This is a genomic window from Serratia sp. PF-27, from assembly GCF_030053255.1.
Lineage (GTDB): Bacteria > Pseudomonadota > Gammaproteobacteria > Enterobacterales > Enterobacteriaceae > Serratia > Serratia bockelmannii.
On record NZ_JASGBT010000023.1, the window covers coordinates 358,863 to 412,294 of the forward strand.

The following is a 53,432-nucleotide window of genomic DNA, read 5'->3' on the forward strand; positions in this document are numbered from 1 at the left end:
AACTGCACGGCGTCCGGCGCCGCGCCAAATTCATAAACGCCATGCTCAGACAAATATTTCTCAATCCAGCCGCGGAGTGTGGTGGGGAAGTGGTACATATCAGACGATGGGACATTGCGGACCACGCCGAAAATTGTCTCACGGCTGTATTTTAGGATGTTCGGGGCAGCGCGCAGCGCTATTGACCACCGCTTAAAGTCTTCGTCATCGTTTTTTATTTTTTTCTGCGCCCAGCGATCGATCTCACCGGCGATATTTTGGCAGTCGACATCACCGACCCACAGCGCGCAGGCGATTTCACGATCAAGGGCATCATGCGTTTGGGTATAGCCGCGCTTATGTACGGTTTTCGTCGTTTCTGCTTCCGACTCCGGGGCCGGTTTCAGCAGCTGCTCAACGTATTTGCGGATATTGATGAAGGTCGATTCAGGATCGGTTTCTTCATAGCGACGCGCGACCCCGGCAACGAAAGCCGCGAAGCGCTCGGGATCCATGCAGGAAACGGCAGGCAGGCGTAGAGCCTGCAGCATATCGGCGATATAAGCGGATTCGCCGCTCAATGCTGTGTTGATGACATTGGTCATCTGCGATTTACTCAGCACGGTGTCGATCACCTCGAAACCATGCAGGATGACGGCGACAGCCCGCGTGTCAGCGCTCATTTTTGCGAAGTACGCTCGCGGCTCTTGCCCGTGGGCTGGCTCCCCGCCGTCACTGGTCGCCTCGTCTACCGGTGGCCTTTGGCTGCTGTTAGTTTCTATCGCTCCTGCATCACCTGCAGGTTTGTGCTGCTCCTGCACTTGTTCGCGCTCAGCCGCAGGGATGACCTGCCAAGACAGGTTATCGTCCAGCTTGTAGCGCAGGCACCAGGTATCACAGAACGCCGCTTCTGGCGGCAGATCGTCAACAACGGGGTAATTGGTGCGCACCGGCTTGAAGTAAGCGGATTGATCCAGCTCGGCGTCCTCGATGTGGTTTTCGAGGTCGCGCTTTGCCCGCGCATCGTTCTTTGCTTCAAACCAGATGAAAAGCGAGGGTTTCCCTGACTTTTGCTTTGCCTTTAAATGGTAGGCGTAGACGTTTTGCATTGTGCAATTCTCCTGAGTTTTAGGTAGAATGCAGGCCGATCGGTGCTGCATCCTCGATGTGGTCATTGGTCATGCCTCGGCTGTTAGGGTTGGTCCCCTGGCAGCCCGTCACCGGGACGTTAAGCCGGTAGACTGGCCCGCCTTGTGCGGGCCTTTTTACTTTTAATCGCAATAACTCATTCGGCAGTGCGGACAATCAATAATGTGGGTGCTCGCTGCCTTTTCTACGGAAATTCCGGAAACAAAGTCGCCATGTTTATTCTCAACTGGAACATAAACATCCTTGTTGCAGCGGTAACAAACCCCGTCAATTGGCGAGAAATTCGGAAGGCGGTTTTCATTGCAATATTGGCTCTGGGCCTCAATTGCTAATTCTGTGTTGAAAGTTTGCATTATATAAATCCTCTCTTTGATTTATTGAAATGCGCCCTACGAGTTGACGCCCCGGGAGGGAAACGCATGACGCATTTCAATATTTGAAAAAGCCCCGCCATCGCTGGCGGGGAAGACTACACACAGCAATTAGTGGGTTGTGCGTTCTGCTGAGCCGCCAAGCATTGCCATCATGAAGGACAAAAGCATTTCTTTCTTTTCGTCGCTGGTAATTAAATGCCCGTCAGTAATATTGTTTGCTTTGCGGTAAATTTCTTTTACTGCGCAGTCAGGACAATCAAATTCACCGAGATCGGTTCCGTCTGCTAAAACTGCACCAACTGGTAATTCATCGTTTTTGGTCTTGGCGATATATCCAATGACATTATCGTTTTCAGATACGGAATGAATACCTGTGTGAATTTTTTCACAAACTAAAGTTACGCTGGTTACTTTCATGGTCATGCCTCTTAGGTTAATTAAGTTGGTTGCCGGTTACGTTTCCGGCGCCAGAATATGGCCGTTCCCTGGTGTGGCTGATTAATTCACAACGCGGTCGTGCAGTTCTTCGACGCGCTTGCTCATTGTGCCCAACTGCTCCTTGGTGCCGTTCAATGCATGAGACAGGGCATGACCCATCACCTCATTGAAGGTTGGCTCTTTGGCCTTCGGTTTGGATTGCTCCGCCAGCAGCTTAATCTGGCTCTGCATGGTTTCGGCTGCACGCAGAACGGCAGTACCGGACACGTTCTCGACTTTGGTTCCCGGCTGCTGCAGCTGGAGCTGCACCAGCTTCGCGCGCTTCACTACTTCGGCGATCACTGCCGGGATTGTGCCGGCCAGCAGGTCGGCAGCAGGGCGGAGATCTGCATCGGCCGAAATGGTGTCTTTGCCATACAGGCGGATCAGGCGCTCAACGGCCTCGGCGTCCGGCGGCGTCACGTTAATGATGGCGTCCAGTCGGCCCGGGCGGAGCATCGCAGGGTTGATGTTCTCCAGGTGGTTCGTGGTCAACACGGTTATGATGTTGTTGGCCTTGGTGTCGATGCCGTCGAGGATGTTCAAAATGTCATCCATAGCGACGGAACGCTCGCCGCTGACAGCACGGTCAATGTCTTCGCAGAAAATCACGCATGCCGTTTCCTGATACTGCTTGGCGAACTCAATCGCATCAGCCAGCTCATCGGAGCGCGGCACGTATAGATAGGTGACGCCGTTGTCGGTTGCCAAACGGGAAGCTACGGTTGCAGCCATCGTTTTACCTGTGCCGTATGGCCCGCCCAGCAGCACGCCGCGTTTTACCGGAATGTCGTTCGCGATGCAGTCGGTAATGCGTTCGATCGGCGTGAAGAGGTTGGTTTCGATCGCTTCGGTCACTTCACGAGAATAAACCAGCATGTCGCGGCTAATGGACGACGTGTCCAAGAACTTTGGTTCTGGCATTTCGATCAGGTCGCCGTCGTCATCGCGGAAGCGAATTTTGATGGCCTTACCGGCGTAGATGGAGCCGCGCTTCAGGATGTTGGCAATATCGTCAAACAGCTCTTTTATGACGCTTTCGTCCTTACGCTGAATTTTTGCAGCTGTCACAAAGCAGATGCGGCCGTCTTTGCGATCGGAATCAGTCTGAACGAAACCATCGATGCCAGGCAGGCTGAAACGTCCCCACGGAATTTCTTTGGTTTGGTTCGGCCCGACTTCAATGTTGATCATCGCTGGCGGTTGGCTACCAAAAAAGCCCGGAGTTGACTCGGCCGCTGCCCAGCCGAAACGGTTGGTTAATGCCTGTGCTAATGCGTTTGCGCCGTCCCACGGGAACACGTTAAATTCGCGGCGGATGATCACTTTCTCGCTCAGGTAATCACGGCGGCGCTCCAGCAAATCGATCGCATCCTGAACGCCCATACCGACAGGAATAGTCAGTTTTTCGCCGTGGTGAACAACTTCGGCAACGTGAACCTGCTTTTCTACTTCATTCAGTGACTTAGACATCATTTTTTCCTCTGTGGTTATGTCAGAACACCCCGTTCTGACTTTGGTCATGCCGTGTTTGGTCCTGCCCATTAATTCGGGCATTTTTTACTGCTGTTTCAGGTGGTGCTTTAGTGCGTGCCGGCTGGCTCGAATTCCGGCGGGATCCGCAGGGATTCAAAAGGGCGCTTGATGGCCCGTAGATTGCCGACCGGTTCGAACCGGTAGCGGCCGCGGATGTAATCGAACGATGCTACCCACGGCGCGCCGGTGCGCGAGTTACGGAGGCTGACGGCCTTACCGCTGTTTGGGACGATCTTGCTCATTGCCATGCCCCTTTAAAAATCAGTGCAGCTACGATGACTCCCGTCCAGAACAGGCCGCAGGTGCCGACGACAATTACAATCCAGAAACCTCTGTCGCTCATGATTGCCTCGGTGGCGCCCCGTAGGGCGCGGTGAGTGTTACTGGAGAGCTGCGTTAAATTCTGCTTCTGACATGGCCTCATCGCCTTCCGCCAGACTGTCGAAATACTCATCGTATGATGTGAACATCGTGTTGCCCTCTGCTGTGTGGTCTGTTGGTCATGCCTCGGTGCTGTCTTTCCAGCTGTCAGAACGTTTTTCACCTGCTGCGTTAGCGAATCATCCCGGTCTTCGTGCGCCCCGGGCGGCTACTTCGTGGGCTTCCTGCCTGTTCGCTGCTGCTTGATGGAAACAATTAAGCCAAAGACTTAGACTTATGTCAAGTCATTGGCTTATTAAAATCTTAAGTCATAAACTTACAATGGTCAGTTAAGAGGTGGGGTTATGTGAAAGATACAAAAAACCGGCTCGGGGCCGGTTTGGTTGTGGTTAGATTAGATTTTGTGCACCTACGTCTACGTGACGGTGCGGAAGATGATTAAAGGTGTCATCCCAAACGAGCCAGTAACACGTCCCATCAAAGTTTTAATGATGAGAAGCATAGAATCCATAGCGCTTTTTAAATCGTTTAGATTATGAGGGTAGGGGGCATCAGGGTTATCTAATTTTTGATCATCGGCATAAGCATCCAAAAAGCCTAAGATATGCCACTCCCCAGGAATAAACGGCCCGTACTTTAAGGCAATATCCCCCATTCCAATCGTCAAATTACTTGGATTTACTGACATCCAAATTTGATTCCCTTCGGAGTCGGCGAAATCAATCTGAGACGATGTAGGCAAGAACTTAACCATCTCCTCTGCAGCTTCAAGTCCTTTAACTTCTTCTTTTAAAGAATTTTTTATAGATTGAGACTTCGCGTTCTTAATTTCTGCAAGCTTGATCTTTTTGAACGTAGGCATGAATTGATGAACCATATTAGCATCAAAAATTTTCATCATACCGCTCACCAAAACGAGATCGCCCAATCTTGCCCCTTCTAATGACCTTCTGATTCTACCTTGCTCTGAAAGTTTATCTAACAAATTCAAGGGAAGGCTCCAGGAAGAGTCGAAAAACCTTTCCTGAGAACGGCTAACAGCCTCTGCAGCAGATAATGCCCCAGCGACTAAAGGAATACCGATCTTGGCGTCCTTTTTTAGGCTATCAGACTCTTGGGATGATTGTTTGACTGAAGTGATAACCCCTGTAGAAAAAAGCTGCGCTGTCAAGGCGCTGATCCGCTCTCTGTCTATATAAAGGTAATCATAGAGTGAATTTGTGTTTTGTGATTCTTGATCCATCAATGTGCTCCTGCTTGATATTCGATTTTTTCTCCGAAATATCAATCTCTTTCTCTTTGATGTCATTCAAGATCTGGCGTATCTCATCGGCACAACTGCGCTGCGATGCACCTGAATCTTTGTTGAAAAATTTCTTCATGATGACAATCACCCTGAGGCACTTAGTATTTCAAGTATGCCTCTGTAACTGTGAGAAAGCAATCGAACCTATTTGCTTGTATTCTAATGGAAAAAATTAGTCTGTGAATATCTGTATGTTTTTATTGCGGTTTTAGCACGCCTATTTATCGACCGGCTTATACCGCCCGCGGAGGTACTTCTCAACGTAATCATCGATCTCTTTTAGTCGAGCACTGAATACTGCCATCATATTTTTTTGTTCTACTTCAGGTAACTGCCTGTATAGCTTCAGCAACTCCATTTCATCTGGGTTCAGCCCGCTGCTTTCTTCGACATTATCACCAAGTAACCATGCAACTGATACGCCAGTAGCTTCTGCAATTGCTATGGCAGATTTCTTGCTGATAACTCCTTTTTTAAACCAACCATTAACTGACTGAGGAGTGACGTCAGCGATCCTGGCCATCTCTGACTTAGAGAAGCCTCGCTTGGTGAGTTCTGTAAGGCGCTCAAACAAGGTTGAGTCAGCGAAATTTTTTTCTTTCATTGCAGCATGATAAGCCTTTTGCTTAAACAATTGAATCAGCCAAAGGCTTGACTTTTTATTAAGTCTTTGGCTTAATTTTCTCACTTCTAGACCGGAGAAAATTATGAGTGGTTTAACTAAAGCAATTCAGATAGCGGGAACAGCATCCAACCTGGCCGCTCTATTAGGCATTAAGCCTATGTCAGTTAGCCGTTGGAAAACTCGTTACAAAGGGGCAGTCCCTGCAGATCGCGTACTGCAAATTTATAACGTAACAGGTGTAACCCCCCACGAGTTAAGGCCCGACCTTTACCCCAACCCAACGGACGGTTTACCGCCAGAACAGCAGGATACCAAGCCTGCAGCCTAAGGACATGATTTATGGAAATCAAACACGAGCAGATCCGCGACGCGCTGCGTGGATGGGCCACGGAGGCCACTCAGCGCACGGTCGCGGCGGAAATCACCCGCGCTTACTTCAAGTTGGAAATGCAGGCGCCGCAGCTGGCGCAGATCGAACGCGCCGACGGCAGCGTTGATGATGCTGCATGGCACAACAACAAGCAGCAGATCTTTCGCTGGCTCGACAGCGATAGTGCTAGCGCCCGCCAGAAAATCCAGGAACTGCAGCCGGCGATCCTTGCTGCGCTGCCGGCGGTGCTGCGCGCCCGGCTGGTGGCGGGGAACAGCATCGAATACCTGGCAATCCGCGCGCTGAAGGAACACCAGGAGGCGATCGCCGCCGCGCTGCTGCACGCATCACCGGCAGATTTTGAAAGAGAGTGCGACGAGGCAGAGCGCAGCTTCTACGAGCTGCGGCGAGCCTACAGCGCACTGCATTAACCGAGGCATGACCAATGACCATTAATCACGACGATTTCCTGCAGAAGCAGATCACCGCGCAGCTGCGTGAGGCACGGTTCGACGAGGCGGTCGCCACGACGTCGGCGGCGGCTGCCGTACAGCACCAGCGCCACAACCCGAACATGAAACTGCCCGACCTGTTGGTCTGGGCGCGAAGTTTTGCAAAGCACTGCCAGCGTTTGAAAGGGAAGCCAGCGCCGCAGGGGACACGCGCGACGGCGCGAAACTGACCTTTTAGAAACGCAAACCGTAACGCTGTCGGCGTTACAGATTACAGAAAGTTGAGGCACATATGGCGGCAAGTTGGATCAAGGTTGAAGTGATAACCCCGGATAAACCGGAGGTGTTCCAGCTGTCGGAAATCCTGAATCTGGACCCGGACGCCGTGTTAGGCAAGTTGGTCAGATTATGGGCGTGGGCCGATCAACAGACCATTGACGGTAACGCAAAGTGTAACGCTGCGAGCGTTACAAAAAATGCAGTTGATCGGATCACTTTCGTTTCCGGTTTTGCAGATGCGCTGATCAGCGTTGGCTGGCTGGCGCTCGATGGGGAGACGTTGGTTTTTCCGAACTTTGAAAGGCATAACGGGAATTCATCGAAAAAACGAGCACTTACAAACAATCGCGTTGCAAATGCCAGGAAAGTGAAACGCGGGAGTAACGTAAAAGGTAACGCAATTAGTAACGCTGCGAGCGTTACAGATGCGTATCAAAAAGCGTTACCAGAAGTAGAGGAAGAAGAAGATCTAAAAGATAAACCCCTCTCTCTATCGGGAGCGGGCGAAATTTCATCAGATGGACAGGGATCACCGCCGACACCCTGGGAAGACCAAGACGACGAGAACCCATGCGGAAAATTTCCGATGAGCGCCAGCTGGGCGCCGACGGTTGATTTCCAGCGATTGGCGGCGTTGTGGGGCCGAATTATCGACGGCCCGGCGCCGGGATATACCCCGCAGGAGCTGGCGAGCTTCCAGGCGTACTGGAAAGCCGAGGGCAGGGTATTTAACCAGACGCAGTGGGAGCAGAAATTCGCCGACAGCGTGCTCTACGAGCGCCAGGCGGCGGCCAAACGAAAGCAGCATGCAGGAGGTTCAAATGCGACCAGATACACCGCAGCAGCCGCTACCGCTCAGCAGCAGGTCAGGGCCGCACGAAACGCAGAACGGGAGCGACAGGGCTTGGCTCCTCTGGGAGACGATGGCGGGGATCTACGCCAACCGCTGGGTGACCAAGAACGGGGTGGCACCCTCCACGATCTGGGGCCAGACGATTTCGAAATTCTCAGATGATCAATTGGCCTACGCCGCGCGCCGGTGCATGGAGCGCTGCAGCGCCGGTAACCACTGGCCGCCTGACCTCGCGGAATTTACCGCGATCGTCGGCGAGTGCACGGCTAACCCGTTCGGCTTGTCGGCGGACGACGTCATGACCGAATACCGGCGTTGGCGCAACGAATCTTGGCGTTTCGACGGCGCAGATAGTTTCGACTGGCGCCATCCGGTGCTGTTCCAGATTTGCCCAGAGCTCCGTCGCGCCGGCGTAGAGCGCAAGCTGGGACACAACGAACTCGCCGCACTGGCCGGCCGGCTGCTGGCGAAGTGGGCAAAGCAGGTGGAAATGGGATTCTCAATCCCGCCAGTGCGAAAAACGAAAGCACTGGAGAACAGGCCGCCGGGCGACGCACAAGTCGCTGACACGGACGGCCGCTATCAGCGAAAGGGCATGGAAATGCTGGCACGGATCCGCGCCAGCATGGGTAACAACAACGTGAAATAATCGAGGCATGACCAATGACCAGAATCACAACCCGGCAGTTTGTCGAACTTATCCAGGGCAAAAATCTATCCACTGCGGAGATCAGCGCACTAACGCATGAAAAACACCCAGGGAACAGCATGACACGATCGCAGATCTGCATTCGGCTGAAATCGATGCTCCGGTCGCCAAACGTGAACATGATTCGGACCGGGCAGGGGAACAAGGCGCGCTATCACCTGATAGGCGTGAATGAGCGTTTCTACGAGCTGGGGGAAGTTAATTTCCGGCCAGCCGGGCAGAAAACCAGGCCGGACAAAACGCTGTGGCACTTCAACCCGGTAGAACTGCGGTTTTGCTACATGCACAAAATGTTTGATCAGGCGCTGGCTGGTGTGCGTGGGAGGGCTTGCTGATGTTCGGTTTATTCCTGCTCGTTTGCTACACCTACCAGCCATGCGATTACGTTCCCCAGGGGTGGGTATATCCCGATCGCTCCAACTGCCTCGAAGATATTCGTCAGCAGTCCCTGCCCGCACAGTATGAGTGTTTGCCGGTTGATGGTGTTATCCCAGTGCAGAGATCGCACGATACGAAGAGCTGAGCGAAGGAGAAACAAGTAATACCTCGCATTGATGACCAAAGTGAACCGGTTTAGTCATCAATGCGAGTCAATAAGGTTTATTTTTGCTCATCGTATATGGACACTTGACTGATGCCGAGATGCTGTAATTCATTGTATTTAGCTGTGTATTCCTTCGCTATGGCTTCCCTTTCTTCAAGTGTTAATGAAGAGTCAGAAATTGATTCTTTATGCTTTTGTTCAAGTTCATCGACTTCTTTTTGTAGTTGAAGAATAGAATCTGGCGACATTTTAACCCCCTAATCTGTATTGTTAAATTTTTGCATCAGTTTGCCGTAAAATACAATTTAATCAAACTGATAATGATCCAGCTATTCGCTAGCTGTGACTATATTATAACCCAGCTTGAGGTGCTGACCCCATCTCAAACCGTTTCAGCGGCTCTCCATTTGTTTTGCAGTAAATCACACAAAATACTGTTTATATGTACAGTATTTTGGTGTAATAATTAAAACACGAAGTGAATCCGAGAATGTCGGAGAAAAATATAATGGATGTAAAACAAGATGTTGCTCATATTTTGCCCGAGAATGGTCGGGCGCTGGTTTACATGACCCACGGGGCGATAACTGCGGTTTTACCGCTGAAGGAGAGCCAGATCGTCGCCGATACTGAGCTCATGATTGTGCTGCTCCGACGTATGGGCTACGACGTCCGGAGAAAGTGATATAATCCTCTCATCAGCCTGAACAGCTGGTCACCTGCTGCGCCACCACGGAGACGAAAATGGCGCAGTATTCGTTTTACAAATCCCAAGGCGGGATCCTCGTGCCGGCAACGCCCGACACGGTCGATTTCGTCACGAACAAACTCAAGCTGGGGGCGGTTGTCATTGGCGAGTTTAAGCGCGCCCGGAATCCTGGACTGCACCGCAAATTTTTCTCACTCCTGAATCTCGGTTTTGAATACTGGACCCCGACTGGCGGCGCAGTATCAACGTTTGAGCGCCAATTTCTCCGCGGGTATATCAATCGCCTGGCGCGCCATGTTGACGATGCTGGCGTGTTCTATGCGCTGGCGGACGAATACCTGCAGCTGGTGGCCGAGAAGCGCGCCGAACGACTGACGATTGCAAAATCCTTCCACGCTTTCCGCCGATGGGTGACCGTCGAAGCGGGGCATTATGACCTTTTTGAACTCCCCGACGGTTCGACCCTGCGCGAGCCGCGATCGATCTCATTCGCAAAAATGGATGACCTCGAATTTAACGACCTGTACCAGGCAGCGCTTAACGTGCTGTGGACCTTCATCTTAAACAAATCCTTTCCAACCATCGCCGAGGCAGAGAACGCCGCGGCTCAGCTTATGGATTATGCAGCATGAGCAAACTGACAGACGAGGCCCGCGGCCGTGATTGCCAAATCAGGATCCCCGGCATCTGTAACCGAAACCCTGAAACAACCGTCGCCGCACATTACCGACTAGCCGGTACCTGCGGCACGGCAATAAAGCCAGATGACACGCAGGCGGCGTGGGCCTGCAGCGCCTGCCACGATGAAATAGACCGCCGCACACGCCTTATCGACGCGCACGATGCTCGACTGATGCACGCCGAAGGTGTCATGCGCACGCAAGAAATTTTGAGAAAGGAAGGAAAGCTATGATCTACCCTGACAACATCGGTAAAGGCGACGGCAAAGAGCTGCATTTGCGTGCACTGGAGCGCGTTTGGATACAGGGGCGGCTGAAAATGTGGGGCCGGTGGTCAGGGATGGAAAGTTTCGGCAGGGCCGGCAACATGTTCAACCGACTACTGACGAGCAACAAGGTGACAAAAGCGGCGATCACCCAGGCCCTCAATCAGTTGAAAAAGGCAGGATGTGAGCAGGAAGAATTGCGCCAGTATTTACTCGACATTCTGGAGGGGAAACAAAAAAGCAGCCTGGCATTTTGCACTGATTCGGAGGCGGCGATTATGGATCGGGTGATCGGTGCCGTCCTGCTGGATTACCCAGGGCTGAAATTTATCATTCAGCAGCGCTATATCGGGAAAGGAAAAAGCCTGAAGGAGATGGCTGCAGATCTGCATGATTGTCGCCCTGATTGGAGCATGCGCACCTGCGAGACGCGCGTCGCGGTGTGGGTGAAAACGGCCGAATTCTTGCTTTACAGTCCGATGAGTGAGGCATTTGAGGTGAATAGTGAGCGATTTTATCGTTGACTTTGCGCGGAAAATGGTTAAATTGAGATAAGCTTCGCGAAGTAGTACCCGCAGCGACAAATTCAAAAGAAACCCGCCATCGTGCGGGTTTTTTTATTGTGAGATTTATAGGGTTTTGTAAAAATTTATAGATTTTAGCCTATGTACATATGTATCCTATTAATCCCTGAAATTAATAGGTAATCGCGTATGCATATGTTAAACGGGTTTGATGGTTTGTTTCACCTTCATGAACCAACAACACCTACAATTATGAGTGCAAATGTATCCAGGCTTTTAAAAAAAATCTTTCCAACTTCATCTGTTTCAGGTAGCTATTTCAGATTAACATTACCGAAATCTTTTTCCCCTTTGGCGGGTGAGTGCTATTACAATGTAGCCAAAATGATTAGGGATAATGGTGGGGGAGAGCCGGTTTTAGGCTGGATGATATGGGAAAGCTCAACCCTGATTGAGGGGGAGGCGCATTGTCTTTATAAATCACCTGAGGGTGAGATCTTAGACATCACTCCAAGAGTGTCAGGCGAGGAAACAATATTTTTTGTTCCCGACTCGAGAGTCCATCCATCTTTAGAACATATCTCCGGCACTAAATTTAAGATGTATCAGAACACGAACCCTAAGCTGGCTAATAATTATGAAAGATTTGAGCCATCGCAACGGGTAGAGCTTGATTTCGATCAGTCTGAGATTCGTGTGATAAAGCTAGTCGATTACCAAGACAGTTTTTTATTTGAAAAATAACTAGCGCGTTTTATTTAGAATATAAAGGCCACGTTAAATGTGGCCTTTTTGTTTGCTAGGAGCTATTGATGGACAAGAACGAACCATATTTTTTCAATCCCGACTTAAGTAGTGAGCAGCTTGAGGATTGGTTAAATCAGCAGAGGCTGTATGTAGCACACTACAACCAGTTGAAAAGTGAGAAAGCTGCTTTGGTGAAGCAGCTCTCAGAGGTTGATACTGCGTTGGAATACTATGCTAATTTAGTGACGCCAGGTGAATTAAGTTTTCCGTGGGATCCCAGTCCTCTTCTAAGAACTCATCAAAAGTAAAGGCCACCCTAGGCAAACTAAGCGATTCCATAAACTCTCGTATATCCTCGGGCAATTTATCAATGCGTAGTTCGTCTTGAATCACAAATAGACAATCGGCCAAAGACAGCTCTCGAATTTCTTCCGGCTTCCAGGCTGTTTTTGTGAAGATTAAATGGTATAGGGCATTTTTGCCTTTAAGCGGTTCAAAAATGGTGGCAAATTTTTTCCGGTGCTCATTTAGCACGATTTCAAGTGTGAATACTTGTGCCGAGCGATTCTTAATGCGGTTGTCTTGCTCACTGCCATTGTAATATGCCGAGTGATTGAGATTTCGATTTTGGCAGACCTTTGCCTTGATAACGTGCCACAGATTGTGAACTGCGCTCATAATGCATCCTTCTTGGTTGTGCGAGAACTCCCAAGATACCACTGCCGCCTGTGGTGGGAAAATAACAGGCAAATAATTTCGGAACTGCGCTAACAAGTGGCTTTTTCAGCCCCAGCCAACGGGCGACACACGGCACACCCTCTTACCGCCAAATCGTTTACGGCTGGTGGTTGAATCCTATGGGCATGCAGAAAAAGCATTCGGTTTCTCTGCTATGGCATCAGAGAAACCATGATTGATGGTGAACCAACCAGTAAGGCGAACAAGATGACGCTGCCAATAGCGACAGCTGCTGCTAAGTCTTTTTTCATATCATTATCCCCGATTAATGTGTTGGTATTACTGCGAACTCTGTCGGTTCGGTGTTTCTTCTAATTGCCAGGGCTAATCTGGTTAAGATGCCCGCGTGTGCGGGCTAGAGAAGCCATTTGGTATTTCAAGTGTTACAAGGTCGATATAGCGATTGCTAACTCTATATGACAATTTCAACTTAGGACTATTCCGAAGTGGGGGCAAGTTTTCCGGGGAAATAATGCGTCCTTTTAGGACAAACCTCAGAAAAAAACCCGCACAGCGGCGGGTTGAAAGGATGATTGCTACATGATTTTTATGTAGACGATGAGGTGCTGTGTGTGTCGTCTTTTAGCGACACTACAACAATGCTTTTAAGCGGGCAAGCCGATTTCCCAAAAAGTAAGAAAATTCTGTAATTCGGCGTTATGCCGAGTAGATAACGTAATTCCAGTATGTTTTTAGTCAATCTTACGGGTATTCATAAGCACAAGTATGTGATTGAATAGAATGATAATGTTGTCATGTTTCTGATGAATGCTACTCATCAGACGGAGGTACTCACTTGATACTCGTTATCTAATCCCCCCCGGATTATGTGAGTATCTCCCTCGATGGGATGCTGCACTAATCGGAGCGCAACGGAAAGAGTGCTTGAGTCCTTTTACGGGCGATTGGCACAGCAATAGTACTCTTTTCGTTGTGGTGAATTGCAGTCCTCCGAGACAAGCCGAAGATAAGCACCGGCCGCCACGACACCCTACCAAGCCTCAGCCTAATTGCTGGGGCTTTTCGTTTTAGCCTCCTTGCTAAATCAGTCAACCACACTGCAAACATATCCTGACCTTGAGTGACTACGGCGGGAGGCTAAACCATTCCTATCACCCGGTACCGGGACAGATCCCCGGAAGGGGGAGGTATGAAGATGGACAAATACAGCTCCCAGCTCTCGTACTGGGTTGCTTCACTGTTGGCCGCAGCTGGCGCCATGACATTGCAAGATTGGGCTGTATTAGTGGGGATCTTCGTTGCCGTTTTTACGGCGGGGGTGAACTGGTATTACAAACGCAAATTGGTCAACAAACTCACAGCCGTCGGTTATGACAAAGAGCGCGCGAAAGCTGCCTATAAAGCGATGAGCGAGTGATGCCATGAACTCACAATTGAGAAATAAAATCGTCGCTGCCATAACCACTGGCGGCGGGGCGATTGCGATCGCCACTGCAATGCTCGGCGGCCACGATGGGTTAGAGGGGCGGCGGTATGTGGCCTATCGCGACGTTGTCGGCGTTCTGACGGTCTGCGATGGACATACCGGCGCCGATATTATCCTCGGCAAGCGATACAGCGACGCAGAATGCGATGCGCTGTTGAAATCTGACCTGCAGAAAGTCGCTCGGATTGTCGATCCGGCTATCAAGGTGAAAACCACCGAAACCCAGCGCGCCGCTATTTACTCATTCTCGTACAACGTCGGCCCGTATGCGTTTATCGGCTCCACGATGCTGAAAAAATTGAACGCCGGCGACCCGGCCGGCGCGTGCGGTGAACTGAAGCGCTGGAAATATGCCGGCGGCAAAGAGTGGAAAGGGCTGATCACCCGGCGTGAAGTCGAAACCACCGTCTGCACCTGGGGCCAATCATGAACGGATGGGTGAGCAAGATCGCCAGCGGCAGCCTGGTGCTTCTGTTGCTGGTGGCTATCTTTCTTGGCGGTTACAGCTCGCTGTTGTCGCACCGGTTGCAGTTGGCACGCCAGCAGGCCGCAGAACAGCAGAAGACGCTGGCACAACAGGCCGGGCTGATAGCCACGCTGCAGACGCAAGATGCGCAAAACCGCGCGCTGATGGCGGCGCAGCAACAACGCGAGCAGCAGCTGCGCCAGCAGCACGACACCGCCCAAAGGAAATACCGTGAAGCGATTAAAAACGATCCCTGCGCTGGTCAGCCTCTGCCTGGCGCTGTGCTTGAGCTCTTGCGCCCGGACACCGGCACAACCCCCGGCGCCGTTAATCCTCTTTCCCCCTGAATCAGCCTTCACTCTGTGTGAGCAGCCAGAAATGGCCGGCGATACATGGGGCGACGCCGTCAGCTATACGCTGGCACTACAAACCTCACTGAAAATTTGTGCCGGCAGAATTGCCACGCTGAATGCCTGGCGGGCCGGCTTACTGGAGAAGACGAGTGAAAAAAAATGATACTGACGTGCTGGCTGTCCTGCTGGTGGGCGGTGGCGCCATTGCCATTGTGATCGGTCTGGGCCTGCTGTTCTCCTGGGGAATGCTGGCCGCGTGGAATCTGTTGGCATCGTCCGCCGGCTGGGCGTCCATCGTGCCAATTAACTGGGGAACGGTATTCGGCCTGATGCTGGTGATCATCTTCGTGCGCCAGCTGCTGCGCCGCAAAAAAGAATAGTGCACCCAAAGCGCCGAGCCGTCGCCGTTCTCCTGCCTTAGCCACGACCCGGGCTCCTCACGGTGAGCGAGCGGGAGAAATCAAAAACGGTTAATACCCCGCGAGCTAGGGGGCGGTCATAGCGGAAACATCAGCCGTGGTAGAAGAAACGGTGTGACAGCCGGAGAGACGGTAAGTAAACAACTACTTAATAAAGTATAAAATTTAGTGTTAAATTAAGATGTCACTTATTTACTTAGAGGTAAAAATGGCATCCTGGACTTGTCCATATTGCGGGCAGATAGCAACCGAGAAGGCAGTTCCTGCAAAAGCAGAATCTATGGTTTTTCGAGAAGATACTCGATATGGCACGCCTATTATGATGACCTCTTTGATAGAGGTATGCCCTAATGACGAGTGTAAAGAGATTGTGGTTTCATCTGGACTTTCAATCGCTAAGTTTGTGGATGGACAGTGGACTCCACAAGAGAGGTTAGAAGTATGGAAACTGCGGCCTCAAGCAGCAGTGAAGGTATTTCCTGATTATATCCCTCGAGCAATACTTGATGATTACAAAGAGGCCGCACTGATATGTAACTTATCCCCAAAAGCATCTGCAACACTAGCTAGACGATGCATACAGGGAATGATAAGGGACTTTTGGGCTGTTAAAGCTGGAAGGTTGGTTGATGAAATTAATGCTATAGAGGGTCAGGTAGATCACGGGACATGGGAAGCCATTAACGCCATTCGAAGCATTGGGAATATTGGTGCTCACATGGAAAGAGACATCAACTTAATTGTAGATGTCGAACCTGAAGAAGCTGAGTTACTCATCCAGCTTATAGAAGTGTTGCTTAAAGATTGGTACGTCGAAAGAGAAGAACGCCATAGAAGAACAAGCAAAATTGTGGAACTAGCCAAAGCAAAGCAGGCGGAAAGAAAGGCTGTCAAAAACTAGACCCGCTTCGGCGGGTTTTTTTGCCCATCACAGAGCATCTATCCAGGTGCTGCGTAATGCGCAAGCAAAGCCACAGGCGACACCCACCGATCACTCAGATCATGGTTGCCCGTGGCTTTTTTTATTCACGGAGAACGTTATGGCAAAACAGGATTGGGGAGCCATTCAAAAGCTGTTCCTCGCCGAATACGCCAAAACCAAAATCTCCCCGAAAGAATGGTGTGAGGCTAACGGCTACAACTACGCCACCGCACGCCGGCATATAAAAATCCCTGCGCAAGGGAAAGAGAAAAAAGCGCAGAAAAAAATGCGCAGTGTGCAAGATGCGCAAATTCCCGAAAATCCCGCGCCCGTTACGCCCGGCGTTTCAGCTGCTGGTGGCGATGAGGAGGGGAAGGGCAAAGAAAGCCCAAGCCTTTTAAAACCACAGCATGAACAATTTGCGCAGAACATTGCGCAAGGCATGCCGCAGAAAGAAGCCGCGATTTGCGCAGGCTACGCGCCGACGAATGCCGAATCGCAAGCCTCAATCCTGATGAGCCGGCCGGACGTAAAGGCCCGAGTGCAGGAACTGCGCAATAACGCCGCGCTGTTGGTTTCGTTCAACGCCGGCCACCTGGCGGAGCTGTCGTATAAATCTGCGCAGTTGGCGCTGCAGAATAAAAAATTTGGTCAGGTCGCGCCGAACGTGAAGAACGCCGCGCAGCTGACCGGCATCGACATGAGCACGAATAAAACCGAGGTGAATGTCGATCTGGCCGGTTTGAGCTACGGCAAAGTTTGCATCGTGACCCCGGCTAACTGCCCGGCGGACGTGTGGGCTGCTCACATGGAAAAGCTGCGCGAGGGAAAGCCGACGGCCCAGTCATAATTGACGGCGTTCTGTACGCATTCAGCAGTGACTGGGCGACAGATGTCCTGTACGACACCCCGATCGGTTCCGTGCGCTGGCGCTGGACTTACGGCGGCCGCGGCGGTGGTAAATCGGTAGAGATTGCGCGCGCGCTGGTTATCCTCGGCGCTATCGATCCGATGATCATTCTCTGCGCCCGCGAATTCCAGAACTCAATCAGCGATTCTGTGTTGGCGCTGCTGGAGGCAGAAATCTATGCCCTGGGCCTCAACCATTTCTACACCGTAAAAAATAACGAGATCACCGGGCGCAACGGCACCCGCTTCACGTTCAAAGGGCTGCGCACCAACCTGCAATCCATCAAATCGATGTTTGGCATCAAAATTTGTTGGGTGGAGGAAGCGCAGACCGTTTCTCAGGAGAGCTGGGACACCCTCGGCCCGACAGTGCGCGCCAATAATTCCGAGGTCTGGGTTTCGTACAACCCTCGGGAAGCCACTGACCCGACCTACACCCTGATGAAGCGCCACGAGGTAGATCCACCGGACGGCGGCGTCATTATTCGCCAGGTCAACTATCCCGATAACGCGTTCTTCCCTGACGTGCTCAGGCAGGAAATGGAGTATTGCAAGCGCGTTGACTATGAAGCCTATGAGCACATTTGGTTAGGACTGCCGAAGGCGCTCAGCGAGGCGGTTATTTTCTCCGGGAAATATCGCGTTGAGGCATTTCCTGACGATCTCTCTCTGCAGGCCGACCGGCTTTTCTATGGCGCCGACTTCGGCTTCTCGCAAGACCCTTCCACGCTGATCCGCTGCTTCATCATCGGGCGAAAACTCTACATCGAATACGAAGCCTACGGCGTCGGCGTTGAGCTGGACGAAATGCCGCAGTTTTACGATTCGATCCCCGAGGCTCGCAAATGGCCGATTCATGGCGACTGCAGCCGCCCCGAAACGATCAGCTACATGGCGCGGCAGGGCTTCAACATCGACGGCGCCACGAAATGGGCCGGCAGTGTTGAGGACGGGATCACCTACCTCCGCGGCTTCGAAGAAATCGTCATCCATGAGCGCTGCAAGCACATGATCGACGAGGCCCGGCTTTATTCCTACAAAACAGACCGCCTCACGGGTGAGGTGTTACCGATCGTCCTCGACAAACACAACCACTGCTGGGATGCGGTGCGCTACTCGCTGGACGGTTATATCACCAGCTCCGACGGCCTCGGCACCTGGGCGCAATTGGGTAGACAAGACGCATGAGCCAAAAAAAAGACGGGGTGCGCGCGTGGTTCCGGGACAGTTACCAGAACTTCACGGCGCGCCTAGGGCTTCGCACGCCCAATATGAGCAGCGACGGCACCTATCAGCCGAACTGGACCAGCCGCAACCGCCTGCAGATCGAGAACGCCTACCGCAGCTCCTGGCTGGTGGGCGTGGCTGTGGATGCCGTCGCTGACGACATGACCCGCAAGGGCATCACGATCACTGGCGGCCTGAAGCCTGAAGAAAAATCAAAACTGGATAACGCCTGGGAGGAGTTGGCGCTCTGGGACAGATTGAACGACACGATTAAGTGGGGCCGGCTCTATGGCGGCGCGATCGGCGTCATCATGATCGACGGGCAGGACATGAGTTCGCCGCTGCGTGTGGAAACTGTCGGCCCGGGCGCGTTCCGCGGCGTGATGGTCCTCGATCGCTGGATGGTTACCCCGACCACACAAGACCGCGTTACCGACATGGGGCCGGATTTCGGCACACCAAAATTTTATCAGGTGGTGACGACGGCAACCGGGATCCCCCCGTGGAAAATCCATTACAGCCGCATAATTCGTTTCGACGGCGTCACGCTGCCTTATCAGCAGATGCTGACCGAGAACGATTGGGGGCAATCGGTGGTTGAGCGCATCTTCGATCGTCTGATGGCATTCGATAGCGCCACCACCGGCGCCGCGCAGCTGGTCTACAAAGCGCACCTGCGAACCTACTCGATAAAAGGCCTGCGTTCTGTGCTGGGCATGGGGCAGAATACGGCGGCATATAAAGGGCTGATGGCCCACATGGACATGATCCGTCAGTACCAAAGCATCGAAGGGATGACGGTCATGGATGCGGAGGACACATTCGCGACCCACAGCTACACGTTCGCCGGCCTGTCCGACGTTCTGGCGCAGTTCGGCCAGCAGGTCGCCGGCGCGGTAGGAATTCCACTGGTGCGCCTGTTCGGCCAGTCACCGGCCGGATTCTCGACCGGTGAAACTGACCTCTCCAACTACTATGACAACGTCAGCACACAGCAGGAGCGCCGGCTGCGCCGCCCGCTGCATAAAGTCATGCAGGTGCTGCACATGTCGCTGTTCAGCCGGCCATTACCCGACGATTTCGCCTTCGAATTTAATCCGCTGTGGCAGATGAGCGAACCCGATCGCGCAGGCGTGGCCGTGAACACGGTTGATGCGGTAGTGAAAGCCGTCGACGCCGGGCTGATGACGCCAAAAGCCGGCGCGCAGCAGTTGAAAGAATCGTCACGGATCACCGGCGTGGGTTCAACCATCACCGACGAGGACATCGAAAATGCGCAGGACATCGACCCGCCGGCGTTCGAGGGCAACGATCTCGACCCAGACGCCGAAGGGGCTACAGCGCCAGTACGCAACGCAGCTACGAAAGATAGCGCAGGTGGTCGGGGACATCGTCTCGACTTCTTACGATGGTTCCGATAATTCCGTCATCCTCATCAACACCCGCCTGACCCGTTACTCCGAACTGATCGCCCCCTGGGCGGAATCCGTTGCCCTGAAAATGTTTGATGCCGTCGCGCGCCGAGAGGCGACACAGTGGCGCCAGATCTCGCAGGAAATTTCTGCCGGGCTGCGTTTTCAGATGGAGAGCACCTCAGTAGGCCAGGTGGCGCGCAATATCGTTGAGGAAAACATCAAGCTGATGAAATCGCTGCCGCTGCATGCTGCTGACCGGGTGAGCGGGATCCACGCCCGAGCCATTGAGGCGATGATCAGCGGCGAGCGCAGCAAAGATTTTGCCGCTGAAATTTTCCGAAGCGGCGATGTTGCCTGGTCACGCGCGAAGCTGATCGCCAGGACGGAAATAGGCCGCGCCACGCAGGCGCTGACGCAAGCCCGGGCGACCGCTATTGGCTCCGAGGGTTACATCTGGCGAACGGCACACGACGGCGACGTCAGGCACTCTCACGCCAAAATGGAAGGCAAATTCGTCCGCTGGGGTGACCCGCCTACGCTTGACGGTATGACCGGCCACGCCGGCGCGCTGCCTAACTGCCGCTGTTACTGCGAAGTTGTCATCCCGGAAAAATAACCCATGAAATATTTCTTTAATACCCGGCTCGGTAACACCCGTTACGAGTTAGCCGACGGCTCCCTATTGTGCGAAGCCGTACCGATCGCTCGGGTTGGCTGGCAGGTCTACAACGCCGCAGAACTCGACGAGATCGAGCCTGACAGCGATGGCGAAATTTCCGTTTATCGCTCCCCCGAAGAAGTTTTCCGCCCAGAGACGATCGCCTCATTCGAGGGGATGACGTTCACCGTTTTACACCCTGAGCAAATGGTCAACCCGTCGAACTGGCGGGAGAACGCCCACGGCCACGCGACCAATATCCGCCGCGGCACCGGCGAACAGTCGGATTTGTTGCTGGCAGATCTCGTTGTGAAAAGCAGCGAAGCCATCCAGGCGATTTATCAGGGCGTGGATCAAATCTCCTGCGGGTACGACGCCGAATATCGGCAGACGGCCCCGGGGAAAGCCGAGCAATACGACATTGTCGGCAATCATGTCGCGCTGGTTCCTGCCGGCCGCGCGGGAATCCGCTGTTCAATTGGAGATAGCAGAACAATGGCAACTAAAAAAACGTGGTTTGATTCGCTGCGCCGCGCGCTGAAAACCAAAGACAACGCGGCGATCGAAGAGGCCATGAGTAATGCGCCGGCCGAACTCACCACCGATGAGGGCGAGGGCGGGGGCGATTTGCCGAAGGCCATCAACATCAACATCAGCCCGCAATACCCACTCCCGGATAAGGATCCCGAGATGGGCGGCGGCCCGGGCATTACCAAAGACGGCGAGGAGGACGTGCCTGCCTGGGCGCAAGCCATTCTCGCGCGCCTGGATAAATTGGAAGGCGGCGGCACGAATGACGGCGAACCCGGCGACGATGACGACGAAGAGGAAAAGAAAAAGGCCACCACCGACGCCGGCTATCAGCAGGCGGTGATCGCCAGGGCTGAATTGCTGGTTCCGGGGATCAAACTGCCTGAGGGTGGAAAGCTGGCGACCTTTAAACGCGAAGTGCTTGATGCTGCATTCCGCACGCAAAAAGGCGCACAGATCCTTGTCCCATTGGTCGGCGACAAGCCCGATTTTAAAACCATGCCGAAAGCGTCGCTGGATGCCGCATTTACCGCGGCCAGCGAAATCGCCAAGCGCGCCAACCAGCCCGCAGCCCAGCTGCGCACCTTCGACCATCAAAACCGCAACTCACCGGCAGCGCTGAACAAAGCCTTCGCCGAATACTGGAAAAAATAAGGTAAAAGCCGATGACTGCTTACACGTACCGGATGCCTGCGGGCATCGCCGGGGCTGTTTCACGCCCTCATCACCTCACTGCAGAGCCTGTCGCGCTGAATAACGCCAAAGCGTTCGGCGCTTACGGCCTGGCGGGTAAAGACGTAGGCGGCTATTTCGTGCCGCTGGAAGCCGGCGACGCCGTCGGCGTGATCCTGGGCTTCTACATTCGCCCGTACCCAACCACCTCGACGCCTGATCTGGTCCGCCAGGTGGGCACCGATAAAAACCTCACCGGCGACCGCCTGCGCCGCGGCTACATGACCGTGAATGTCGGCGTTGACGCGTCCGGCATCACGCCGCATACGCCGGTGAATATCCGCATCGCCAACCCGAGCGCGACAAGCCCGCTTGGCGCGCCAGTGGCCGCAGCCGTGGCTGATGAGACCGTCGTCCTGCCGACCGCATTTTTCACCGGCCCCGGTGATGCCGCTGGCAACGTCGAAATCGAATACAACATTTAAGGAAATCGCTGATTATGTCACTTCATACCTTTGACCAGGCGACCGTAGACAGCACCGGCGCATTTCTGATCGGCGAGCTGGAACGGCTCGACCAAGAACTGAATATGCCGCTGGTGGGCTATACGTGGAGCCGCGATATTGAGCTGCGCGAGGACGTGTCGATCGCTGACGACATTTCCAGCTTTACCAACACCGAGCTTGCGGCATCCGGCACGCCAAACCCGAACGGCAAAAACTGGATCGGCAAGAACTCCACCGAGATCGCGACCGTTAATCTCGACATCAACAAAACCGGTTTCCCGCTGACGCTGTGGGGGATGGAACTTGGCTGGACTGTTGTTGAGCTGGCTGCCGCGCAGCAGGTCGGCCGCCCGGTTGATGCCCAGAAATTCGAAGGCATGCAACTGAAGTGGAACATGGACACCGACGAGCAGGTTTATCGCGGCGATACTCTGATCGGCGTGAAAGGCCTGGTGAACTACAACGGCGTGTTGACCACCAACGCCCCGAAAGTCTGGTCGGCCTCAGCCGCTGACGAAATTCGTCAGTCGATCAACTCCGTACTGTCGGCCGCCTGGGCAAACTCGGGTTACACGATTTGCCCGCGTGATTTGCTGCTGCCACCGGATCAATTTGCGCTGCTCTCCAGCATCATTGTGTCGTCTGCCGGTAACCAGTCGCTGCTGACCTACTTGCAGACGAACACCATCGCCTACCACCAGAACGGCGTTCCGCTGAACATCCGAGCCGTGAAATGGCTGAAAGGTGCGGGCGCAGCCGGCAAGGATCGCATGGTGGCCTATACCAACAGCAAAAAGTTCGTGCGATTCCCAATGGTTCCGCTGCAGAACATCCCGATTCAGTATCGCGGCATCTACCAGCTGACAACGTACTACGGCCGCCTGGGCGCCGTTGAGTCCCCATATCGCGAAACTCTGGCTTACGTAGACGGCATCTAAAAACAGCCCCGCAAGGGGCTTATAGGAAAAGCACATGAAGCAATCACTGGTAAAAATCCGCGTACATACGCCATTCACTTTCACGCACCTGAATTATGAGGTGGAGAAGTTCGCTGTTGGTGTGCACTCGGTTGCGCCGGAGGTAGCCGAAAACTGGTTCATCCAGGAATATGCGGAAATTCTCGACGACGGCCAACCAGACAACGCCGGCGCGCCAGCGGAGTTGCTGGCGCAGATCGCCGACCTTCAGAAGCAGCTGGCGGAGGAAAAAAGCAAAGTAGCCGACCTGACGACGGAACGTGACGAACGCGATCAGATCATCGCCGCGCACGTCTCCACTATCGGCAAATGCGATGACACGATCGCCGACCTGCAGAAGCAGCTGGCGGCGGCGCTGACTGAGGGCGCGAAAGGTGGCAAAAAATAACCATCTGCCGACCGTCGATAAATTCCGCGAAGATTTCCCGCAGTTCGGCAACGCCGTCACCTTTCCCAACGCTCAAATTCAATTCCGCTTAAATCTGGCTGACCAACTGCTCGATGAAAACAATTTCGGCGAGGTATTCCCGTACCTGGCCGAGCTTTTTGTCGCGCATTACATGGCGCTCCAGGCGGCGGATAACCGGGCGGCGGCGATCGGTGGTGGTGGCGGGGCGAATAGCGGCGTTGTGTCGTCGAAATCGGTCGACAAAGTCAGCGTGAGCTATGACAGCAGCGCCACGATGAACCCGGACGCGGGCTTCTGGAACAACACCCGCTATGGGGCCGAATTCTGGCAGCTGATCCAGATGTTCGGCATGGGAGGGCGGCAGCTATGAAAAGTGGGTTGAAGGTGCGGGCCGATCGGTCGCAGGCCGTTTTTTCTGCGCTGAATGAAATCGCGCGCCGCGACGTGCTGGTCGGCATTCCTGAGGCGGCATCCGACCGGCAACCGGAAGACGGTGAAAAGCCCGGGATAGGCAACGCACAGATCGGCTACATCAACGAGTACGGATCGCCGGCGCAGAACATCCCGCCGCGCCCGCACCTTCAGCCCGGAGTGAAATCGGTGCATGCCGAGACAACCGCCAAAATGAAGGCCGCGGCGCAAGCGGTGTTTGATGGTCGCACCGGCGCTGCTACTGCGGCGCTGGAGTCGGCCGGCACGATCGCCAGCCAGGCGGTTAAAAGCTACATGACCAGCGCCGATTTTACGCCGCTGTCGCCAGCAACGCTAAAAGCCCGGGCGAGCCGCGGGCGCAAAGGTGCGGCTAAAGAATTGCAGAGCCGGGCTGCCGGCAACGCGCCGGGCAATGCCAACGCTCGCCCCCTGATCGATGAAGGGCAATACCGGCGCGCGATGACCTACCTCGTGAGGGATAAAAATGCCAACTCTTGACGTTACAGACGTGCTTTTCGATCCCGAGTTTTGCGACACCTCCCTGATTGTCACCCGCAACCAGCAGACCGTCGACGATGACGGCTTCGCCACCAACGCCCCGGTAAAAATGCCGTTTGCCGGAGTGGTTACCGTCGATCGGTCGCTCGAAGCGCGGCGCATGATAGCTGGCCAGGTGGTCACCGGTGCAATCCTGATTGTGACCACTGAGCGGCTCACCGCCGGGCAGACGGCGCGCGACGCGGACATCGTGACATATCAGAACCGCGATTACCGTGTGACCTTCGTCGACCCTTACACGGCCTACGGTGCGGGATTCGTTCAGGCGCATTGTGAGCTGCTGCCGTTCGATGGAGGGATCCCCGTTGAGCAATAACACCAGCACGCAGGCCGGTTACCTGACGCCAATTTCGCCCGGCCCTGATTATGATGAGGCGCTCGAACGTGCGCTAAATCGTTGGGTGCTCGGTATAACCGGGCTGCCGCCGGGCAACGTGCGGCCGCGCTGGACACCCACACAGCCACCATTGATGCCGCCAGATGTGGACTGGTGCGCCGTGGGGATCTCCGGCTTTATCGGTGATGATAATCCAGCGTTTACGCGGCAGAACGACGACAGCGCGGAATTGTGGCGCCATGAGGTGACCGAGTGCCTGGCGTCGTTCTATGGGCCGCATAGCCAGCGTATAGCGTCAATTTTCCGTGATGGTTTAACGCTGTTACAAAATAACGATCAATTGATCGCCGTCGGCCTGTCGCTTGGCAGCATTGGCGACATCATTCCTTTCCCTGAACTCATCAATAACCAGTGGGTGCGCCGGTATGACATTACCGTCCGCCTGCGCCGCAAAGTTGTTCGCGAATACGGCATCAAGCCGATCGCAGAGGCAACGGTAAAATTCTTCGGAGAATAATTATGGCTCAGCAGGGGTTACCTGTTCGTAACGTCGTCGGCGTTGCGATTAATATGGCCTTGCGCGCGGCGCAGGCTCGAAACTTTGGTTCGTTGCTGATTATCGGGGCATCGCCGGTGATTGACGCCAGCGAGCGCATGCGCGCTTATTCCGGCATTACCGGCGTGCAATCTGACTTCGGCATCCAGGCGCCTGAGGCATTAGCCGCTCAGGTTTACTACTGGCAGCGCCCGCAGCCGATCGATCTGTACGTTGGCCGCTGGGTGAAAGTGGACACTGCCGCCGCGTTGCGCGGGGCAATCCTGAATACTGCGCAGCAGGCGATGACCAATTTCACAACCGTGACCGATGGCGCGATGAAAATCAGCGTCGATGGAACGGTCAAAACGGTATCCGGCGTTGACCTGTCGGCAGAAACCAACCTGAACGGCGTCGCCGCCCGCGTGGCGGAAAAGCTGACCACGGCGACCGTCGTCTGGGATGCGAACAACGCGCGGTTTGTCGTGAGCTCGAAAACCACCGGTGAGGCGTCCGCAGTCGGCTTTGCTACGCCAAACGCCACGGGAACCGATATTTCCGCGCTGATGGGCATTCTTGAAGGAACGGGTGCGAAAACTATCGCCCGCCAGCCGGCGGAAACTATCGCTGAATGCGTCGCGAAGTTTATCGACCTGTCGTCGAAATGGTATGGCCTGTATATCGCCGAGACGATTTCTGATGATGACGTGCTTGCAGTTGCCGGCCTAATCCAATCCGATGATGTTTCCCGCATTTACGCCCACACCACGCAAAATACCGCCGTGCTCGATGCGGACAACAACACCGACATTGCCAGCCGGCTGAAAGCCGCGGCGTTCGGTACAACCTGTGTCCAGTATTCCAGCCAGAGCCCTTACGCCGCGGTGTCGATTCTGGGCCGTGCCTTTACGGTCAATTTCGCCGGCTGGCGCACCACGATCACCATCAAATTTAAGCAAGAGCCGGGGATCGTCGCGGAAACGCTGACACAAACCCAGGCGCTGACCCTGCAGCAGAAAAACTGCAACGTGTTCGTCAATTACGACAACGACACGGCAATCCTGCAAGAAGGCGTGATGTGTAACGCTGATTTCTTTGACGAGCGCCACGGCCTGGACTGGCTACAGAACTACGTTCAGACCAACTACTACAACCGCCTCTATACCAGCTCGACAAAGGTTCCTCAGACCGATGAGGGCATTACCGATCTGCTGACCAACGTCGAAGCATCGCTGGCGCAGGGCGCTGAAAACGGCCTGATTGCGCCAGGCGTGTGGGGGGGCGACGGTTTCGGCGCGCTGAATACCGGCGACACGCTGACAAAGGGGTATTACGTCTACTCCCCGCCGATTGCACAGCAGGCGCAAGCGGAGCGCGAAGCCCGCAAAGCCCCGGTGATGCAGGTGGCAATCAAACTGGCCGGCGCCGTGCACTTCGGCGACGTCATCATCAACGTTAACCGCTAAGGAGCTGGTGAATGTCAACTTATAGCTTTTTGGATGTGTCCGCCAATATCACCGGCGTGGGCGGTTCGATTGACCTCGGCAACGGTGCAGCGACTTCCGACGAGGGGATTGTCGTTGCAATGGGCGGCGACAAAAACACGATGGTGACCGGCGCCGATGGCGAGGGGATGCACAGCCTGCACGCCGATAAATCGGGCACGATCACCGTCAACCTACTCAAAACCAGCCCGACGAACGCCAAGCTGTCGGTGATGTATAACGCGCAGTCGCTGTCATCTGCGACCTGGGGCAACAACGTCATCGTGATCCGCAACAAATCCAGTAACGACGTGACCACGGCGCGCGGCGTCGCGTTCAAGAAATTGCCTGATTGGCAGAACGCCAAAGACGGTAACACCGTCGCCTGGGTGTTCGACTGTATCAAGATTGACCAACTGCTCGGCACGTTTTAAGGGGTAATGCATGGAATTTGAAATTAAGGGCCAAAAATACCGCGCGGCCAAACTGAATGTTTTCGAGCAGTTGAAAGTTTCCCGGAAGCTGCTGCCGCTGCTGTCCGGCCTGCTGGGGGAAATTAAGGTGTTGCGCCAGCTGAAAACCGGGCAGATTTCGATTGAGGATGCGCTCAAAGTGGCGCTACCGGTGATCGCCCAAACGCTGGCGGACGTCAGCGACGATGACAGCAACGCGATTATTCATCCCTGCCTGGCGGTGGTGTCACGCCAAAATGGCACCGTCTACACGTCGATCTTTACCAGCGGTCAACTGATGTTCGATGACATCGACATGATGGACATGTTGCAAATCGTCGCGCGCGTGGTCGGGGACTCGTTGGGAAATTTTTTGCCCGCACTCCCCGACAGCGAGACGAAAGACCAGCCGCCGGCCTGACGCTGGACGTCCTGCCGGGCGGCGAGGATTACCTGTTACGCCCGGTGGATGCCGGCATGTGCAGCTTTGAGGCGCTCAAGGATGGGCGCCTCGATTTGTTCGACGTCGCGCTGATGAATGATTACCTGGACATGAAAGCGGATAACGAAGCCCGGATCGCCAGGTGGAGAGAGGATCAATGAACGCTGAAACCATCAAGGATTTTTTGATTTCTCTGGGCTTCGAAATCGACTCCACCGGCGAGCGAAAATTCTCGGCTGTTGTCGCCGGCGTCACGGCGAACGTGCTCAAAATGGGGGCGGCAGTAGAAGGGGCTGCGCTGACGATCGTCGGCTTCACCACGCAGATCGCCAATGGCCTGGATAAAGTCTATTTTGCATCGCAGCGCACCGGCGCCTCAGTGGCGGGCATCCGCGCGTTGGGATATGCCGCCTCGCAGATGGGCGCAGACGCGGCCGCGGCACAGGGCTCGCTGGAGAGCCTCGCGAGATTCATCCGTAACAACCCGGGCGCCGAAGGTTTCCTGAACCGCCTGGGAGTGCAGACGCGCGGTGCGAACGGTCAGATGCGCGATGCCGCCGCCATTTTTACCGGTGTCGGCGATAAGCTGCGCAGCATGCCGTATTACCGAGCGAATCAGTATGCGCAGATGCTGGGGATCGACGAAAACACGCTCCTCGCCATGCGCCGCGGCATTAACGGTTTTACTGCTGATTACCAGGGCATGCTGAAAGCCACCGGCCTGAACGCCGACCGCGCGGCGCAGCAGTCCAATAAATTCATGACCTCCATGCGCAGCCTGACCGCGCTGCTTGGCATGGCAAAAGACAAAATCGGCTCAGATCTGGCCGGCGGCCTGAGTGGCTCACTGGATACGCTGCGCCGGCGCATCATGGATAATTTCCCGAAGATAGAGGGATTCATCACCAAAACCGTTCGAGGCGTTCTCTGGTTAGCCGAGGTTTTCGGGCGGATGCTTTACCGTGGCTATCAGGCTATCGATCAGGTGATCACCTGGTGGAAAAGCCTCGATACCGAATCGCGCAAACTGATCGGGATTTTCGGCGCGCTGCTGGTTGCCTGGCGGCTGTTGAATAGCGCTTTCCTGATGTCGCCGATTGGGATGATCACTGCGCTTATCGTGGGTATCGGTCTGCTGTGGGACGATTACCGCACCTGGAAAGAAGGCGGAAAAAGCCTCATCGATTGGGCGAAGTGGGAGCCGGCGATCACCCAGGCCAAGAACGCGATGATCTGGCTGCGTGACAAGCTGCTCGAACTGAAAGACGCCGTCGGCGGCTGGAAAACTGCTCTGGAAATTTTGGCCGGTTTCGTGGCTGTGACCTGGGCGGCGAAAATGGTCAGCGCGATCGGCTCTGTGACTAAAAGCGTCGGCGGCCTGTCAAAAGCGATGGGCGGCCTGGGCAAAGTCGGCGTGATCGGCGGCTTGCTTGCGGTCGAAGAGGCTGTCGTTAAACCGCTCGAGGGGAAATATTCCTGGCTGACCAACAACCCCATCGCCGATTTCCTGAACCAGCTCCCGGGCAGTGACACGGTCGACGAATGGGGGCGCAAACTGCTGCCGTGGCGCCGCGGTGAATCTACGCAATATGGCCAGTCGGTGCGCCGACCGCAGGCGACAAAAGCCGGGGCGGCGCTGTTGGGCTGGCTGCAGCCTAAACTGACGCAGCTCGAGGCAATGTACAACCTGCCGGCGGGCCTGCTGCGCAGCGTTGCGCTAACCGAATCTGGCGGCAATCAGTTTGCTGTTTCCGGTGCCGGCGCGAAAGGCTTGTTCCAGTTCATGCCTGGCACCGCCCGGGACATGGGGCTACGCGGTGATGACGTCTTCGACCCGTCCAAGTCGGCGGCGGCCGCGGCCCGTTATCTGGGAATGCTGCTCCGCATGAACGGCGGCGATCTGGAAAAAACGCTGGCGTCCTATAACTGGGGGATCGGCAACGTTCAGAAGCACGGCATGGGGCTGATGCCGGCGGAGACGCGCAACTACATACCGAGAGTGCTCAGCAACATGCCAGGCGCTGGCGGGAATAGCCTGAATCAGCAGACGGTGATCAATATCCACGGCGTTAACGATCCTGCTCGCGCAGGGATGGAAGTCGCCGATCGTCAAACTGGCGTGAACTCCCGCCTGACCCAGCAACTCTATGCGAGGCCGCAATAATGGATATTCTCTCCGTCCTGTTTTCGCAGCAGACCCGGAAGATCGGCGGCATCATCCCGAGCGTGGCAATCTCGGAAAAACACAGCGACACGCTGGAGATCACCGAGCATCCGATCGAAGACGGCGCACCGGTCAGCGACCACGCCTACAAGCGGCCGCCGGAGGTGACGATGGAGCTGGGTTTCGCCGGCGGCGGCTCGCTGCTGGATGGCGTCGACACAACCCAGTTTATCGACATCAACAGCGGGCGGACGCTCAGCAGCGGCCCGCGGGAAGTTTATAAGCAGTTGCTCGCGCTGCAGGAAAGCCGCTTGCCGTTCGACGTCACTACCGGCAAGCGGCAGTATCAGAACATGCTGATCCGCTCACTGGATGTCACGACCGATCGCACCAGCGAAAACGTGCTGATGTGTGTCCTGACGCTGCGCAACGTCATCATTTCCCGCACGCAGAGCGTTTCGGTTGCGGACAAAGCCAACATGTCCGACGGCGTCAGCACGTCGGCGGTGCAGAACTCTGGCACTAAATCGGCCAAGCCGGTCAACGAAAGTTTGCTCTCCCAGGCGCAGCGCGGCGCGCTGGGAGTGCTGGGAGGTTTCGGGTGAACATTCAGGAAATTCCGCTGACGCCGGACAATCAGCAATTCGGGATCGCGCTGGGCGGCCAGCAGATGAATATGCGGCTGACCTGGCGCGATGAGGCCGGCTGGTTGCTTGACCTCATGGACAGCGCCGGTGGCGCGCTGGTGAATAGTGTGCCGCTGGTGCCTGGCGCCAACCTGCTGGCGCAGCATGCGCATCTGGGGTTTACCGGTGCGCTGATCGTCCTGGTCGACAACAACGAACCAGAGCTACCGACGAAAACCAATCTCGGGATCGGCAGTCATCTTTATTTTGTGCAGGGGTAGGGCATGAGTCAGAACTGGATGCGGCATTTTGAGCTGCAGCTGCTTGACCAGCAGGGAAACGGCATCAGCTTGTCAGATTTTAAAGTCACTTTCCGCATTGAGTGGGCCGATACGCGGTGGCCGCGCGTCGCCAACGTCAAAATTTACAACCTGTCGCTGGATACCCAAAACCGGATTCTGGGCAGCGAGTTTTCCAAAATCCGCATGATTGCTGGCTATGACGGGATCGCCCCAGATGCAGACGCCAGTCAGGTCGGCGTAGCGCGGCCGGTGGACCCGGCGAAATCCGGCCAGCGGGACGGCCAGAACTTTGGTCTGATTTTTGAGGGGGATCTGCGCTTCACGATCACCGGCAAAGACAACCCAACCGATTCCTGGGTGCTGATTCAGGCCGTGGGCGATCATGAGGCGTTTCTCTATGCGACGGTTAACACCACGCTCGCCGCCGGCTATACCGTGGCTGACGTGTACAATGCCGCCCTGAAAAGCTTCAACGCCTACGGCATAACCCAGGGGATCACCGGAACTTTTCCCGATACGGTTTTTCCTCGCGGGCTGGCGCTGTTCCAATCTGCGCGCGATGTCATGGACTCCGTTGCCGGCATGTGTAAAGCCACCTGGCAGCTGATCGACGGCAAGCTGCAGATGGTCAACGAGAACAAATACATCCACGAGGCTATCGTGCTGAACAGCGAAACAGGGCTGATCGGCATGCCTCAGCAGACGATGGGCGCCGGCGTTAACGTGCGCTGCCTCATCAACCCGAATATTCGCATTAATGGCCTGATCCAGCTCGATCAGGCATCAGTTTACCGCGCAGCACTATCCGACAGTGAGATTGCCCAATCCGGCGGCCGCATCAGCGAAACCGACCAGAACGGAAATCGAGTTGTCGCCGGTTCCCTGCAGCAGCCCGCCAGCATTGCGACGGACGGCGTGTATATCGTGAAAGCGATCGATTATACTGGCGACACACGGGGCCAGGCGTGGTACATGGATCTGATGTGCTTCGCGCGCGGCTCGGCAGATTTGATAAGTCAATCAACCCTATCTCGCTCTGGAGGGAGTTAAGTGAGAAAAAATAAATGGTGCTCCCGAGCCATTGTTTCACTGTCATGTTACGTTGTTCTCTCTGGCTGTACCTCCCTTGGCGCCAGTTCCGACACAGACGCCATGTATAAAAAACGCCCAGGATGGGCTCAGCTAAAAATTTTAGCCTCTGATGATTGCAACACATGGAAGAATGGAGGCAACTCATTGATAAATTGGAGTGGAGAGGAATGCTCTCCAAATGGGTTGATAAAATCCATCAATAAAAACCCGGGAATCATTCCGGTGTTTTATGCGGCCTATCACGAATATGGACATGATGGCGTCAGAGCAATAGATGTGAGGGATACTTCAAAACTGAATTATTTAAATTTTGCTCATGACCTTTCAAAGCAAGTTTCATCGTCATCTGTTGTTTCCAGGATTTATGGCGATTACGTTATAGATAGAAAGGCGATGGGGTTGAGTGAAGTTTCTCAAGCGCATTTTGTTGAAAAACTAAACGAATTTTCTTTGAAGAAAGATGCCATATACCAAGAGATGAACAGGATAGCCAAAGTTGATTTTGACAGGGGCAATGCATCCACCCGCGCAGAAAAACTCGGTGTAGACTATAAAACCGTTTGCGGTCCGTTCACGATAGATCTCTCTCCGGATGATGGCTGGTCTCGCATCAATGGCGCAAAACCAGAGTCGCAAAAAATTAGGCGAATAGGCCCAGGTAAAGGTGTCGAAAATGTTAAAATGGAGTGGCGAGTGGCTACCAACCAGCCTGGAAAATGGCTTGGACTGGAGTTCATCAAGCGTGATGGTAAAGCATTTTTAAATGCCCAATTGCTTCAGGCCAGCATGGATGCGCCGCGTCAGTTTGCGACTTATGATTGCGTGAAGGTGAAATGATTTTCTGAGGTCTGGCACATCATGTTTGAGTTTGACTAATCTAATCACAGGAACGTACACTTTCTAACCCAGCAACAAAGAGTTGATCGAGATGGCAGCAGGCATACCAAAAGAAAAGTCAGTCGAACTCCTTACCACTTATGGGGAGATGCTTAAGCTAGGCATCGCCATAAATGACTTCGACTATATGCGAGGCGTAAGAGAGCTAGAGAAAATCAGAACTCCGGCTTCTATTAGTGCTCTTGGTGTGCTTCACGCGGTAGCCGGACGATTCTCCAAAGCTGAGCAATTGTTTGAGTCTGCTGTCAATGAGATTAATGACCCACATTCAGTTGCCATCAACTATTGCGTTGTGCTTGAAGTTACTGGGAATATGGCGAAATTACGCGATAAAATTTACGAGTTCGCCGAGAGGTTTGAAACAAAAACCTTCACTAAAATGGCGTATTCTATAGCCTATCGCACAGGTGATCGGGATGCCCTCGAAATGTTTATGGATAAGCACATTAAGCTGCTGTCCGAAGATGAGGGGAGGACTATGGCTGAAAAACACAAGCTGGAGTTGCTCGGTGAGGTTGATGATGCCTATAACACATCTGGGTGCACAAAAGAACAATTCTTCCTTTTGGCTTCAATCACTCAAAACGTTTGCAAAGAGTTTTCCGTTAAAACAGGGCGTGTTGAAGTTAGCAAAAACAACAACATGAGTTATGTTATAGATCTTCATGACATTGACCCGAAAATAATTGCTCAGATGAATTATGTTTTGGCAGAAAGAATTTGTATGGAAGAGGCGTTGGATAACTGTTCGCTTACCGCGAGGTTTTCTCCATTCAGAGAGTTGCATACAGGGGTGAGTTATGGCGGTTGATGGAAATGATATCCTTCAAGTAGCTGAAAACTGTACCCTCATGGCTTGCGAGTCGGGGTATAGAAGTTGCATATCGCGGGCTTATTACGGAATGTTTCACGAAACCATGAATTCATTAACGTGTGTCCCGCATTTCAGTAGTAATCACCATGCGAACCTTATTGGCTATATGACCAACGCTGCAGAGCATAAAGCTGAACCTTTCGAGTCGAGAAGCTTAAAGATTTTGGGCTATACATTAAAACAACAACGCGATGCTCGAAACGAAGCCGATTACCATTTGAAAGAGGTTACAGTTTCAGAAGATATGGCAAAGGCCAGTCTTGAGGCTGCAAAACTCTACTTTTCTAAGTGGTACGAGTTGAAATCTAACAAGCTTTCGATAAGTAACTAATTTAATTGATGAAAAAAACCCGCTTCGGCGGGTTTTTTTATGGGGAGAATTCATGCCCGTATCCCTCACATCTCAAATCGGCGATAAGCAGCAGGCCGACCAGGCGCTGATCGACGCCATCAACGCGGGAATGCGCGTATCGATCCCCGGCATCATTCAATCCTTTGATGCGGACGCGGTGACCTGTGTTGTCCTGCCAGCCGTGAAAGGTTCCGAGCCGGAAAGCGCCGGCGGCGGAAATTCTGCCAGTTTGCCACTGTTGGTAGATGTGCCGGTCATTTTCCCTCGCGGCGGGGGCGTTACGCTCACGTTTCCGGTCAAGTCGGGTGACGAGTGCCTCCTTGTGTTTGCCGACCGTAGCATCGATTTCTGGTGGCAAAACGGCGGCGTGCAGGAGTCGGCCGCCGAACGTATGCACCACCTGTCTGACGCTTTCGCTATTGTTGGCCCGCAGTCGCAGGCGCAGAAAATCAGCGGTATCAGCACCAGCGCCGCGCAGCTGCGCACCGACGACGGCGCCGCATTTATCGAACTCGACCCAGGCAGCCATGCCGTTAACGTCACTACGCCGGGCAAGCTGACCGCCAGCGCGCAGGGCGGTACGGAGATCAACTCCCCCGAAATTGTGCTCAACGGCAACGTGACCATCAACGGCAACCTGTCGCAGGGCATGGGGGACGGCGGCGGCACGGCGACGATGCTGGGGCCGGTGAACGTGACGAACGACGTTAAGGCCGGCGGCATCAGCCTGCAGACGCACAAGCACGGTGGTGTAGAAACTGGCGGCGGCCAGACGGGAGGCCCGCAGTGAGATATCGGAAAGAAGACAAGAATGGCGATTACAGCTTCGGGCGCGGCGAGGGTGATTTCTTCATTAACACGCCTGAGGCCGTGGGCATGGCGGTGATCAGCCGCCTGCAGCTGCGAAAGGGTGAGTGGTTCCTCGATACCACCGCCGGCACCGACTGGACGCAGATACTCGGCAAATACACGTCGGGCCTCTATGACATCGTGATCCGCGAGCGCATCCTCGGCACGCCGAACGTGAACGAGATCGTCGAGTACCAGAGCCAGCGCGATGTTGATACGCGCGACCTCCTGATCACGGCCACGTTAAACACCGCCTTCGGCCAAACCTCGGTAACCACCTATGTATGAAGACATTATCGATTCGATGCTGCCAAAAATAACGGCGGCAGGGATGAGCGCGCCTGAATTCCAGACCATCCTCAACGGGTGGCAGACGATTTTTCGCGGCATCTATGGCGATGACATCTACATCGAACCAGACAGCAAAGACGGCGTGCTGTTGTCGCTGATCGCCTACGCGATGCACGGCGGCAACAATGCGGCGATTTCTACCTGGAACGCATTTAGCCCGGCGACCGGCACCGGCGTGGGGCTGGCGAGTAACGTCAAAATCAACGGCATCAGCCGCAAGGCGCCGTCAAATTCCACGGTTGACGTGAGGCTGATCGGCCAGGTTGGCATTGTCATCAGAAATGCCTCAGTGCGCGACAGCGCCGGGAACCTCTGGGATTTACCGGCAGAGGTGGAGCTCGATATTCACGGCCAGGCGGTGGTAACCGCGACGGCGCAGAAGGCAGGCGCCATCACCGCGCTGCCTGGCGATGTTTCGCAAATCGCTACACCGACGCGCGGCTGGCAATCCGTCACGAACCCTGAAGCGGCCACCGCCGGCAAACCGGTTGAAACTGACGCCGAACTACGGCAGCGGCAGGCGCTCAGCGTTGCGCTACCGTCCCGAACTGTCATGGAGGGACTGATAGGCGCCATTGCCAATATCACCGGCGTGACGCGCTATAAGGGCTACGACAACGACACTTCGGAAACCGACATCAACGGCGTGCCGGCGCATGCGGTTTCGATGGTGATAGACGGCGGCGATGCAGAAGAGATCGCCCGAATCATCGCGATAAAAAAATCACCTGGCGCGCCGACGTTCGGTACTACGACGGTGATCGTCAAGGACGCCTACGACACAGACAAGCCGATCCATTTTTTCCGGCCGACCAAAGTCCAGATTTACGCGGCTATCAAAATCAAGGTGCTTCCTGGCTACACCAGCGACATCGGTGAAGACATAAAAAAAGCCGTGTCAGACTACATCAACATGCTTTACATCGGCGATACGGTCTATTTTTCGCGGCTCTACGTACCTGCCACGCTGGGCAATGCTGACAGCGGTAAAACCTATGACCTGATGACGGTAAGCATTGGCAAAGATGCGGTCACGATGAATGAAGCCAATATCCCGATCCTGTTTAACGAGTCTGCGACCTGTTCGCCGGAGAATATCGCAATTATCACGGTGGCATGATGACCAACAAATACACTGCATTAATTCCTGCTTATCACTGCCAATTCCCCAAATATTTCGCCACCGTCAATGCGGTCACTGAGGCGTTCGCGCGTCAACAGGACAGTACACGCGGTATCGTGCCGGCCTTTGACCTCGACAACGCCATCGGCGCTCAGCTCGATGTTATCGGCCTGTGGGTGGGGCGCGGGCGCCGCATACGCGCGCCGGCAGTGAACCATTATTTTTCGTTCGATGATCCGGAGCTGGGTTTCGACCTGGGGACATGGAAGGGGCGCTACGACTCCGGTGATGAGTATATCGATCTGGATGACGACACCTATCGAACGGTACTGCGTGCAAAAATCGGCGCCAACAATTGGGACGGCACTGTAGAAACGTTGCCCGCCGTTTTGGCGGCTATTTATCCGGAAGGCGGTATCTCGATCACTTTTTCTGACAACCTCGACATGAGCATGACGATCACTGCTCGCGGTGCAGTAATACCCGCAATCACTAAAGAAATTATTCGGCAAGGTTATCTCTCGATTAAACCGATGGGGATCACCGTCAATTATGAAGTTGCGGAGGGATGAATGGCAAAGAATGAATTTAAACCGTTTGCCATCGGTGAATATGCAAACGTTTTGACCCAAGAAGAATATGAAGCGCTTCCAGCTGTCGGAGCTGGGTATACGGCAGGTATAGCGAAAAGTGAACAGCTTAATAAAACATGGCGTCAGGCATCGGTAATGTCTGCCGTTTTAGGAAACTTTATTGCAGAACAATCCGGTGATGACGTACTCGATGATGGTGATTTAAACAAACTGAAACTATCACTTGAGAAAGCAATTCATCAATATTTGACAGGCAGCTCAGTCGATGAGCGATATGTTTTAAAGACGCAGAAAGTTAACGATAAATCGCTCTCCGGTGACATTGCGTTATCCGCTAGTGACGTGGGCGCTCTGCCAATTTCCGGGGGAACAATTACCGGGCCTATAAATACCCTGGGTGACGTTGGAACACAAGGCGGCGTGTTTGTTTTCCGCAATGCTGAAGGGTATCAAACGGGCGTCGTGGCAGCTTATGACAATGGCTCATTAGCGATTAACCGAAGTGACAGTGGTCGCGGATTTGGCATTGATGCCGATGGAAACTTTTTCACGACGACTGGAGTGCCAATTTTTGAGTCTGGTCAACGAGTCTACAGCCCAAACAATCGACCGGATGAACTGCATGTTGATGGCGATAATTGGTGGTCGCGTGATTCTGCAGGGAAGATCGTGCAGGGAGGGATAGTAAATCGTTCGGCCAACTCAAATCCCGTGTCCTTCCTAATTCCATTCCCCAATAAATTATTAGGTATCAAGTTGACATTAAGACAGGTTAGCGAAAGCGGCGGCTCCACTGACAATATAATTGCTCAAGGGGCGAGTAATTCTGGTTTCAATGTGTGGATGAATGCTAACGAATTATCTGCATATTGGGAAGCAACAGGGTATTAACGTTTTCAACAATTAAACTGAGAATAAATTTATGTCGAATAACGGTTTGCCAGTCACTGACGTGGTAGGGGTTTCTGTTACCTTGGGTCAGCGCCGCACTGCTGGCGCGTCGGCCGGTGATGCATATGCTCAGGCTGCTCAAGGGAGTGCGATTGCGGCGGCAAATTCCGCAGCAAAAGCGTCTCAGGCTGAAATGGGCACGCTGGAAGCTGCTGCTGAGGTGGCAGAAAACGCCGACATTGCATCTAATGCGGCTGAAAGAGCCGAGGCAGCCGCTGATAACGCCCAGAACATCGCAGACGCCAATACCTACTACACCACACCAGAAGACCCAGACGGAACGATTGCCGGGATTGCAGGCACGGCAGATGGAAAATCATTTCGTGTGGGTTTGGGGGAAGGTAAGGGATTCAAGTATTACATCAATAATAGTGGCGTGGCGCTGGAAATTGCGGGGGTGGCTGGGGCAAATCTGGTTAATGCCCTGCTGGAAATAATTTCAACTTTTAGCACAAATAATTATGGCGCATTAATTCAGGACGGTATCGGCAACGTATTGTTTGAGTTCTTGCTGAATGGTGGCATGGGTTCGAGCTCATTTAATATTTCAAAAGAAGGCTTCTCTTGTGGCGGGTATTCTGTCATGACTAACACCAGCGGTAATATCATTGTTTATGACGGCATCGGTAACGTGCTGATCGACACGTCCATTAATAACAACAAGCCAGAATACTCGCTTGACCTGATGGATATGCAGAACAAGCTGTATGCGCAGTCGCTTAAGAAACCAATCAGCAGCTCTATCGCCGCACCTGTTTATCAATGGAATATTTATCTGGGGTATGGTCAAAGCTTCATGAGTGGGTGGCAGGCATGGCGCGATCAGACACGTGAACCAATTGAACCAGGAAACGTTCTAATGCTTGGCGATTCTGTTCGCGGTAATTCAATAGAAGGCACGTTCAACCCCTTAGGCACTGCGGTGTTAAAAGACTTGGTTTCAGTTACTCAGACAACTGGCACCCCATCTATAGCGATGAACGACGCTGATATTGACAATCTGGAGCGGGGAGCGAATAACCCTGGGGAGGAAATCACCGTTGCCGCTGTAAACTTCCAGCGAGTTTTGCAGCGTAGGCATCGTGGAGTTTTGGTTGACCCTGAGCGAAAAATTATTGTTATCAACGCCGCCGTGCCAGGCCGAACTATAAAGCAATTATCTAAAGGCAATGCTAGCGGTCACTTTGCAAACCGCGTAGTTCGTGCTTTGCAGCTTATCAAGGATAACCTGCCTGCTGGTGAGTCTGCAGCACTTGTTGCGCTAATGTATAGTGGCAATCAGTACGATTATGATGACAGTAAGCCAGAATCTACACCGGATAAAAATGCCTGGAAAGCGCTAGCGCTTCAACTATTTCAGGATATTGAGGATGCAGGGAAGTCAATATTTGGTCGTGGCGACAAACTGGCGGTGTTCACTGAGCAAACTGGTGGATGGTGGACTTTCGATAGCACCAATCAATCCATCGGTCAGGCTCACATCGAACTTGACGAAGAACACGAAAACATCACTTTGTGCAAGCCGTCCTATTTTGAGACTGATAAAGCATCCCATCGTGATAATAATGGCATTCGTTGGGCAGCTATGTTCTTCGGTAAAGCGATGCATATGGTGCTAGACAGGCGCCAAGCATTTTTCTCGAACAAAATTATTTGGGCAAAATGCTATGGAACTACTTTGTTGTTTGGGTATCGGGTTTGGGAGCCGCCATTACAGTTTAAGCCAACGTACTACTTAACCAATGAAGCTGCTGGCGGTGTTATTTTTTCTAATAAAGGTTTCTTAGCTAAAGACGATGCTGGCGATTTGACAATTTATAATGTCAGGGTTGCAGCCGATACGATCATAAGTGCTGAACTAAATCGTGTACCTGTTGGGCAACTAAAAATAACTTATGCCCCGAAGACTACGTATGACGGTCAGGGTAATGTCTGCGATTCTGATGATTCCGAATCCCTGTATTCATATAAATTCACTGAGTCAAAATATCCAGAAACAAACATCCCAGCACTGGTGGATAAACCCTATCCGCAAAACAACTTTGCTTTAGCGCAAATCATTTACCCGGAGATTATTTCATGACCACAGGAATTTCAGTTCGCGTACCAGAGGCAGACTGGGGATCAACTCGAGCATGGTTCAAGCCACCACTTGATGAAACCCTGGGTGGTTGGTCTTACATCAATCTATTCGGTACGACTGAAAAATTGGAGCAGAACCTCTCACGCAATATGCCTGGTGGTATCGTTACAGGCACCCCGGTGCGCAATGCCACCAGTGCTCTTTTCCGGCGCCATCAAAATTATATCAGCACCCAAGTGGCGCAGGCTTACGCAATGACGTTTTTCGCTATCGCTAAAACGGCGCGAACACTCGCGAACCAGAAGGTCGGCAACGAATTCATCATATCGAATAACCTGAGCAACGGCCCGGACGGCGGCACTAACGGCACTTCGCTGTATTTTGCAGACCATGGCGACGACGGGAAAATGAACGTTACATTTGCGGTGACGCAAACAGAATCGCCACCGGGAACGCCAGCACTGGGCCGGACTACACAGCTATCAATCAGCATCCCGATTACTGACAAGCCGATCGTTATCATCGGCAGTTATTCGGCTGCTGAGAATGTCATTCGCATTGTCGTAAACGGCCAGGCAACTCAGGCGACGTTACCTGTCAACTCAGCAACATCAATACAGCGTGGGTCGCCACCGCGAGTGGGCTCCATTGGTCAAAATACAGGGACGCCACCACCTTACGATATTGAAGTTTTTGCTGCCGCTCTGCTCACTAGGAAGATTGTGGCGGCGGAGGAAACTACGCTCACAGAGTGGGGCTATCACTTTCTGGATGTGAAAGGCGTCGCGCATTAAAACCTGTGCCGGGAGGGAACCCGGCCATTCCTCAAAACTATCTTTCTTTATCGATCAGGCATCTGCCATTTAAGGTGTGAATCGGTCTTCACATCGGTTTTTTCTTACGATTATACTGTATGCGCATACAGTATGTGTTGTGAGGTAAAACACCATGGGAATGATGCCAAAATTTGCTAGTCCGGCAGCAGACTACGTTGAGCGCCGCTTGAGCCTTGACGAGATCTGCATTTCAAAGCCGAGCGCTACTTATCTGCTCCGCGCCGCCGGCCAGGCGATGGCGGTCGGTATCCACGCTGACGCGTTGCTTGTTGTCGATTCGTCGGTGACGCCGGTACATGGCAGCATTATCGTAGCTGCGGAGGAAGGCGCCCACGTGCTGCGCAGGCTTCGCCTATATCCGAACCGAGCGCTCGAATTTCTGGACGGCTCGGGCCGGGAAACTGAGCTCGGTAATGAAGATTCGGAAGAGGGGAGCGAGGTGTTCGGTGTGGTGATGTACTGCGTGAACGACATGCGGAGTTGTGAATGGGATGACCTGCCGGTTATTTGATGACCGGTCATTAACACAGCGATCACGGCCGAATTTATCCCGAACCGATCCGAGAACTTTGGTAAACGACTGAAATTAAAGAAAGTAAATGCAAGGTATAGCAAGGGACTGCGAAAGGATTTTATGTATTAACTATTTGTTTTTTATTGCTATTTTCATTATTTTGCGCATAAAGGAATCGTATTCGGTCTTTTTTTGTGTGATTGATTTATAAGTCTTTTTTTGAAAAAATCGGAATTACTCGAAATTTACTCGAATTTTGATATTCGGTTTTTTACAGCATCATGTACTCCTTCCCCCTCGTTTTAAGCTATTTCAGCGTCTTCATTTCCGTTGTATGCCCCAGCAGCTTTTGGGCAAATGCCTTGTCGTTCTGCTTTTCGTACAGGCGGCCGGACAGGTTTCGGATCTCGTGGAACGTCGGCGGGCTTGCCTGAAATTCCAAACCTGATGCTTTCCGCGCGGCGATAAACTTTTTCGTTAGCCCGTTGGGATGGATTGAGTTACTCCTATGTTCCGATAGGTTGGTAATCTGCTGGTAGGTGGCTTATCATTGCGTCAATAACTAAAGGAAATGACATGTCTCAGCGCAATGATATTATTGACTTTTTTAGAGGTGTAGCGGTTATGCTCGTTACCGCCTTTCACCTTTTCCTATGGTCCGGTTCTTTAGGCCGACCGCTACCATTCGGCTTCGATGTGATGGGGCTTTTTGGTAACGGGTGGATCGGCGTTGGAATGTTTTTTGTAATTTCAGGCTATTGTATGGCTGGGTCAAGTGGAAAAGCATTTTCAAGTGGCTTTTCAGCAAAGAAGTATGGCATCTATTTTTTAAAAAGATACTTGCGGATAGCTATTCCATTTTACATATCAATCGCGGTTTGGTTTGTTCTAATTCGAGGTTTTGGCATTGCAACAAAACCTACAGGGGTCTTTGATGTAATATCCCATGCTTTATTTATTCACAATTTTTCAGAAAAGACATTTTTCTCAATTAGTGGGGTTTATTGGTCGCTCGCTGTTGAGATGCAGTTTTATTTAATTCTCCCTGCTCTGGTTGTTTTATTTACCACTGTTTTGGGAAGGGTTGTTTTGTTGGTCAGTGTGTTTGCTGTTAGTATTTTGATTAATGTTTTACAGTGAGAATCAATTGTTAACATGGGGCATTCCATCTTACCTTTCACTTTTCGTTTTGGGGTGGCTTTGCGCCATATATCAAAACAGAATAGGTTCATTTATAAGAAAATTGAAAGCTCAATGGATATTGATCGCGTTATTTGTATTGCTTCTTTTCTACAAAGGGCATGGCTTTAATAACAAGATTAAACTATATGAAGTGTTGATTTCATCGGTTTTTGCATTGTTAATGGTATCACTTATTAATCGGTTCTCAGGAAAGCGTGTGCCGCACGTTGTGCGCAGTGTAGCATTTGTAGGGAAGTGCTCGTTTTCTATTTATTTGTATAACTATATTTTCTGGGCGCTAGACAGAACCGACTTAACCCCGGTTAAGTTGTTTATGGCTTTTGCTTTCGTGATAGGATTTGGCATCTTAATGTATCTAGCCGTTGAAAGGCAATCAGAGAAATTAAGAAAAAAAACCATAAGAAAGGCAGAGGTTAAATTTGCAGTGCAATAAATAATAACTTCAATGTAAGCCCTGGTAATTCAGGGCTTTTTTGTCCGCGCCCCAATTATAACAACCAGTTCATAATCTGAATTATTTCGGGGGCCATCTATGTCATCTGAAGGATTACCCGTGGATGGCGTCGTTGGCAAAAACATTGTGCTGGGAGCCCGCAGTACGCAACAAGCAACAGACGAAGCAAAGAGTAGCTAGTCTGCAGATAGCGCAGCTCAGTCGACTGATGCCGCGTTTAAGTTTAGTCGTGAGGCGAAAGTAGTAGCAGTGGGAGTATCTGACGATGCAGATCGCGCTGAGGGGGGCGCAAAATTGTTAAGAACATCGCGGACGCCAATACCTACTTTTGATCTCCTCTCTGATTTAGCACTACACTGATTTTGGGATAGGGTCAATGGTTATCGGGAACCCGCATTAGAACTAGTACAGCAATGGGGACGGTCAACTGTAACCACGGATGCACAGGAAACCTTAGCATCACATCACCAGGAAATAATTCTCGTAATGGTGTATTTGGGGACGAGCAAATTTCGGATAGACAGGCCATGCTAGTAATGGTGATGTGTTGCTAACACCTCGATAAATGTGACGCTTGAAGTATTTTGAAGTTGACATTTGGTTATCTATCATTCAATTATTGAATCTCAAATTTAAGTTAAAAGGATATCTAACAATGACAAAAGGGTATGTGTCTTTTTTATCAATTATTCCATTTATGGTGGCTAATTATGCATGTGCATTTTCTACGGCAGATGTTGGCGACATTATTAATAAAGAGATAATTGCCGCCAATGGCAAGCAAATCACTATCAAAGTCAATGAACCGGGTGAGATTAAATCTACAATAAAGCTTGGTGTTGGGCAAGTAATTGAGTTTTCGCCAGGCGTGTGGACTTGCAGTGCGTCACCTTGCATTGTAATTGATAATGCATCCCAGGTTATCGGATCTGGAATCTATCGAACTCAGTTGAAATTAACCTCGGCTTCTTCTGGGCCCATTATTCAAAGTGCTGACTATGAAAAACTATCAAGCCTGAGCGAAAAAAATGCATTGAAAATTGCATCACCATTAGATGGTGATAGAAAAAGCCTCCCAGGTGTTAAATACATAAAAATTAAAGACATTACTATTGATGGTGGTGATGGAAAAAAAGCCAGCGTTAATGGTGTTGAAATATATGGTTTATGGTTCTGGCTTGAAGATGTATCAATCGAGCGGTTCTCTGGAGATGCGTTAGTTACTCAATTTATTCCAAGCGGTTCTGTTCATCCAGATGAAAATGATGCAATGGAGTCTTACTTTACTCGAGTAAAATTAATTAGCAATAAAGGTAATGGATGGACGATGCGAGGACCGCATGATTCGATTGTTTCTGGGATGATTGCTGCTAACAATGGAGGGTGGGGGATTGATGTTCTGCATAAGGAGGGCTTTTATAGCGGCGGAGGTTTAATGCTTACTAATACCCATCTGTATGCTAACGGTAATGGCATGAGGACTGAGTCAGGGGCAAATATTCTTGCTTATGGGATTGAAAGTGAGGCCAATAAAGGTGTAGGTTTGCTGCTGCGTTCTAATGATTCTATCGTACAAGGAACATTTTATGCCAACAGAACTTATGGTGTTCAAATAGGTGATGATGAGTCTTATTCTGGTGTTAATAACCTGAATCTTCAACTCCATAACAATAAAATAGCACAACTCAAATGGGGGAATAACGCAGGCCATAATATGATTAATGCTGTTGTATTTCCTAATGACTCTAGCCAGAGGTACTTCGAGGGGAGACCCTCAAATACTGACTATGTGGCAACGTCTGGGCCCAACGCTGTTCAGCAGTTCCCCGGTGGGATTTCGATGGATAGCGATCGGAACATGTATGGGATAAAAGAATCCATAAAATAACCTTCCCTCCTATTAATTTTCTATTGATTTAATCATTCACCCCGGAGAATCCGGGGTTTTTTGTATTTTTATAGAGATGTGTTCATTCTTTTGTACATATAGGTATCGTATTCAGTTTTTGTTTGTGATTGATTTATAAGTAAATTCCTCTTAATTCGCCAGCAACAATCCCCGCTCCTCTTTCGAATCACAGCCACCAACCCGATCTCCATCCCCACCCGCACATATCGCTAATTTAGCCGCACTAAAAGTCATTACGTCATCTATGGCGCTGATAAGCTCCGGTCATTGCTCCCATCACCGGTTAAGCGAGAGTGACATTATGGGGAATATCAAGACATTAGGCGTTGTAAAATGAAACCTGCGTTGAACGATCGGCTGAGTCGGTTGAAGAGGGCGTTGCCCGGCTACCTTGAGGCGTGGCGTGAGGGGATTTTACCCTCTGACTGGGGGCAGGTGGCTAATCCTGAAGTGGTTGCCGCCCTGTTGGCGGAGTGGGAGGCGCTAAGCGAATTGGCGTCTCGGTTCGAAACCGCCACTGAAACTCCCTCCGAACCGGCTGCATTTTGGCAGGCGCGTGCCGAGCAGATGGCGCAGCGCAATCGCGAACTCAGTGCCCAACTGGCGACGCCAGTCCGTTTGCCCGGCGCGCGGGTGGCATTCTTTGGCTATGTGAAAACGGCGGTGATGGACGCCAGGCAGGTGAGGGCGGCGATTCGTGATGCCGGTTTTCTCATTGATACCGATGATAAAAACGACAGCGTACCGTCATGACCTCTGTCCTGTAACGCATGAGTTTGGAGAATAAGCGCGAGCGAATAATGTCGCCTCTGTGATACGGAGCAAGGTTCAATTCATCCAGTCAATTTGTTAGGATCGTCTGACCTACATGACTATTGGTGCAGTACATTGAAAATCAAAGCGTTGTTATTTGTTGCGTTGGCCGCATTGGCCGGCTGCAGCCAGGAGGGAACCTCGATGAATCAGCCCGCAAATGAGAAAGGCGGCCAAACGGAAGTGTTGCTGGTGAACAGCGCGCTGGTGGACTGCGTGGGCGTCGGCCCGATGAAGTGCATGCAGGTGCGTCGCTCCGCGCAGCAGCCGTGGGAGTTGTTCTATACCGGCATCGAGGGTTTCACCTTCGAACCGGGTTATCAGTATCGGCTGAAAGTGCTTGTTACCCCGGTGGAGAACGTGCCGGCCGATGCCTCGTCGCTGCGTTATACGCTGATTGAGCAGCTGGAAAAGAACAAGGCGTAATGGATCTACCTTGTCACCACCAAATGGCGTTTCATTTGGTGGTGACGACTTCAGGAAAGTTTGTCTTTTTTCTTTCTTCTGGAGGATTCGAAAGTGGCGAAGGCATGTGCAAGAGCAAACCCCAACGCACAGTAGCGTAGAGGCCAATTTTCTTTGGTCCATGTTTCAGAGTCAGCAATAAACATCGCGTTGCCGTTGGCAAAAAGGGTAAATTGCCAGCAAAGGATTAAAAAACATATCGTAACCAGAACGACATAACCCTTGGAACCCAGAGGCGGCCTGAAGCCGTATTTCACGGCCAGACAGGCCGCGGCAGCGAGAGTAGAAAGAATATAATATAAAGTTGGTTCCATCACTGTTCCTGGTGATTTTATCTTCCCTGATATTCGACCGAAAAACAGCCACACCATAACGCAACGCCAGAAGCATGATCAACTTTTGCTGATTTAAGAGGGAAGGCTTGAACGCGCTGAGGGTGCGAAGCGTGGCGCGTGGAGGCATCACGATGCGGAGTTGGGCAACCCTGATCCCTCGACTAAACTGGTCTGTTCACTGCGCTTGTTTTCGCACTTTCTTAAGTATATCGAGAAAATCAGGTATATTGTCCTTCGGTTTTTAGCTACCAAGAAAAAATTACTATGATTATCAAACCTAAAATTCGTGGTTTTATCTGCACCACCGCTCACCCGGCAGGCTGTGAAGCCAACGTCCGTGAGCAAATCGCCTACGTTAAGTCGCGCGGCGAACTGAAAAACGGGCCTAAAAAGGTGCTGGTCATTGGTGCATCCACCGGTTACGGTCTGGCCTCGCGCATCAATGCCGCTTTCGGCAGCGGTGCGGCCACCATCGGCGTATTTTTCGAGAAGCCTGGCAGCGAAGGCAAAACCGGTTCCGCCGGTTGGTACAACTCCGCCGGTTTCGACAAGGCAGCTAAAGAAGAAGGCCTGTACGCGAAAAGCATCAACGGCGACGCATTCTCCAACGAGTGCCGTCAGACCGTTATCGATCTGATCAAAAAAGACCTGGGTCAGGTTGACCTGGTGGTTTACTCGCTGGCTTCGCCGGTGCGTAAAATGCCGGAAACCGGCGAAGTGGTGCGTTCCGCACTGAAGCCGATCGGCGAGCCGTACAAATCCGTTGCGCTGGACACCAACAAAGACGTGCTGGTTGAAGCCGTGGTCGAGCCGGCCAACGAGCAAGAAATCGCCGACACCGTGAAGGTGATGGGCGGCCAGGACTGGCAGCTGTGGATGGACGCGCTGGACGAAGCGGGCGTGCTGGCGGATAACGCGCAGTCTGTCGCTTACTCCTACATTGGTACCGATCTGACCTGGCCAATCTACTGGCACGGTACGCTGGGCAAGGCGAAAGAAGATCTGGATCGCGCGGCGCAGGCCATCAACCAGAAGCTGCAGGCCAAAGGCGGCGCGGCTTACGTTGCGGTGCTCAAGTCGGTGGTAACTCAGGCCTCCTCCGCCATTCCGGTGATGCCGCTGTATATCTCCATCGTGTTCAAAATCATGAAGGAGCAGGGCATTCACGAAGGCTGCATCGAGCAGATCCAGCGTCTGTTCGCGACCAAGCTGTACAGCGGCGTGGCACCGGATACCGACGAGAAACACCGTCTGCGCCTGGATGACTGGGAACTGCGCGACGCCGTGCAGGAAACCTGCCGTGACATCTGGCAGCAGCTGAACGACAGCAACATCAACGAACTGACCGATTACCAGGGCTACAAGGCGGAATTCCTGCGCCTGTTCGGCTTTGGTCTGCAGGGCGTTGACTACGACGCCGATCTGAGCGGCGAAGCCAACTTCGATGTGATCGAGCTGGTCTAAGCGCGGCGAGCAGTCAAACAAGGTCGGGTTAGCCCGGCCTTTTTTATTGTCCGCGCGTTGGCGACCACCGCCTGACTCATCAGTCCACTTGATCATTGACAGCAATAAATTATCGTTTTACGATAATTTATTGCTGTTGATTAAGGGATAGAAAATTATGGGCGCTGCGCCAAGGATCCATCTGCCGCTGTATGTGCGTTGTCTGTGTTTGCTCATTATGGCGATGCTGATCGTCAGCACCGGCGTTGAGATGTTCATCATCGTGCGGGACTGGCTGCAAGGCGTAGCCTATCGCGATATCGTCGCCTCTTACCGGGAATATTACCCGGAGCTGCTTGCCTACGCGATCCCGCAGCAACGCTGGGCGCTGTTCGCCACGCTGGTTATCGACATGCTCGGTTATTTGCCCTATTACAGCGCGCTGCTGTGCGGCGCCGGGCTGTTTTATCAATTTTTCCGCGGCAACGTGTGGCATCGCAACAATATGGTGCTGTTGCAGATCATCGGCATCTTGCTGATCGTCGATGTGTTGTTCCCGTCGTTAGCCGGTCTGCTGCAGGTGATGGTATTGACCGCCGATGAAAAAATGCTGTTTATCCTTTATTATGGCGTCAATAGCGAGTCGGTGCGCTCGCTGATCGTAGGCTGCGCAATCCTGGTATTTAGCCGGGTATTTCTGGAAGCGTTGCGGCTGAATGAAGAACAGCTTTCTTTCGTGTGAGAATAGAGTGGCAATAATCGTAAGTCTTGATGTCATGTTGGCCAAAAGGAAGATGCGTTCAAAGGAGCTGGCGGAGCAGGTGGGGATCACTGAGCAAAACCTGTCTCTGTTGAAAAACGGCAAGGTCAAGGGAGTCAGGCTGGAAACGCTGGACAAGATCTGCCGCATTCTCGACTGCCAGCCTGGCGATCTGTTGGCCTGGCAGCCGGACGGCGAAGAGTAAGATCCCAGCGCACTCGGAAGTGCGCTGAACCTGTTGGCCCATTTCTGCGATTAGCGTTATCTTATTGAGCGATATTTGTTTTATTCAGGTTAATTAAAATAACGGGTGATTAACACCGGCGTATTCTTTTTGTCGCAGGCGATGGCATGCGGCGAGCGTTATTAAACTAAATAAACTCATTTTTCATTTACCGTCACTGCCAATGGCGTTATTTTAAGGGGAATAGTATGACATGGCGTAATTATCTTCTGGCATTGTGTCTGGTATTAAACGGATGCAGTGCCATTTACCCCACTGTTTCATCCTCATCCTCCTCCACTCACTGGGGGAATTGGGGAGCACCGCAGCCCGCAACGCGAGAACAAAAACAGCGTATTATCGCCGGCGAATCCGCCGCTTCCGTGCTGAATGAAGGCCGGGTCGGTATTGGCGGTACGCTGGACTGGTCGAAAATAGGGGAGCGCTAATCACCACTCTTTATTCGGCGTGGCGCCAGACGTTATCTCAGAGATATTGTGGAACGGTTTATTATTAATTCGCTACTCTGTTTTTCCGATGCGTTATTTATCTTTAAACGATGAATCTCTGCTTGTTGAATTTATATCGACATACCCAGACATCATTACAGGAGTTTTCAATGGCAAAGCGTATTGTCGCCATGTTGATAATGTCGTTGTTGAGTCTGCAAGCAAATGCGGCCCGCTACGATCGGCAATGCGAGGGAATTTCTCCCGTGCTGTTTCAGAAGAAATTGAAAGAGCTGGCGCATGGGCTGCGACAAGAGATGGCAGTGCCGAGCCCACCCACGGAGAACGAGGCTGAAACCTTGGCGCGTCTGGTCGAATGCGATGCCGAAAACGCGAAAACGCCGGCGACGGGAGGGCAACATGCGCCAGATCCCGCAGAGCCTCATGTGTCTTCACTCAATGGCTGTTGAACGGTTCTCTGCGTCATTTTTCGTGGCGCCCCCAGTCGGCTTATTCATGGAGCTTGTGTATTGAAACTACCCTCGTTAATCGCTGCGGCGCTGGCGCTGCTGGCCTCATTTTGCAGTCAGGCGTTCATCGATCGCCATTCCTCGCCCGGCGCCTCGACGGAAAGTCCCTCTGCGGCGGGATGCCCGGCGCGGCTGGATGGCTTGTTGCAGCATATTTGGTTGGCTGAACAGATTCAGGCGGAGCGCATGCAGCTGGCGCGGCTGCGTGCGGAGCGGGAAGCGTTGGAAATGTGGTTGCAAACACAGAAAACGGCGAGACGTTCTGCGCAGGGGCACCAGAGCGCCCGATCGGCCTGCGAACAGGGAGCCGATATTGTTCGCTGCCTGTCGCTGCGTCTGCGCCGGACGTCCCTGATGGGGCCGCATCGGCCGTTTGTCGGCGCATATTGCCGGGCCTGGCTGAATGGTCGACCGCTGAATTGCTAAAGATGAGAACAGGGATTTGTCAGGAGTTTATCGATGAAAATGATAGTGTTGGCCGGCATGGCCTTGTGTTGCGCCAGCTTCGCGCAGGCGCGGGTGGATCTGGAATACCATGCAGTGGCGCCGAAGGACAGTAAGATCACCGAGGAGTACCAGAAAAAGCGCGACGCATTGCGTCACAAGGTGTGGAATGTCGATAACCTGACGCTGGTCAACGAGCAGGCGATTGCACGCGAACAGCAGCGCGAGGCCGCAGAGGCCGCCGAGCGGCAGCAGCGGAACCTGGAACAGCAGGAGAAAAAGCAGCGTTGCCTGCGCAGACACTCGAAAGATCCTCACCCCGAGGCGAAGTGTTACATGCACAACTTCTAGCCTTCAACGTCCGGGCGCTTTCTGCGCCCGGCGTCGTTTAGGCCGGGCGGCAATGCTCTTTCAGCATGGCGATCGCGTCCGGTTTCAACTGATACAGATAGACCGGTCGGCCGGTGGCGCCGTACAGAATACGGGTGCCGAGAATGCCGCTCTCCGCCAGATAGATGAGGTACTTGCGGCAGGACACCCGCGAAATGCCGATGGCGTTGGCCAGGTTGTCGGTGGAGAATTCGCTGTCGTGCTGCTGTTCGATCCACTCGCACACCGTGCTCAGGGTGATGCTGGTCAGCCCCTTCGGCAGTTTCTTGCTCTCCTGGCCGCCGGGCTGGCGGCGCAGCAGGCTGTCGACGTCGGCCTGCGAAAACTCGCGCTGCGCCAAGAGCTGCGACTGTTGCCGGTAGTGGCTCAGCGCCTCCTTGAAGCGGCTGAACTGGAACGGCTTGATCAGGTAATCCACCACGCCGTAGTGCAGCGCTTTTTGCACCGTGTTCACGTCGCTGGCGGAGGAGATGATGATCACATCGGTCTTCTCGCCGAGCTCGCGCAGGCCGGGCAGCAGATCCAGCCCGTTCTCCTGCTGCATGTAGATATCCAGCAACACCAGATCGATGCTGACGCTGGCATCGGCCAGCAGGGCGCGCGCCTGGCTCAGAGTGGCGACCGTCGCCTGGCAGTGAAAACCGCCGACCTGGCTCAGGTAGTATTTGTTTAGCTCTGCCACCATCGGGTCGTCGTCGACAATCAGTACGTTAATCATGGGCTCTGCTCTTGGCCTGATAGGGAAGGTGCACGAAAAATTGGGTCAGCTCGCCCGGTTCGGATTCGAAATCGATGCTGCCGCCCAGTTTCTCCAGATGGCTGCGGATCAGCGCCAGGCCGATGCCGCGTCCCGTTCCCTTGGTGGAAAATCCGTGTTCGAAGATGCGCGCGCCGATCGCCGGATCGATGCCGGGGCCGTCGTCGCTGACGATACAGTGTAATTGATCGTCGTGGTGATGGAAGCTCAGGCCGATCTCGTGGCCCTCAACGCCGTCGATGGCGTCGATGGCGTTTTCGATCAGGTTGCCGAGCACGCTGATCAGCACATGGGTGGTCTCCGCATCGTCGGTTTCTGGCAGCAGGCTGTTTTCCTCAATGGTCAGCTCAACGCCGGCTTCGTGGGCGCGGCTGATCTTGCCGATGAAGAAGCCCGCCACTTCCGGTGAGTGAATTTTGCGCAGCAGTGCGCCGATCTCTTCCTGGTAGTTGCTGGCGGTATTGATGATGTAGTTTTCCAACTGCTGATAGGCCTTCATGTGCAGCATGCCGAGTATCACATGCAGCTTGTTCATAAATTCGTGCGACTGCACCCGCAGGGCGTCGGCGTAGTGAGCCATGCCGCTCAGGCGCTGCAGCAAGCGGCTGACCTCGGTTTTGTCGCGGAAGGTGGCGATGGCGCCGGTCACCTGGCCGTTGACGATCACCGGCACGGTATTGGTCAGCAGTTCGCTGCCGTTGAAGCTGATCTGCCGATCGCGCAGCGGTTCGCCGCTGGCCAGCACCTCCGCCAGATGCAGCTGCGCCGGCCAATGCTTGCTGGCGGCGTCCAGCAGCAGGTTTTCCACCGGCCCGCTCTGGCGCAGCAGGCGCTTGGCTTCGTCATTGACGATGGTGATGCGGGATTCATTATCGACCGCGATCACGCCTTCTTTAATCGACTGCAGCATGGCGTTGCGCTGTTCGAACAGGTTGGAGATTTCGTAAGGCTCGAAACCCAGCATGATGCGCTTGAGCGCGGAGACCAGGAAGAAGGTGCCCAGGCTGCCGACCAGCGCGGCGAAGGCGATGGTCCAATAGATGATCCAACGGCTCTCCGCCACCACCCGCTGCACGGTGTCCAGCGCGATGCCGAGCGCCACCACGCCGATTTGTTTTTTCTGATCGTCATACACCGGCACGAACACCCGCAGCGCCGGGGCCAGCGTGCCGCGGTTGATGGCGCTGTTGACGTTGCCCTGCAGCGCGGGCGCCAGATCTTCGCCGATAAAATGCTTGCCGATCAACCAGGGTTTGGGGTGCGAATAGCGGATGCCCTGCATATCCACCACCACCACGAACAGCAGCTCGTTTTGATGGCGCACCTGCTCGGCGAAGCGCTGAATGGCGCCGCTTTGGTCGCGCCGCTGCAGGCCGTCAACCACCGTGCTGGAGAGCGCCAGCGTATTGGCGACGGCGATGGCTTTCTGCTGCAGCTGATCTTGCCCCTCGCGGCTCATCTGCACGAAAAACAGCGCGAACACCACCAGCAGCACCGAAGCGATGATGGCGGACACCATCAGCGTGATGGCGGTGCTCAGCTTGAGCGGCACCCGTTGTTTTGGCATGGCGGTTCTCCGAATGGCGATTTCACGGCGTATTCTAGCGAGGAATGAGGCAAGCTGCAGTTACCGGCAGCAGGTTATAGCATGCTGCCGGGGTGCGGAGGGGTTATTTTAGTTACAAAAGCGGGTCATTGCTGGTGGTAGAGCTCCAGCGCCTGTTGGCCGCTGGCACCTTGATGGATGATCGCCATCAGGGCGCGCACCACCTGCGACGGATTGCTGTGTTGGTAAACGTTG

At 53.1% G+C, this 53,432-nt stretch carries 74 protein-coding genes and 2 pseudogenes (1 of these 76 only partly in view); 61 read left to right on the forward strand and 15 right to left on the reverse strand.

The features are described 5' to 3' along the window. From QMZ29_RS24960 to QMZ29_RS24995, 8 genes are all read right to left on the reverse strand, one after another. A partial coding sequence (locus tag QMZ29_RS24960; RefSeq protein WP_349306502.1) for a RecE family exodeoxyribonuclease occupies positions 1-1,088 on the reverse strand: 1,088 nt, incomplete at its 3' end. A 162-nt stretch (positions 1,089-1,250) separates the two neighbouring features. After that, positions 1,251-1,481, reverse strand: coding sequence for a hypothetical protein (locus QMZ29_RS24965; protein WP_133160061.1), 231 nt, complete (start codon positions 1,479-1,481; stop codon positions 1,251-1,253). A 129-nt stretch (positions 1,482-1,610) separates the two neighbouring features. Beyond that, the gene (locus tag QMZ29_RS24970) at positions 1,611-1,919 is read right to left on the reverse strand and encodes a hypothetical protein (protein ID WP_282995044.1); all 309 of its coding nucleotides are present in this window, start codon (positions 1,917-1,919) and stop codon (positions 1,611-1,613) included. Positions 1,920-2,000: 81 nt separating this feature from the next. Then, positions 2,001-3,452, reverse strand: a complete 1,452-nt coding sequence (locus tag QMZ29_RS24975) for an AAA family ATPase (protein ID WP_072271596.1) — start codon at positions 3,450-3,452, stop codon at positions 2,001-2,003. Between the two features lie 110 nt (positions 3,453-3,562). After that, positions 3,563-3,757, reverse strand: a complete 195-nt coding sequence (locus QMZ29_RS24980; protein WP_060437647.1) for a hypothetical protein — start codon at positions 3,755-3,757, stop codon at positions 3,563-3,565. Between the two features lie 554 nt (positions 3,758-4,311). Further along, the gene (locus QMZ29_RS24985) at positions 4,312-5,139 is read right to left on the reverse strand and encodes a DUF6414 family protein (protein WP_197769956.1); all 828 of its coding nucleotides are present in this window, start codon (positions 5,137-5,139) and stop codon (positions 4,312-4,314) included. Next, a complete protein-coding gene (locus tag QMZ29_RS24990; protein ID WP_261465348.1) occupies positions 5,102-5,278 on the reverse strand; it encodes a hypothetical protein in 177 nt (58 codons plus the stop codon). The genes QMZ29_RS24985 and QMZ29_RS24990 overlap by 38 nt, the downstream gene beginning before the upstream one ends. A 141-nt stretch (positions 5,279-5,419) precedes the next feature. Then, a complete protein-coding gene (locus QMZ29_RS24995; RefSeq protein ID WP_197770369.1) occupies positions 5,420-5,806 on the reverse strand; it encodes a helix-turn-helix domain-containing protein in 387 nt (128 codons plus the stop codon). A gap of 103 nt (positions 5,807-5,909) precedes the next feature. On the opposite strand from QMZ29_RS24995, the gene QMZ29_RS25000 reads away from it, so the two are divergent. The 7 genes from QMZ29_RS25000 to QMZ29_RS25030 all read left to right on the forward strand — a co-directional run bounded on the left by QMZ29_RS25000 (position 5,910) and on the right by QMZ29_RS25030 (position 9,013). Then, a complete protein-coding gene (locus QMZ29_RS25000; RefSeq protein WP_041922220.1) occupies positions 5,910-6,155 on the forward strand; it encodes a transcriptional regulator in 246 nt (81 codons plus the stop codon). A gap of 11 nt (positions 6,156-6,166) precedes the next feature. After that, positions 6,167-6,628, forward strand: coding sequence for a toxin YdaT family protein (locus QMZ29_RS25005; RefSeq protein ID WP_282995048.1), 462 nt, complete (start codon positions 6,167-6,169; stop codon positions 6,626-6,628). 14 nt (positions 6,629-6,642) lie between these two features. Next, on the forward strand, positions 6,643-6,879 hold the full coding sequence (locus QMZ29_RS25010; RefSeq protein ID WP_060447357.1) for a hypothetical protein: 237 nt from the start codon (positions 6,643-6,645) through the stop codon (positions 6,877-6,879). 62 nt (positions 6,880-6,941) lie between these two features. Then, positions 6,942-7,943: a DnaT-like ssDNA-binding domain-containing protein gene (locus QMZ29_RS25015; protein WP_282995049.1), complete on the forward strand. Its 1,002-nt coding sequence runs from the start codon at positions 6,942-6,944 to the stop codon at positions 7,941-7,943. Between the two features lie 4 nt (positions 7,944-7,947). Further along, on the forward strand, positions 7,948-8,430 hold the full coding sequence (locus tag QMZ29_RS25020; RefSeq protein ID WP_126181463.1) for a replication protein P: 483 nt from the start codon (positions 7,948-7,950) through the stop codon (positions 8,428-8,430). Between the two features lie 14 nt (positions 8,431-8,444). After that, positions 8,445-8,825 (forward strand): hypothetical protein, encoded by a 381-nt coding sequence (locus QMZ29_RS25025; RefSeq protein ID WP_282995050.1) that lies wholly within the window; start codon positions 8,445-8,447, stop codon positions 8,823-8,825. Continuing rightward, a complete protein-coding gene (locus QMZ29_RS25030) occupies positions 8,825-9,013 on the forward strand; it encodes a DUF1482 family protein (RefSeq protein WP_282995051.1) in 189 nt (62 codons plus the stop codon). The genes QMZ29_RS25025 and QMZ29_RS25030 overlap by 1 nt, the downstream gene beginning before the upstream one ends. Positions 9,014-9,090: 77 nt before the next feature. Here QMZ29_RS25030 and QMZ29_RS25035 read toward each other — a convergent pair whose 3' ends face one another. Further along, a complete protein-coding gene (locus QMZ29_RS25035) occupies positions 9,091-9,282 on the reverse strand; it encodes a hypothetical protein (RefSeq protein WP_282995053.1) in 192 nt (63 codons plus the stop codon). Between the two features lie 260 nt (positions 9,283-9,542). On the opposite strand from QMZ29_RS25035, the gene QMZ29_RS25040 reads away from it, so the two are divergent. The 5 genes from QMZ29_RS25040 to QMZ29_RS25060 all read left to right on the forward strand — a co-directional run bounded on the left by QMZ29_RS25040 (position 9,543) and on the right by QMZ29_RS25060 (position 11,957). Continuing rightward, the gene (locus tag QMZ29_RS25040) at positions 9,543-9,719 is read left to right on the forward strand and encodes a hypothetical protein (protein WP_015377497.1); all 177 of its coding nucleotides are present in this window, start codon (positions 9,543-9,545) and stop codon (positions 9,717-9,719) included. A 59-nt stretch (positions 9,720-9,778) separates the two neighbouring features. Beyond that, positions 9,779-10,375, forward strand: a complete 597-nt coding sequence (locus QMZ29_RS25045; RefSeq protein WP_282995055.1) for a DUF1367 family protein — start codon at positions 9,779-9,781, stop codon at positions 10,373-10,375. Beyond that, positions 10,372-10,656: a DUF1364 domain-containing protein gene (locus QMZ29_RS25050; RefSeq protein ID WP_282995057.1), complete on the forward strand. Its 285-nt coding sequence runs from the start codon at positions 10,372-10,374 to the stop codon at positions 10,654-10,656. Before QMZ29_RS25045 ends, QMZ29_RS25050 begins: the two co-directional genes overlap by 4 nt. After that, positions 10,653-11,213: a DUF1133 family protein gene (locus QMZ29_RS25055; protein ID WP_198809296.1), complete on the forward strand. Its 561-nt coding sequence runs from the start codon at positions 10,653-10,655 to the stop codon at positions 11,211-11,213. The genes QMZ29_RS25050 and QMZ29_RS25055 overlap by 4 nt, the downstream gene beginning before the upstream one ends. A 189-nt stretch (positions 11,214-11,402) precedes the next feature. Further along, positions 11,403-11,957 (forward strand): hypothetical protein, encoded by a 555-nt coding sequence (locus tag QMZ29_RS25060; RefSeq protein ID WP_282995060.1) that lies wholly within the window; start codon positions 11,403-11,405, stop codon positions 11,955-11,957. Positions 11,958-12,194: 237 nt separating this feature from the next. Here QMZ29_RS25060 and QMZ29_RS25065 read toward each other — a convergent pair whose 3' ends face one another. Further along, positions 12,195-12,638, reverse strand: coding sequence for an ECs1072 family phage-associated protein (locus QMZ29_RS25065; protein ID WP_282995062.1), 444 nt, complete (start codon positions 12,636-12,638; stop codon positions 12,195-12,197). Between the two features lie 1,210 nt (positions 12,639-13,848). Here QMZ29_RS25065 and QMZ29_RS25070 point away from each other — a divergent pair. The 37 genes and pseudogenes from QMZ29_RS25070 to QMZ29_RS25250 all read left to right on the forward strand — a co-directional run bounded on the left by QMZ29_RS25070 (position 13,849) and on the right by QMZ29_RS25250 (position 41,453). Then, positions 13,849-14,076, forward strand: coding sequence for an HP1 family phage holin (locus tag QMZ29_RS25070; RefSeq protein WP_282995064.1), 228 nt, complete (start codon positions 13,849-13,851; stop codon positions 14,074-14,076). A gap of 4 nt (positions 14,077-14,080) precedes the next feature. Then, positions 14,081-14,575, forward strand: coding sequence for a lysozyme (locus tag QMZ29_RS25075; RefSeq protein ID WP_282995065.1), 495 nt, complete (start codon positions 14,081-14,083; stop codon positions 14,573-14,575). Next, entirely contained in the window at positions 14,572-14,958 is a 387-nt protein-coding gene (locus QMZ29_RS25080) for a DUF2570 family protein (RefSeq protein ID WP_282995067.1), read from the forward strand. The genes QMZ29_RS25075 and QMZ29_RS25080 overlap by 4 nt, the downstream gene beginning before the upstream one ends. Beyond that, positions 14,843-15,127 (forward strand): Rz1-like lysis system protein LysC, encoded by a 285-nt coding sequence (gene lysC / locus QMZ29_RS25905; RefSeq protein ID WP_502950673.1) that lies wholly within the window; start codon positions 14,843-14,845, stop codon positions 15,125-15,127. The genes QMZ29_RS25080 and lysC overlap by 116 nt, the downstream gene beginning before the upstream one ends. Continuing rightward, the gene (locus tag QMZ29_RS25090; RefSeq protein WP_015377505.1) at positions 15,114-15,344 is read left to right on the forward strand and encodes a hypothetical protein; all 231 of its coding nucleotides are present in this window, start codon (positions 15,114-15,116) and stop codon (positions 15,342-15,344) included. Before lysC ends, QMZ29_RS25090 begins: the two co-directional genes overlap by 14 nt. Before the next feature lie 247 nt (positions 15,345-15,591). Beyond that, a complete protein-coding gene (locus QMZ29_RS25095; RefSeq protein ID WP_282995071.1) occupies positions 15,592-16,284 on the forward strand; it encodes a DUF4145 domain-containing protein in 693 nt (230 codons plus the stop codon). Between the two features lie 139 nt (positions 16,285-16,423). Further along, complete coding sequence (locus QMZ29_RS25100) at positions 16,424-17,155, forward strand: terminase small subunit (protein WP_282995072.1); 732 nt, start codon at positions 16,424-16,426, stop codon at positions 17,153-17,155. 71 nt (positions 17,156-17,226) lie between these two features. After that, positions 17,227-18,402 carry a PBSX family phage terminase large subunit gene (locus QMZ29_RS25105; RefSeq protein ID WP_282995118.1) on the forward strand — a complete coding sequence of 392 codons (1,176 nt, stop codon included), beginning with the start codon at positions 17,227-17,229 and terminating at the stop codon, positions 18,400-18,402. Further along, complete coding sequence (locus QMZ29_RS25110; RefSeq protein WP_282995073.1) at positions 18,399-19,862, forward strand: DUF1073 domain-containing protein; 1,464 nt, start codon at positions 18,399-18,401, stop codon at positions 19,860-19,862. Before QMZ29_RS25105 ends, QMZ29_RS25110 begins: the two co-directional genes overlap by 4 nt. Then, positions 19,819-20,472 (forward strand): phage head morphogenesis protein, encoded by a 654-nt coding sequence (locus tag QMZ29_RS25115; protein ID WP_079007612.1) that lies wholly within the window; start codon positions 19,819-19,821, stop codon positions 20,470-20,472. Before QMZ29_RS25110 ends, QMZ29_RS25115 begins: the two co-directional genes overlap by 44 nt. A gap of 3 nt (positions 20,473-20,475) precedes the next feature. Next, entirely contained in the window at positions 20,476-21,699 is a 1,224-nt protein-coding gene (locus QMZ29_RS25120) for a DUF2213 domain-containing protein (protein WP_234721590.1), read from the forward strand. A gap of 11 nt (positions 21,700-21,710) precedes the next feature. Continuing rightward, positions 21,711-22,202 (forward strand): structural cement protein Gp24, encoded by a 492-nt coding sequence (locus tag QMZ29_RS25125; protein WP_015377512.1) that lies wholly within the window; start codon positions 21,711-21,713, stop codon positions 22,200-22,202. A 14-nt stretch (positions 22,203-22,216) separates the two neighbouring features. Then, complete coding sequence (locus QMZ29_RS25130) at positions 22,217-23,161, forward strand: DUF2184 domain-containing protein (protein WP_079451392.1); 945 nt, start codon at positions 22,217-22,219, stop codon at positions 23,159-23,161. A 34-nt stretch (positions 23,162-23,195) separates the two neighbouring features. After that, positions 23,196-23,588, forward strand: coding sequence for an STY1053 family phage-associated protein (locus QMZ29_RS25135; protein WP_282995078.1), 393 nt, complete (start codon positions 23,196-23,198; stop codon positions 23,586-23,588). Continuing rightward, positions 23,575-23,979, forward strand: a complete 405-nt coding sequence (locus tag QMZ29_RS25140) for a DUF4054 domain-containing protein (protein WP_060424636.1) — start codon at positions 23,575-23,577, stop codon at positions 23,977-23,979. Before QMZ29_RS25135 ends, QMZ29_RS25140 begins: the two co-directional genes overlap by 14 nt. After that, positions 23,976-24,539, forward strand: coding sequence for a hypothetical protein (locus QMZ29_RS25145; RefSeq protein WP_282995080.1), 564 nt, complete (start codon positions 23,976-23,978; stop codon positions 24,537-24,539). The genes QMZ29_RS25140 and QMZ29_RS25145 overlap by 4 nt, the downstream gene beginning before the upstream one ends. Then, positions 24,526-24,915 carry a hypothetical protein gene (locus QMZ29_RS25150; protein ID WP_015377517.1) on the forward strand — a complete coding sequence of 130 codons (390 nt, stop codon included), beginning with the start codon at positions 24,526-24,528 and terminating at the stop codon, positions 24,913-24,915. The genes QMZ29_RS25145 and QMZ29_RS25150 overlap by 14 nt, the downstream gene beginning before the upstream one ends. Next, on the forward strand, positions 24,905-25,453 hold the full coding sequence (locus tag QMZ29_RS25155; protein ID WP_282995083.1) for a phage neck terminator protein: 549 nt from the start codon (positions 24,905-24,907) through the stop codon (positions 25,451-25,453). The genes QMZ29_RS25150 and QMZ29_RS25155 overlap by 11 nt, the downstream gene beginning before the upstream one ends. A gap of 2 nt (positions 25,454-25,455) precedes the next feature. Further along, positions 25,456-26,937 carry a DUF3383 domain-containing protein gene (locus tag QMZ29_RS25160; protein ID WP_282995085.1) on the forward strand — a complete coding sequence of 494 codons (1,482 nt, stop codon included), beginning with the start codon at positions 25,456-25,458 and terminating at the stop codon, positions 26,935-26,937. Positions 26,938-26,948: 11 nt separating this feature from the next. Beyond that, positions 26,949-27,389 (forward strand): phage structural protein, encoded by a 441-nt coding sequence (locus QMZ29_RS25165; protein WP_015377520.1) that lies wholly within the window; start codon positions 26,949-26,951, stop codon positions 27,387-27,389. Positions 27,390-27,399: 10 nt separating this feature from the next. Further along, a complete protein-coding gene (locus tag QMZ29_RS25170; protein WP_060424623.1) occupies positions 27,400-27,828 on the forward strand; it encodes a phage tail assembly chaperone in 429 nt (142 codons plus the stop codon). Positions 27,829-27,884: 56 nt separating this feature from the next. After that, entirely contained in the window at positions 27,885-28,010 is a 126-nt protein-coding gene (locus QMZ29_RS25175) for a DUF6889 family protein (protein ID WP_015377522.1), read from the forward strand. After that, complete coding sequence (locus QMZ29_RS25180) at positions 28,007-30,013, forward strand: lytic transglycosylase domain-containing protein (RefSeq protein ID WP_282995089.1); 2,007 nt, start codon at positions 28,007-28,009, stop codon at positions 30,011-30,013. The genes QMZ29_RS25175 and QMZ29_RS25180 overlap by 4 nt, the downstream gene beginning before the upstream one ends. Continuing rightward, entirely contained in the window at positions 30,013-30,618 is a 606-nt protein-coding gene (locus QMZ29_RS25185; RefSeq protein ID WP_282995091.1) for a phage baseplate protein, read from the forward strand. Before QMZ29_RS25180 ends, QMZ29_RS25185 begins: the two co-directional genes overlap by 1 nt. Then, positions 30,615-30,920 carry a phage baseplate plug family protein gene (locus QMZ29_RS25190; protein ID WP_282995093.1) on the forward strand — a complete coding sequence of 102 codons (306 nt, stop codon included), beginning with the start codon at positions 30,615-30,617 and terminating at the stop codon, positions 30,918-30,920. The genes QMZ29_RS25185 and QMZ29_RS25190 overlap by 4 nt, the downstream gene beginning before the upstream one ends. Positions 30,921-30,923: 3 nt before the next feature. Next, positions 30,924-31,991 (forward strand): hypothetical protein, encoded by a 1,068-nt coding sequence (locus QMZ29_RS25195; protein WP_282995094.1) that lies wholly within the window; start codon positions 30,924-30,926, stop codon positions 31,989-31,991. A 603-nt stretch (positions 31,992-32,594) separates the two neighbouring features. Beyond that, positions 32,595-32,870 (forward strand): annotated as a pseudogene (locus tag QMZ29_RS25200) (STY1065/STY2022 family phage-derived protein); the annotation flags it as partial. Positions 32,871-32,961: 91 nt separating this feature from the next. Continuing rightward, a complete protein-coding gene (locus QMZ29_RS25205; RefSeq protein WP_145958027.1) occupies positions 32,962-33,741 on the forward strand; it encodes a hypothetical protein in 780 nt (259 codons plus the stop codon). Beyond that, complete coding sequence (locus QMZ29_RS25210) at positions 33,731-34,135, forward strand: hypothetical protein (RefSeq protein WP_233502749.1); 405 nt, start codon at positions 33,731-33,733, stop codon at positions 34,133-34,135. The genes QMZ29_RS25205 and QMZ29_RS25210 overlap by 11 nt, the downstream gene beginning before the upstream one ends. Before the next feature lie 52 nt (positions 34,136-34,187). Beyond that, complete coding sequence (locus QMZ29_RS25215) at positions 34,188-34,946, forward strand: Gp138 family membrane-puncturing spike protein (RefSeq protein WP_282995097.1); 759 nt, start codon at positions 34,188-34,190, stop codon at positions 34,944-34,946. Beyond that, a complete protein-coding gene (locus QMZ29_RS25220; RefSeq protein WP_282995098.1) occupies positions 34,943-35,293 on the forward strand; it encodes a contractile injection system sheath initiator in 351 nt (116 codons plus the stop codon). The genes QMZ29_RS25215 and QMZ29_RS25220 overlap by 4 nt, the downstream gene beginning before the upstream one ends. After that, positions 35,286-36,476: a baseplate J/gp47 family protein gene (locus QMZ29_RS25225; protein ID WP_282995099.1), complete on the forward strand. Its 1,191-nt coding sequence runs from the start codon at positions 35,286-35,288 to the stop codon at positions 36,474-36,476. The genes QMZ29_RS25220 and QMZ29_RS25225 overlap by 8 nt, the downstream gene beginning before the upstream one ends. Further along, the gene (locus QMZ29_RS25230) at positions 36,473-37,051 is read left to right on the forward strand and encodes a DUF2612 domain-containing protein (RefSeq protein WP_282995101.1); all 579 of its coding nucleotides are present in this window, start codon (positions 36,473-36,475) and stop codon (positions 37,049-37,051) included. The genes QMZ29_RS25225 and QMZ29_RS25230 overlap by 4 nt, the downstream gene beginning before the upstream one ends. Next, positions 37,052-37,963: a gp53-like domain-containing protein gene (locus QMZ29_RS25235; RefSeq protein ID WP_164067619.1), complete on the forward strand. Its 912-nt coding sequence runs from the start codon at positions 37,052-37,054 to the stop codon at positions 37,961-37,963. A 31-nt stretch (positions 37,964-37,994) separates the two neighbouring features. Next, on the forward strand, positions 37,995-40,106 hold the full coding sequence (locus tag QMZ29_RS25240; protein ID WP_282995103.1) for a hypothetical protein: 2,112 nt from the start codon (positions 37,995-37,997) through the stop codon (positions 40,104-40,106). Continuing rightward, the gene (locus QMZ29_RS25245; protein WP_282995105.1) at positions 40,103-40,900 is read left to right on the forward strand and encodes a hypothetical protein; all 798 of its coding nucleotides are present in this window, start codon (positions 40,103-40,105) and stop codon (positions 40,898-40,900) included. Before QMZ29_RS25240 ends, QMZ29_RS25245 begins: the two co-directional genes overlap by 4 nt. A 154-nt stretch (positions 40,901-41,054) precedes the next feature. Next, positions 41,055-41,453 (forward strand): HumD family translesion DNA polymerase, encoded by a 399-nt coding sequence (locus QMZ29_RS25250; protein ID WP_282995107.1) that lies wholly within the window; start codon positions 41,055-41,057, stop codon positions 41,451-41,453. Positions 41,454-41,763: 310 nt separating this feature from the next. On the opposite strand, the pseudogene QMZ29_RS25255 reads toward QMZ29_RS25250, so the two are convergent. Continuing rightward, positions 41,764-41,955: pseudogene (locus QMZ29_RS25255) on the reverse strand (tyrosine-type recombinase/integrase); the annotation flags it as partial. 77 nt (positions 41,956-42,032) lie between these two features. Between QMZ29_RS25255 and QMZ29_RS25260 the strand changes: the two are divergent. The 5 genes from QMZ29_RS25260 (at position 42,033) to QMZ29_RS25280 (ending at position 46,261) form a co-directional block, all read left to right on the forward strand. Then, positions 42,033-42,596, forward strand: coding sequence for an acyltransferase family protein (locus tag QMZ29_RS25260; RefSeq protein ID WP_283225796.1), 564 nt, complete (start codon positions 42,033-42,035; stop codon positions 42,594-42,596). 7 nt (positions 42,597-42,603) lie between these two features. Beyond that, positions 42,604-43,092: an acyltransferase family protein gene (locus QMZ29_RS25265; RefSeq protein ID WP_283225797.1), complete on the forward strand. Its 489-nt coding sequence runs from the start codon at positions 42,604-42,606 to the stop codon at positions 43,090-43,092. A gap of 676 nt (positions 43,093-43,768) precedes the next feature. Then, on the forward strand, positions 43,769-45,001 hold the full coding sequence (locus tag QMZ29_RS25270) for a hypothetical protein (protein WP_282995109.1): 1,233 nt from the start codon (positions 43,769-43,771) through the stop codon (positions 44,999-45,001). 354 nt (positions 45,002-45,355) lie between these two features. Next, positions 45,356-45,775: a hypothetical protein gene (locus tag QMZ29_RS25275; RefSeq protein WP_230201378.1), complete on the forward strand. Its 420-nt coding sequence runs from the start codon at positions 45,356-45,358 to the stop codon at positions 45,773-45,775. Between the two features lie 135 nt (positions 45,776-45,910). Continuing rightward, complete coding sequence (locus QMZ29_RS25280; RefSeq protein WP_025302454.1) at positions 45,911-46,261, forward strand: DUF4377 domain-containing protein; 351 nt, start codon at positions 45,911-45,913, stop codon at positions 46,259-46,261. A 50-nt stretch (positions 46,262-46,311) separates the two neighbouring features. On the opposite strand, the gene QMZ29_RS25285 is transcribed toward QMZ29_RS25280, so the two are convergent. Next, positions 46,312-46,614, reverse strand: a complete 303-nt coding sequence (locus tag QMZ29_RS25285; RefSeq protein WP_016928136.1) for a hypothetical protein — start codon at positions 46,612-46,614, stop codon at positions 46,312-46,314. A 285-nt stretch (positions 46,615-46,899) separates the two neighbouring features. Here QMZ29_RS25285 and fabV point away from each other — a divergent pair, with 285 nt between their 5' ends. The 7 genes from fabV to QMZ29_RS25320 all read left to right on the forward strand — a co-directional run bounded on the left by fabV (position 46,900) and on the right by QMZ29_RS25320 (position 50,835). Beyond that, complete coding sequence (fabV, locus tag QMZ29_RS25290) at positions 46,900-48,099, forward strand: enoyl-ACP reductase FabV (protein ID WP_197832678.1); 1,200 nt, start codon at positions 46,900-46,902, stop codon at positions 48,097-48,099. Positions 48,100-48,256: 157 nt separating this feature from the next. Continuing rightward, positions 48,257-48,820, forward strand: coding sequence for a DUF2975 domain-containing protein (locus tag QMZ29_RS25295; RefSeq protein ID WP_033642723.1), 564 nt, complete (start codon positions 48,257-48,259; stop codon positions 48,818-48,820). Between the two features lie 7 nt (positions 48,821-48,827). Then, entirely contained in the window at positions 48,828-49,043 is a 216-nt protein-coding gene (locus QMZ29_RS25300; protein WP_025302459.1) for a helix-turn-helix domain-containing protein, read from the forward strand. Positions 49,044-49,270: 227 nt separating this feature from the next. Continuing rightward, positions 49,271-49,510, forward strand: a complete 240-nt coding sequence (locus tag QMZ29_RS25305) for a hypothetical protein (RefSeq protein WP_261423608.1) — start codon at positions 49,271-49,273, stop codon at positions 49,508-49,510. A 170-nt stretch (positions 49,511-49,680) separates the two neighbouring features. Next, the gene (locus QMZ29_RS25310) at positions 49,681-49,980 is read left to right on the forward strand and encodes a hypothetical protein (RefSeq protein ID WP_141969402.1); all 300 of its coding nucleotides are present in this window, start codon (positions 49,681-49,683) and stop codon (positions 49,978-49,980) included. A gap of 60 nt (positions 49,981-50,040) precedes the next feature. Then, the gene (locus tag QMZ29_RS25315; protein WP_197836719.1) at positions 50,041-50,466 is read left to right on the forward strand and encodes a hypothetical protein; all 426 of its coding nucleotides are present in this window, start codon (positions 50,041-50,043) and stop codon (positions 50,464-50,466) included. A 33-nt stretch (positions 50,467-50,499) separates the two neighbouring features. After that, positions 50,500-50,835, forward strand: a complete 336-nt coding sequence (locus QMZ29_RS25320; protein ID WP_173888613.1) for a hypothetical protein — start codon at positions 50,500-50,502, stop codon at positions 50,833-50,835. Positions 50,836-50,872: 37 nt separating this feature from the next. Here QMZ29_RS25320 and dcuR read toward each other — a convergent pair whose 3' ends face one another. From dcuR to QMZ29_RS25335, 3 genes are all read right to left on the reverse strand, one after another. Beyond that, positions 50,873-51,592 (reverse strand): two-component system response regulator DcuR, encoded by a 720-nt coding sequence (gene dcuR, locus QMZ29_RS25325; RefSeq protein ID WP_004940959.1) that lies wholly within the window; start codon positions 51,590-51,592, stop codon positions 50,873-50,875. Continuing rightward, the gene (locus QMZ29_RS25330; RefSeq protein WP_261423604.1) at positions 51,585-53,198 is read right to left on the reverse strand and encodes a sensor histidine kinase; all 1,614 of its coding nucleotides are present in this window, start codon (positions 53,196-53,198) and stop codon (positions 51,585-51,587) included. The genes dcuR and QMZ29_RS25330 overlap by 8 nt, the downstream gene beginning before the upstream one ends. 125 nt (positions 53,199-53,323) lie before the next feature. After that, positions 53,324-53,432 carry the 3' portion of a class I fructose-bisphosphate aldolase gene (locus tag QMZ29_RS25335; protein WP_261423603.1) on the reverse strand. The gene runs 734 nt beyond the window's last position, so only the last 109 of its 843 coding nucleotides appear in the window; its start codon lies off the right edge, out of view — the gene reads right to left on this strand; the stop codon is at positions 53,324-53,326.

Excerpts from the sequence above, each read along its gene's own strand:
- QMZ29_RS24965 (WP_133160061.1), bottom strand. The coding sequence starts at position 1,481 with ATGCAAACTTTCAACACAGAATTAGCAATTGAGGCCCAGAGCCAATAT.
- QMZ29_RS24970 (WP_282995044.1), bottom strand. The coding sequence starts at position 1,919 with ATGAAAGTAACCAGCGTAACTTTAGTTTGTGAAAAAATTCACACAGGT.
- QMZ29_RS24975 (WP_072271596.1), bottom strand. The coding sequence starts at position 3,452 with ATGTCTAAGTCACTGAATGAAGTAGAAAAGCAGGTTCACGTTGCCGAA.
- QMZ29_RS24980 (WP_060437647.1), bottom strand. The coding sequence starts at position 3,757 with ATGAGCAAGATCGTCCCAAACAGCGGTAAGGCCGTCAGCCTCCGTAAC.
- QMZ29_RS24985 (WP_197769956.1), bottom strand. The coding sequence starts at position 5,139 with ATGGATCAAGAATCACAAAACACAAATTCACTCTATGATTACCTTTAT.
- QMZ29_RS24990 (WP_261465348.1), bottom strand. The coding sequence starts at position 5,278 with ATGAAGAAATTTTTCAACAAAGATTCAGGTGCATCGCAGCGCAGTTGT.
- QMZ29_RS24995 (WP_197770369.1), bottom strand. The coding sequence starts at position 5,806 with ATGAAAGAAAAAAATTTCGCTGACTCAACCTTGTTTGAGCGCCTTACA.
- QMZ29_RS25000 (WP_041922220.1), top strand. The coding sequence starts at position 5,910 with ATGAGTGGTTTAACTAAAGCAATTCAGATAGCGGGAACAGCATCCAAC.
- QMZ29_RS25005 (WP_282995048.1), top strand. The coding sequence starts at position 6,167 with ATGGAAATCAAACACGAGCAGATCCGCGACGCGCTGCGTGGATGGGCC.
- QMZ29_RS25010 (WP_060447357.1), top strand. The coding sequence starts at position 6,643 with ATGACCATTAATCACGACGATTTCCTGCAGAAGCAGATCACCGCGCAG.
- QMZ29_RS25015 (WP_282995049.1), top strand. The coding sequence starts at position 6,942 with ATGGCGGCAAGTTGGATCAAGGTTGAAGTGATAACCCCGGATAAACCG.
- QMZ29_RS25025 (WP_282995050.1), top strand. The coding sequence starts at position 8,445 with ATGACCAGAATCACAACCCGGCAGTTTGTCGAACTTATCCAGGGCAAA.
- QMZ29_RS25030 (WP_282995051.1), top strand. The coding sequence starts at position 8,825 with ATGTTCGGTTTATTCCTGCTCGTTTGCTACACCTACCAGCCATGCGAT.
- QMZ29_RS25035 (WP_282995053.1), bottom strand. The coding sequence starts at position 9,282 with ATGTCGCCAGATTCTATTCTTCAACTACAAAAAGAAGTCGATGAACTT.
- QMZ29_RS25040 (WP_015377497.1), top strand. The coding sequence starts at position 9,543 with ATGGATGTAAAACAAGATGTTGCTCATATTTTGCCCGAGAATGGTCGG.
- QMZ29_RS25045 (WP_282995055.1), top strand. The coding sequence starts at position 9,779 with ATGGCGCAGTATTCGTTTTACAAATCCCAAGGCGGGATCCTCGTGCCG.
- QMZ29_RS25050 (WP_282995057.1), top strand. The coding sequence starts at position 10,372 with ATGAGCAAACTGACAGACGAGGCCCGCGGCCGTGATTGCCAAATCAGG.
- QMZ29_RS25055 (WP_198809296.1), top strand. The coding sequence starts at position 10,653 with ATGATCTACCCTGACAACATCGGTAAAGGCGACGGCAAAGAGCTGCAT.
- QMZ29_RS25060 (WP_282995060.1), top strand. The coding sequence starts at position 11,403 with ATGCATATGTTAAACGGGTTTGATGGTTTGTTTCACCTTCATGAACCA.
- QMZ29_RS25065 (WP_282995062.1), bottom strand. The coding sequence starts at position 12,638 with ATGAGCGCAGTTCACAATCTGTGGCACGTTATCAAGGCAAAGGTCTGC.
- QMZ29_RS25070 (WP_282995064.1), top strand. The coding sequence starts at position 13,849 with ATGAAGATGGACAAATACAGCTCCCAGCTCTCGTACTGGGTTGCTTCA.
- QMZ29_RS25075 (WP_282995065.1), top strand. The coding sequence starts at position 14,081 with ATGAACTCACAATTGAGAAATAAAATCGTCGCTGCCATAACCACTGGC.
- QMZ29_RS25080 (WP_282995067.1), top strand. The coding sequence starts at position 14,572 with ATGAACGGATGGGTGAGCAAGATCGCCAGCGGCAGCCTGGTGCTTCTG.
- QMZ29_RS25095 (WP_282995071.1), top strand. The coding sequence starts at position 15,592 with ATGGCATCCTGGACTTGTCCATATTGCGGGCAGATAGCAACCGAGAAG.
- QMZ29_RS25100 (WP_282995072.1), top strand. The coding sequence starts at position 16,424 with ATGGCAAAACAGGATTGGGGAGCCATTCAAAAGCTGTTCCTCGCCGAA.
- QMZ29_RS25110 (WP_282995073.1), top strand. The coding sequence starts at position 18,399 with ATGAGCCAAAAAAAAGACGGGGTGCGCGCGTGGTTCCGGGACAGTTAC.
- QMZ29_RS25120 (WP_234721590.1), top strand. The coding sequence starts at position 20,476 with ATGAAATATTTCTTTAATACCCGGCTCGGTAACACCCGTTACGAGTTA.
- QMZ29_RS25125 (WP_015377512.1), top strand. The coding sequence starts at position 21,711 with ATGACTGCTTACACGTACCGGATGCCTGCGGGCATCGCCGGGGCTGTT.
- QMZ29_RS25130 (WP_079451392.1), top strand. The coding sequence starts at position 22,217 with ATGTCACTTCATACCTTTGACCAGGCGACCGTAGACAGCACCGGCGCA.
- QMZ29_RS25135 (WP_282995078.1), top strand. The coding sequence starts at position 23,196 with ATGAAGCAATCACTGGTAAAAATCCGCGTACATACGCCATTCACTTTC.
- QMZ29_RS25145 (WP_282995080.1), top strand. The coding sequence starts at position 23,976 with ATGAAAAGTGGGTTGAAGGTGCGGGCCGATCGGTCGCAGGCCGTTTTT.
- QMZ29_RS25150 (WP_015377517.1), top strand. The coding sequence starts at position 24,526 with ATGCCAACTCTTGACGTTACAGACGTGCTTTTCGATCCCGAGTTTTGC.
- QMZ29_RS25160 (WP_282995085.1), top strand. The coding sequence starts at position 25,456 with ATGGCTCAGCAGGGGTTACCTGTTCGTAACGTCGTCGGCGTTGCGATT.
- QMZ29_RS25165 (WP_015377520.1), top strand. The coding sequence starts at position 26,949 with ATGTCAACTTATAGCTTTTTGGATGTGTCCGCCAATATCACCGGCGTG.
- QMZ29_RS25170 (WP_060424623.1), top strand. The coding sequence starts at position 27,400 with ATGGAATTTGAAATTAAGGGCCAAAAATACCGCGCGGCCAAACTGAAT.
- QMZ29_RS25175 (WP_015377522.1), top strand. The coding sequence starts at position 27,885 with ATGTGCAGCTTTGAGGCGCTCAAGGATGGGCGCCTCGATTTGTTCGAC.
- QMZ29_RS25180 (WP_282995089.1), top strand. The coding sequence starts at position 28,007 with ATGAACGCTGAAACCATCAAGGATTTTTTGATTTCTCTGGGCTTCGAA.
- QMZ29_RS25185 (WP_282995091.1), top strand. The coding sequence starts at position 30,013 with ATGGATATTCTCTCCGTCCTGTTTTCGCAGCAGACCCGGAAGATCGGC.
- QMZ29_RS25195 (WP_282995094.1), top strand. The coding sequence starts at position 30,924 with ATGAGTCAGAACTGGATGCGGCATTTTGAGCTGCAGCTGCTTGACCAG.
- QMZ29_RS25205 (WP_145958027.1), top strand. The coding sequence starts at position 32,962 with ATGGCAGCAGGCATACCAAAAGAAAAGTCAGTCGAACTCCTTACCACT.
- QMZ29_RS25210 (WP_233502749.1), top strand. The coding sequence starts at position 33,731 with ATGGCGGTTGATGGAAATGATATCCTTCAAGTAGCTGAAAACTGTACC.
- QMZ29_RS25215 (WP_282995097.1), top strand. The coding sequence starts at position 34,188 with ATGCCCGTATCCCTCACATCTCAAATCGGCGATAAGCAGCAGGCCGAC.
- QMZ29_RS25225 (WP_282995099.1), top strand. The coding sequence starts at position 35,286 with ATGTATGAAGACATTATCGATTCGATGCTGCCAAAAATAACGGCGGCA.
- QMZ29_RS25230 (WP_282995101.1), top strand. The coding sequence starts at position 36,473 with ATGATGACCAACAAATACACTGCATTAATTCCTGCTTATCACTGCCAA.
- QMZ29_RS25235 (WP_164067619.1), top strand. The coding sequence starts at position 37,052 with ATGGCAAAGAATGAATTTAAACCGTTTGCCATCGGTGAATATGCAAAC.
- QMZ29_RS25240 (WP_282995103.1), top strand. The coding sequence starts at position 37,995 with ATGTCGAATAACGGTTTGCCAGTCACTGACGTGGTAGGGGTTTCTGTT.
- QMZ29_RS25245 (WP_282995105.1), top strand. The coding sequence starts at position 40,103 with ATGACCACAGGAATTTCAGTTCGCGTACCAGAGGCAGACTGGGGATCA.
- QMZ29_RS25250 (WP_282995107.1), top strand. The coding sequence starts at position 41,055 with ATGGGAATGATGCCAAAATTTGCTAGTCCGGCAGCAGACTACGTTGAG.
- QMZ29_RS25260 (WP_283225796.1), top strand. The coding sequence starts at position 42,033 with ATGTCTCAGCGCAATGATATTATTGACTTTTTTAGAGGTGTAGCGGTT.
- QMZ29_RS25270 (WP_282995109.1), top strand. The coding sequence starts at position 43,769 with ATGACAAAAGGGTATGTGTCTTTTTTATCAATTATTCCATTTATGGTG.
- QMZ29_RS25275 (WP_230201378.1), top strand. The coding sequence starts at position 45,356 with ATGAAACCTGCGTTGAACGATCGGCTGAGTCGGTTGAAGAGGGCGTTG.
- QMZ29_RS25285 (WP_016928136.1), bottom strand. The coding sequence starts at position 46,614 with ATGGAACCAACTTTATATTATATTCTTTCTACTCTCGCTGCCGCGGCC.
- fabV (WP_197832678.1), top strand. The coding sequence starts at position 46,900 with ATGATTATCAAACCTAAAATTCGTGGTTTTATCTGCACCACCGCTCAC.
- QMZ29_RS25295 (WP_033642723.1), top strand. The coding sequence starts at position 48,257 with ATGGGCGCTGCGCCAAGGATCCATCTGCCGCTGTATGTGCGTTGTCTG.
- QMZ29_RS25305 (WP_261423608.1), top strand. The coding sequence starts at position 49,271 with ATGACATGGCGTAATTATCTTCTGGCATTGTGTCTGGTATTAAACGGA.
- QMZ29_RS25310 (WP_141969402.1), top strand. The coding sequence starts at position 49,681 with ATGGCAAAGCGTATTGTCGCCATGTTGATAATGTCGTTGTTGAGTCTG.
- QMZ29_RS25320 (WP_173888613.1), top strand. The coding sequence starts at position 50,500 with ATGAAAATGATAGTGTTGGCCGGCATGGCCTTGTGTTGCGCCAGCTTC.
- dcuR (WP_004940959.1), bottom strand. The coding sequence starts at position 51,592 with ATGATTAACGTACTGATTGTCGACGACGACCCGATGGTGGCAGAGCTA.
- QMZ29_RS25330 (WP_261423604.1), bottom strand. The coding sequence starts at position 53,198 with ATGCCAAAACAACGGGTGCCGCTCAAGCTGAGCACCGCCATCACGCTG.